Here is a 57,671-nt window from a genome sequence, read left to right on the forward strand (position 1 = left end):
GCACCCCCCGCCGCGTCCCGGCCCGGGGCGTGGCCCTCCGCCGCCGCGCCGGGGTCCCAGGAGGCCGCCGGCCGCCCGGGGGCGTGGCCCTCCGCGTCCGCTCGCCCCGCCGCCCCGGCGCCCCGGCCGGAGCCCACGGCACCGGCACCCGCGCCCGCTCCCGCGCCTGCCGGAGCGCCTGCCGCGGCGGCCGCCCCCGGCATGGCCCAGGGCGCCGCGCAGGTGCGGAACATGTGGCCGGACATCCTGGAGGCCGTCAAGAACCGCCGCCGCTTCACCTGGATCCTCCTGAGCCAGAACGCCCAGGTCGCCGGGTTCGACGGCACCACCCTGCAGCTCGGCTTCCTCAACGCCGGGGCCCGGGACAACTTCGCGGGCAGCGGCAGCGAGGACGTCCTGAAGCAGGCCCTCTCCGAGCAGTTCAACGTCCAGTGGAAGATCGAGGCGATCGTCGACCCGTCGGGCGGCTCCGCACCCCCGCCGCAGCCCGGCACGGGCGGCGGCCTGCCGGGAGGCGGCCCGGGCGGAGGCGGTGGCTTCGGCGGCGGCCGCCCGCCGCAGGCGCCCGCGCCCGCCCCGCAGGCCGCCCCCCGCCCCGTACAGCAGACGCCGCCGGCGTCCGCGTCCCGGCCCGCGCCGGCGCCCGCGCCGGCGTCCGGCCCGTCCGCGCCCGAGCCTCCGCGGCCCCCGGCCGCCCGGCAGCCGGTCCGGCCCGAGGACGACATGCCCGAGGACGACGACCCCGACCTCGTCGACTCGGCCCTCTCCGGCCACGAGCTGATCGTGCGCGAGCTCGGGGCGACCGTGGTGGAGGAATATACGAACGAGTAGCGGGGGCGTCCTCGGTGGCCCGCACAAAGATCGCCCCGCTCAGCGGGCTACCCTGGCTGGCGTGAAGGTCCTCGTCATCGGCGGCGGCGCCCGCGAACACGCCCTGTGCCGCTCTCTCTCCCTCGATCCCGACGTCACCGCTCTGCACTGCGCGCCCGGCAACGCCGGAATCGCGGAGGTCGCCGAGCTCCACCAGGTCGACGCCCTCGACGGCGCGGCCGTGGCCCGCCTGGCCACCGGCCTGGAGGCCGGCCTGGTCGTCGTCGGCCCGGAGGCACCGCTGGTCGCCGGGGTCGCCGACGCCGTACGGGCGGCCGGCATCCCCTGCTTCGGCCCCTCCGCGGAGGCCGCCCGGCTGGAGGGCTCCAAGGCGTTCGCCAAGGACGTGATGGCCGCCGCCGGTGTCCCCACCGCCCGCTCGTACGTCTGCACGACCCATGACGAGATCGACGAGGCGCTCGACGCCTTCGGCGCCCCGTACGTGGTCAAGGACGACGGCCTCGCGGCCGGCAAGGGCGTCGTCGTCACGAGTGACGTCGAGGAGGCCCGCGCCCACGCCCGCTCCTGCGAGCGCGTGGTCATCGAGGAGTACCTGGACGGCCCCGAGGTCTCCCTCTTCGCGATCACCGACGGCACCACCGTGCTGCCGCTCACCCCCGCCCAGGACTTCAAGCGCGCCCTCGACGGCGACGAGGGCCCCAACACCGGCGGCATGGGCGCGTACTCGCCGCTCCCGTGGGCCGACCCCAAGCTGGTCGACGAGGTCATGGCGTCCGTCCTCCAGCCGACCGTGGACGAGCTGCGCCGCCGCGGCACGCCCTTCCAGGGACTGCTGTACGCGGGCCTCGCCATCACCTCGCGGGGTGTGAGGGTCATCGAGTTCAACGCCCGCTTCGGCGACCCGGAGACCCAGGTGGTCCTCGCCCGCCTCCGGACGCCGCTCGCCCGGGTCCTGCTGCACGCCGCGAACGGCACCCTCGACAGCGAGCCGCCGCTGACCTGGCGCGACGACGCCGCCGTCACCGTGGTGGTCGCCTCCCACAACTACCCCGGCACGCCGCGCACCGGTGACCCGATCGAGGGCCTGGACGAGGTCGCGGAGAAGGACGCGCCCCACGCGTACGTCCTGCACGCGGGGACGAGCCGGGAGGGCGGTGCCGTCGTCAGCGCGGGCGGCCGCGTCCTGTCCGTCACCGCGACCGGCAAGGACCTCGCCGAGGCCCGGGAGCGGGCGTACGCGGCGGTCGGACGTATCCGGCTTGACGGCTCGCAGCACCGTACGGACATCGCACGGAAGGCCGCCGGGGCCTGATTTCCGGGCGAGCGCGGGAGTGAACCGCGAGGTTCGCCGAACCGTCTTCACCTTTACCCAAAGCCATTCCATCGAGTGACGGCTGACCCGTACGGATGACGCCTGCCGGTGCCCCAACTAGGGTGCCGCGCAAGCGTTCCGGCACTTGGCCCACCGGCATTGCGATGTCAGTGGCGGGTGCCACAGTGGGGGAGTGACCAACACCGCCGCGAGGCAGTCCGCCGCAGGGCAGAAGGGGGTGAGGTACGGCCGTGTCCGATTCCGGTGCTCGTTCCGAGATGGGTGAGGAGCTGGGCGCGCGGGCCGCGCACGCCCGGGCCCTGGCCGTGCTGCGGGTCCGCGGCAGGGCGCTGGCCGTGGCGCTGCTGCCCGCCGCCCTCGCCGTCGTGCTGCTGACCGGTGGTGCCACGGGGCATCTGACCGGCGCCGGCTGGGACGCCGCGCGCTGGGTGGTGTCGGTGCTCGCGGTGGTCGTGCTGCTGGCGGCGGCCGCGGTGGCCGCCGTGATCGCCCGGGCCCGGCCCGCGCTCACCCCGACGGTGGAGATCCCCCGGGAGTCGGCCCCCGACCTGTACCGGATGGTGCAGGACCTGGCGGGGCGGCTGGACGTGCCGGCGCCTTCCGGGATAGCGCTGACCCCGGACTGCGACAGTTGGCTGGAGGACCGTTCGCACCCGGCGCACGGCATACCGGCCGTGCCGGGCGTGCACCGTTCCGACACCCCGCCCGTGCTGGTCATAGGGTCACCCTTCCTGTGGTGGATGCGGGTCGCCGAGCTGCGCGCGGTGCTGGCGCCGGTCGTCGCCGGTACGGGGCCGTCCGCGCACCCCGACATAGCGGCGGCCCGCCGTTTCGTCCGGGGCCTGGACGCGGCGGTCGCGGCGGCGGACCGGCCGGGCCTCGACCCGGTACGGCGCCTGGGAGCGCGCCTGGTCGGCGCGGTGGTGCGGATGCTGCTGCGCGGCTGCCGGGTGCACGCCGCCGAGATGGAGCGCGGTGTGGCGGCGGCCGCGTCGGAGCGTGCCCAGGCCGTGGACTACGGGCTGCGGATCGTGGCGCAGGAGCAGGTCGGGCTGGCGTACGCGGGCTGGGACCGGCTGCTGACCCGGGTCGCCCTGCCCGCCTGGCGCATGGGCCGCTGGCCGTCCCAACTGGACGCGGGCGTCGTCTCGGCGCTGACCGAGCTGTCGCGGCGCGACCGGCTGGCGGAGGGGTTCACCTCCCGGCTGGGCGAGCGGCCGGCGTGCGACCTGCTGGAGGAGCCGGGGCTGGTCGACGAGGCCACCTCGCTGCTCGCCGCCCGCCTCTTCCACGGCGGACCGGCCGAGGCGGGCCCCGACTGGGCCCCGGTGGACTGGCAGCAGTACCCGGACGAGGTCGTCGACCGCAAGTGGCGTACGGAGGCGGCCCGCCTCCACCGGGTGCTGGACCGCCTCGGGGTCGACCCGGACGCGGAGGCGACGCTGGCGCGCGTGGTGGACCACCTGGCCACCGCCCGGACCGGTGAGACGCTCGCCGCCGCCATCACCGCCGAAGTCTCGCGGGAGGCCACCACCGCCCCGCCGCCGCCCGGCCAGGACACCACCGCTGCCACGGCACCCCCCGACCCCGGCGCGGTCGCCGCCGTCATGCCCGCCGAGCCCGGCCCGCCCGCCGCCACCCACTCCGGCCCGCCCACCACGGCCTCCCCCGCCGACGCAGGCCCGGACACCCCCGCCGGTGGCGACGCGGCTCCCGAACCGCCCACCACCGCCCCCGTGCCCCCCGCGCAGGGCGAGACCCTGGCGCCCCCGCCCGGCCCCGAAGCCCCGGAGCCCCCGGCGGGCGCCCCCGCTCCCGCGCCCCCCGAGGCCCCCGTACCGCCCGCCGCTCCTCTCGTCCCCGACCCGGAGCTCGCCGCCTGGGGCCCCGGGGGCGACGTGCTGCCGCTGTTCCCGTTGCAGCCGCCGCGCAGCGGGCGGGAGCTGCTGGCCGACCACGTGACGGCCATGGTGTGCTGCGCCGCCGTCGACACCGCCGGCGCCGCACCGGGGCTGGACTGGCTCGACGGGCCGACCCTGCTCGTGGGCGGCAAGCGCCACCCGGACCTCGGCGCCCGTGTCCTGAGCCTGATAGAGGACGCCGACCCCGAGCCGCTCCGCTCCTGGCTGGCCACCGTCGGCGTACGTCCCGAGAAGCCCGTCCGGCTCGTCTGACCAGGGCGGGACCCTCGCAAAGGCAGACCCAGGGACCGACACGGGACCGACGGACGACCGGCGCACGGAGAGCGGAATACAGCGTTCCGTTCTCGTCAATTAACGACGAACGGTGACGGACTGGGTGCGTTATGTGATGTGCTGGAGACCGGCACTGACAGTCGCGGGGGAGTCGAGGGAGGGGCGCACCATGGGGGCGGAACAGATCCGGCGGTGGGAATCAGGGGCCCTCGCCCACGCCGTCACGGACCCGTTCGGCCAGGGGCCGCTGCCATGGCTGCGCGGCAGCGAGCAGTACATCGGCGACACCGGTCAGGTCGTCCCCTGGTACGCCGATCCGGCCCTCGCCCGAGGCGGCCACGGCGGGCCGCGCTCCGCCGACGACGTACGCCGCCAGATCAAGGGCTTCGCCTCGGCCGGCGCGGTCGCACCCGGCGAGGCGATCGACTTCCACATCACCGTGGACCCGCCGCAGCAGTTCTCGGTCGACATCTATCGGATCGGGCACTACGCGGGGGACGGCGCCGCCAAGATCACCACCAGCCCCCGGCTCTCCGGCATCGTCCAGCCGCCCCCGCTCACCGCCGACCGCACGGTCTCGTGCCACCACTGGTGGCTGTCCTGGCGGCTCCAGGTGCCGTCCTACTGGACGATCGGCGCGTACGTGGCCGTCCTCACCACCCTCGACGGCCACCGCTCCCACATCCCCTTCACCGTCCGCGACAGCCACCCGGCCGACCTGCTCCTGCTGCTCCCGGACATCACCTGGCAGGCGTACAACCTCTATCCGGAGGACGGCCGCACCGGCGCCAGCCTTTACCACGCGTGGGACGAGGACGGCCGGCTGCTCGGCGAGGAGGACGCCGCCACCACCGTCTCCTTCGACCGCCCCTACGCGGGCGCCGGACTGCCGCTCCACGTCGGCCACGCCTACGACTTCATCCGCTGGGCCGAGCGGTACGGCTACGACCTCGCCTACGCCGACGCCCGGGACCTGCACGCGGGCCGCGTGGACCCGACGCGGTACCGGGGCCTGGTCTTCCCCGGCCACGACGAGTACTGGTCGGTGCCGATGCGCCGCACGGTCGAGCAGGCCCGTGACCAGGGCACCTCACTGGTGTTCCTCTCCGCCAACACCATGTACTGGCAGGTCGAGCTGTCGCCCTCGCCCTCCGGCGTCCCCGACCGGCTCCTCACCTGCCGAAAACGCCGGGGTCCGGGCAAGCCGGCCCTGTGGCGCGAGATCGACCGGCCCGAGCAGCAGCTCCTGGGCATCCAGTACGCGGGCCGGGTCCCGGAGCCGCACCCGATGGTCGTCCGCAACGCCGAGCACTGGCTCTGGGACGCCACCGGTGCCGGTGAGGGCGACGAACTGCCCGGTCTGGTCGCCGGCGAGGCCGACCGGTACTTCCCGCGCACCGCCCTCCCCGAGCACCGGCGCCGCATCCTGCTCGCCCACTCCCCCTACCGGGACGGCGAGAACACCGTGCGCCACCAGGAGACCTCCCTGTACCGCGCTCCCTCCGGGGCCCTGGTGTTCGCGTCCGGCACGTTCGCGTGGTCCCCCGCCCTGGACCGGCCGGGTCATGTCGACCTCCGTATCCAGCGCGCCACGGCCAACCTCCTGGACCGCATCTGCAAACGGGACTAGAACGCCCCTGACGGGCACATCCCGTCCAGAGCCATTCCGAAGATCCTTCCTGAAGACCCCGCACGATCCGCACGATCCGCGAGACCCCTGGCCAAAGCCCGGTTCCCGCATGCGGGAGAATCGAAGCCGATTGGACAGAACCACGGGGAGGAACCGTGTCCGGATTCGTCGAAAAGCCCGAGCCGCTTCAGGTGCCGGGCCTGGTGCATCTGCACACCGGCAAGGTGCGCGACCTGTACCAGAACGAGGCGGGCGACCTCGTCATGGTCGCCAGTGACCGCATCTCCGCCTACGACTGGGTGCTGCCCACCGAGATCCCGGACAAGGGCCGTGTCCTCACACAGCTCTCGCTCTGGTGGTTCGACCGGCTCGCCGACCTCATCCCCAACCACGTCATCTCCACCGAGCTGCCCGCCGGCGCGCCCGCCGACTGGGCGGGCCGCACCCTGATCTGCCGGTCGCTGCGCATGGTCCCGGTCGAGTGCGTCGCGCGCGGCTACCTCACCGGCTCCGGCCTCGCCGAGTACAACGAGTCCCGTACGGTCTGCGGCCTCGCCCTCCCCGAAGGCCTCACCGACGGCTCCGAGCTCCCCGCGCCGATCTTCACCCCGGCCACCAAGGCGGCCGTCGGCGACCACGACGAGAACGTGTCGTACGAGGAGGTCGCCCGCCAGGTCGGCGCGGAGACCGCCGCCCAGCTCCGCCAGTCGACGCTCGCGATCTACTCCCGCGCCCGTGACATCGCGCGGGACCGGGGGATCATCCTCGCGGACACCAAGTTCGAGTTCGGCCACGACGACCAGGGCCTGGTCCTCGCCGACGAGGTGCTGACCCCGGACTCCTCGCGGTTCTGGCCGGCCGCCTCCTGGGAGCCGGGCCGGGCCCAGCCGTCGTACGACAAGCAGTTCGTGCGCGACTGGCTGACCTCGCCGGCCTCGGGCTGGGACCGCAAGAGCGAGCAGCCCCCGCCGCCCCTCCCGCAGCAGGTCGTGGAGGCGACCCGGGGGAAGTACCTGGAGGCGTACGAGCTGCTGACCGGCAAGACCTGGCAGTAGGCGCACGAAGAAGCCCCCCGGCCGACCGGCCGGGGGGCTTCCATTCTGAGCGGACGACGAGGCTCGAACTCGCGACCTCAACCTTGGCAAGGTTGCGCTCTACCAACTGAGCTACGTCCGCATGCGCCGTAGCGCGAGACCACTATACCCAACCTCGCTCCCGCGCGAGACGTGCCGCCGCATGACGGTTCTCGGCACCCAGCTTGGAGGCGGCCGACGACAGGTAGTTGCGCACCGTCCCGGGGGAGAGGGACGCCCGCTCGGCGATCTCCGCGATCGGCGCCCCGTCCATCGCCAGCTCCAGCACCTCCGCCTCCCGGGCGGTCAGCGGGGAGTCCCCCGCGGAGATGGCGTCGGCGGCCAACTCCGGGTCAACGTAACGGTTTCCGGCGTGCACGGCCCGGATGATCTCGGCGAGCCGCTGGGCGCTGACCGTCTTCGGCACGAAGCCCCGCACGCCCGCCGCGAGTGCCCGCTTCAGGTGCCCGGGCCGGCCGTGGCCGGTCACGATCATGGTGCGGCACCCGGGCACCTGGGCGCGCAGTGATGTGGCGACCTTCACACCGTCGGCGCCCGGCATCTGGAGGTCCAGCACCGCGACGTCCGGCCGGTGCGCCAGCGCCATGGCGAGCGCCTCGGGCCCGGACGCGGCCTCGGCGACGACCACGAGGTCGTCCTCCAGACCCAGCAGGGCGGCCAGCGCACCCCGTATCAGGTGCTCGTCGTCGGCCAGCAGGACGCGTACGGGGTCGGTCACCGGGTCTCCTCCGGCACTCGCGCCTCTTCCACCACACCCGCTTCCTCGGGCACCCGTGGCCCGACCGCCGGCCGCGTGCCTCCTGGCGCCCCGACCTCCTCCTGCACCCGCGCCCCGACCGGCACCCGGGCCGTCACCCGGAACCGCCCGCCGCTCACCCGGCCGGCCTCCAGCGTCCCGTCGAGCGCCGCCAGCCGCTCCCGCAGCCCGGCCAGCCCCGAGCCCCCGCCCGGCCCGTCCGCCGACCCGGCCCCGGCTCCCGCGCCCGACCCCGGGCCGCCGTCCACGCCGTCGTTCTCGACCACCAGCACCGCGTACCCCTCCTCCGCACCGGCCGTCACCGTCACCGAGACCGAGCACCGCCGCGCGTCCCCGTGCCGCAGGACGTTCGTCGTCCCCTCCCGCACCACCCAGGCGAGCGCCGACTGGACCCGTGGCGGCAGCGGTACGTCCGCCGACTCCACCGTGCAGGCGATGCCGGCCGCCGCCAGCACGCTCCGCGCGCCCTCCAGCTCGGTGTGCAGGTCGGCCTCCCGGTAACCGCGCACCACCTCCCGCACCTCCCGCTGCGACTCCCGCGCGATCCGCTGCACCTCGGCCATCTGGTCCACCGCCGCCTCCGCCCGGCCGCGCCGGGCGAGCTGCACGGCCAGCTCGCTCTTGAGGGCGATGACGGACAGGTTGCGGCCCATCACGTCGTGCAGGTCCCGCCCGAACCGCAGCCGCTCCTCCGCGACCGCGAGCCGCGCCTGGAGCTCACGCGCCGCGTCCAGCTCCCACACCGCCCGCAGCAGCCACCCCGAGAACCCGCTGGTGAACGCCAGCATGACCCCCATGGTCACCTGTCCGACCGTGAACCCGAGGACCTCCTGCCGGGTCATCCCCAGCGCCAGGCAGAAGAGCGCCACGCCCGCCCCCGTGGCCAGCACCAGGTACAGCATGTGCCGGACCTTCACCATGCACAGCACCACCGAGCAGATGCCGAAGCCGAGCGCCCCGACCACCACGGCCCCCGCCGTCCCCGTGTCCTCCAGCGCACCGAACCGGCGCATCAGCAGCCCCCCGGCCGCCACCCCCACCGACAGCGCGCCGTGCGCCGCGATGAGCCGGTACGGACGCTCCCGCCGGCCCGCGTTCCAGTCCAGTGCCCGGGAGGACACCACCCCGCCCAGCACGGCGTGCGCGCACGACAGCAGCATCAGCCAGCCGCCGAGCGGCTGCGGAGCCCCGGACAGGGCCCGCAGCCCGATGGCGCCGATCTCGATCAGCACGAACGCGTGGAACGACCAGCGGGTGTAGAGCTCGACCTTCTCCGGGTTGCTCCGCCGGCTCCACCACCCGGTCAGCCTCATCCCCGTGCCCCCCGCCCCCGTACGTCAGCGCCGTGGTTCCCAGCGGAACCACCGCTGCACAGCAAACACCGAGATCAGCGTCCAGGCCAGCGCGGTCAGCGCCGCTCCCGCCAGTTCCCCCGCGTCCCCGGCGCCACCCAGCCAGCCGGTCCGTACGAGCGTCATCACGCCCGACAGCGGCAGCAGTTCGCACACCGAGGCGACCTTCTGCGGGAGGACCTCCAGCGGGACGAAGAGCCCGGAGCCCATCGCCGAGACGAGGAACAGCGGCATGGTGGTGATCTGCGCGCTCTCCACGGTACGGGTCACCGCCGCCGTCGCCCCGGCGAGCGCGATCAGCATCACCACGCCCAACACGATGCCCGCGACGAGGAGTTCGGGCCGCTGAGGCGTCCGTACGCCGAGGAACACCACGCCCGCCAGCACGATCAGCGCGCTCTGCGCCACCGCCAGCACCACGGCGGGCAGCGCGGTCCCGGCGAGGATCTCCCGGTCGGAGGCCTCGCCGGTGCGCAGCCGCTTGAGCACCAGCTCCTCGCGCCGCGCCACGTACGCCGAGACGAGGTTGAGGTACACGACGAGGATCAGCATCATCACCACGCCGCCGCTCAGCGCCGCTTCGAGGGCGCTCATCCCGGCCCGGTCGAGGTCGACCCGGTCGAGCGAGGAGCGCAGCACCCCGACCATCAGCACGGGCATCAGCAGCGCGGTGAAGAGCGCGTACCGGTTGCGTACGAGGAGGGTCAGTTCGGCCCGGCCCAGGGCGCCCATCCGCGCCGTCATCGTGGTCGCCACGTCACACTCCCACCGTTTCGTTCCGTACGTCGTCGCGTGCGATGTCGAGGAACGCCTCCTCGAGGGAGGCGGACCGGGCGTCGAGCCCTTCGAGCCGTACGCCGCCCTCCCGGGCCCACAGCAGCAGTTCGCCGAGCGCGTCCTGGAGCGCGTGGGTACGGATCTCGACCGCGCGCCCCGTCGCGGCGGCCCGCAGCGACAGCGGCAGCCGCCCGGCCGGCACGCCGACCGGCAGGACGAAGCGGATGCGGGCGGGGCGCGAGGCCGTCACCTCGGTGGGCGTGCCGGCCGTCACGATCCGCCCCCGGTGCATGATCGCCAGTCGGTCGGCGAGCGCCTCGGCCTCCTCCAGGTAGTGCGTGGTGAGCAGCACGGTCGTACCGCCGTCGCGCAGCTCCCGCACCAACTGCCAGGTGTCGCGGCGCCCTTCGGCATCCAGCCCGGTCGACGGCTCGTCCAGGAAGAGCACCTCGGGGCGGCCGAGCAGGGCCAGCGCCAGGTCGAGCCGCCGTTTCTCGCCGCCGGACAACTGCTTGACGCGGACGCGGGACCGGGCGCTGAGCCCGACCATCTCCAGCGCCTCGCCGGCCGGCCGCGCCCCCGTGGTGCAGCCGGCCCACATCCGTACGGTCTCGGCGACGGTGAGGTCGGAGGGGAAGCCGCCCTCCTGGAGCATCACGCCGATCCGGGGCCGGACGGCGGAGCGTTCGGCGTACGGGTCGTGGCCGAGGACCCGCACGGTTCCGCCGCTGGGGCGGGCGAGGCCCTCCAGCAGTTCCACGGTGGAGGTCTTCCCGGCGCCGTTGGTGCCGAGCAGGGCGAAGATCTCGCCGGGTGCCACGGAGAAGGTGATTCCGGTCACGGCCTCGAACCCTCCGGCGTAGCTGCGCCGGACGTCCTCCGCCTCGATCACGTTGGTCATGCCTTCAGGCTTCCGCCGCCGGCGGCGCGGGGGCAGGCCGCGCTGTCACCGGTTGTCGATGACAAATGTCATCGGGCGGCGGACCCGTGGCGGAACGCCGAAGGCCCCGGTCGTGATGACCGGGGCCTTCGTACTCTGAGCGGACGACGAGATTCGAACTCGCGACCCTCACCTTGGCAAGGTGATGCTCTACCAACTGAGCCACGTCCGCATTGCTCCCGACCGGCTCTCACCGGGCGGTGCGAACACCACTGTACCTGATCCTTCCCCTAGCTCTCGACTCCGTCTCGAGCTGGGGGAGATCCCAAAGCGGTCGGTACGTGATGCAGAGCGGGTGACAGGAATCGCACACTGCGCCTTCCCCCTGGAAGGGGGATGTTCTACTACTGAACTACACCCGCACGCTGCGTGAGGTCCGGGGCCTTTCGGCCTCGCCCCTCGGCGTGATCCAGACTCTAGCGGATCACCAGGGGTGTCGCGCAACTCGGTGCCCGCGGAGGGGGCCGGGGCGGGTGTCAGCTCGCCTCGCGGAACGCCTCGTAGACCCGCTTCGGGATGCGGCCCCGGGCCGGGACGTCCATCTTGTTCGACTGCGCCCAGGCGCGGACCGCCGCCGGGTCGGGCTCGAGCGAGGTGTGCTTGTACGCGGCCCGTGACCTGCTCCCGCCGCCGCCGGTGGCGGCACCCGTCTGCCTGCGGCCGGCGGCCATGTACGGGGCGAGCGCCTTGCGCAGTTTCTTTGCATTGGCAGGATTGAGGTCGATCTCGTACGTCTTACCGTCGAGGCCGAAGGTGACCGTTTCCGCCGCTTCTCCTCCGTCGATGTCGTCGAAGAGCGTGACCACTACGCGCTGCGCCACGGATATCGGTCCTTTCGCGCGGTGTGCCGCCCTGACCTGCTTGACATGCCTGACGTGACATGTCTGACATGCGGCTATACCGGATACGGCTGATGACGGGCAATGCTGCTTTCCGCTGTATTCCTTTGTACAGCGGATCACGTGGCATTGTGAAGCCCAGTCAATTGCATCAGCGTGTCCGGCGGCCATGACCGGGAGCATTCTTTTCCGGGATTTTTGCCGCTGGTTCTCGGCGTGTTCTTGCGTCCTTTTGTAGGGTCCTCCATATGTCTACTCGCGTAGATTTTGGAGACAGGTACGCTGAGGGAACCGCCCACGCAACACACCACCGGGAGTGCCAGTGGCACGCGTCGTAGTCGACGTCATGCTCAAGCCGGAGATCCTCGACCCGCAGGGACAGGCGGTGCAGCGCGCACTGCCCCGCCTCGGTTTCGAGGGGATCGCCGACGTCCGTCAGGGAAAGCGTTTCGAGCTCGATGTGGAGGGGCCGGTCGATGACGCCGCCCTGGCCCGCATCCACGAGATGGCCGAGACGTTCCTCGCCAACACCGTCATCGAGGACTTCGTCGTGAAGGTGGAGTCGTGACCGCTCGGATCGGGGTCGTCACCTTCCCCGGGACGCTCGACGACCGGGACGCGCTGCGCGCGGTCCGGCTCGCGGGCGCGGAGCCGGTCTCGCTCTGGCACCGCGACAAGGACCTCAAGCAGGTCGACGCGGTCGTCCTGCCGGGCGGGTTCTCCTACGGCGACTACCTGCGCGCCGGGGCCATCTCCCGGTTCTCGCCGGTGATGGGCACCATCATCGAGCAGGCCAGGGCGGGCATGCCGGTCCTGGGCATCTGCAACGGCTTCCAGGTGCTGACCGAGTCGCACCTGCTGCCCGGCGCGATGCTCCGCAACAACCACCTGCACTTCATCTGCCGCGACCAGAAGCTGCGGGTGGAGAACGCGGAGACCTCCTGGACGTCCGACTACACGGCGGGCCAGGAGATCCACATCCCGCTCAAGAACATCGACGGCCGGTACGTGGCCGACGAGCGCACGCTCGACGAGCTGGAGGCCGAGGGCCGGGTCGTCTTCCGGTACCGCGACTTCAACCCCAACGGTTCGCTGCGGGACATCGCCGGCATCACCAACGCCGCCGGCAACGTCGTCGGCCTGATGCCGCACCCGGAGCACGCCGTGGAGCCGCTGGTCGGCACGGGCCGGACCGACGGGCTCGGTTTCTTCACCTCGATCCTCAAGAAGCTGGTCAACGTCTGATGAGCCTCGACACCGTCAAGCACGCCACCGAGACCCCCGACGTCGAGCAGCCGTGGGCCGAGCTCGGCCTGAAGAAGGACGAGTACGAGCGCATCCGGGAGATCCTCGGCCGGCGCCCGACCGGTGCCGAGCTGGCCATGTACTCGGTCATGTGGTCGGAGCACTGCTCGTACAAGAGCAGCAAGGTCCACCTGAAGCAGTTCGGTGAGAAGGCCCCCGAGAACGACGCGATGCTGGTCGGCATCGGCGAGAACGCGGGCGTCGTCGACGTCGGCCAGGGGTACGCGGTGACCTTCAAGGTCGAGTCGCACAACCACCCCTCGTACATCGAGCCCTACCAGGGCGCGGCGACCGGTGTGGGCGGCATCGTCCGCGACATCCTGGCCATGGGCGCCCGCCCGGTGGCGGTCGTCGACCCGCTGCGGTTCGGCGCGGCCGACCACCCCGACACCAAGCGCGTCCTGCCGGGCGTGGTCGCGGGCATCGGCGGCTACGGCAACTGCCTGGGCCTGCCGAACATCGGCGGCGAGGTCGTCTTCGACTCCTGCTACCAGGGCAACCCGCTGGTCAACGCCGGCTGCATCGGTGTGATGAAGCACGAGGACATCCACCTCGCCAAGGCGTCGGGCCCCGGCAACAAGGTCATCCTGTACGGCGCCCGCACGGGCGGCGACGGCATCGGCGGCGTCTCGGTCCTCGCGTCCGAGACGTTCGACGACACCAAGCCCACCAAGCGGCCCGCCGTCCAGGTCGGTGACCCGTTCCAGGAGAAGCTCCTGATCGAGTGCACCCTTGAGATCTTCAAGGAGAAGCTCGTCGCGGGCATCCAGGACCTCGGTGGCGCGGGTCTGTCCTGCGCGACCAGCGAGCTCGCCTCCGCCGGTACCGGCGGCATGCGGGTGGAGCTGGACACCGTGCCGCTGCGTGACGCGTCGCTCTCGCCGGAGGAGATCCTCATGAGCGAGTCGCAGGAGCGCATGTGCGCGATCGTCGAGCCCCAGCACGTCGACCGCTTCATGGAGATCTGCGAGAAGTGGGACGTCATCGCCACCGTCATCGGTGAGGTGACCGACGGCGACCGGCTGGAGATCTTCTGGCACGGCGAGCAGATCGTCGACGTGCCGCCGGGCACGGTCGCCCACGAGGGCCCGACCTACCACCGGCCGTACGAGCGCCCCGCGTGGCAGGACGCCCTCCAGGCCGACGACGCGAACAAGCTGCCCCGGCCGCAGGGCTCCGAGGAACTGCGCGAGCAGGTCCTCAAGCTGGTCGCGCACCCGAACCAGGCGTCCAAGGCGTGGATCACGGACCAGTACGACCGGTACGTGCAGGGCAACACCGTCCTGGCCCAGCCCGAGGACTCGGGCATGATCCGGATCGACGAGGAGACCAACCTCGGCGTGGCGATCGCGACGGACGGCAACGGCCGGTACGCGAAGCTCGACCCGTACACGGGCGCGCAGCTCGCGCTGGCGGAGTCGTACCGCAACGTGGCCGCTTCCGGCGCCAAGCCGCTGGCCATCTCCGACTGCCTGAACTTCGGTTCGCCCGAGGACCCGGCGGTGATGTGGCAGTTCGCCGAGGCCACGCGCGGTCTGGCGGACGGCTGCCAGAAGCTGGGGACCCCGGTCACCGGCGGCAACGTCTCGCTGTACAACCAGACGGGCGAGGTGGCGATCCACCCGACGCCGGTGGTGGCCGTGCTGGGCGTGATCGACGACGTGAACCGCCGTACGCCCATCGCCTTCGCGGAGGAGGGCCAGCTCCTGTACCTGCTGGGCGACACGCACGAGGAGTTCGGCGGCTCGGCGTGGTCCGAGGTCGTGCACAACCACCTGGGCGGTCTGCCGCCGCGGGTGGACCTGGACCGGGAGAAGCTGCTCGGCGAGATCCTGATCGCCGCGTCCCGTGACGGGATGATCGACGCGGCCCACGACCTGTCGGACGGCGGCCTCGTCCAGGCGGTCGTCGAGTCCTGCCTGCGCGGCGGGAAGGGTGCGCGCCTGGTCGTCCCGGACGGTCTGGACGCCTTCACGTTCCTGTTCAGCGAGTCGGCCGGCCGTGCGGTCGTGTCCGTCCCGCGCAGCGAGGAGCTCCGCTTCACCGACATGTGCGGCGCGCGGGGCCTGCCCGCGACCCGGATCGGTGTCGTGGACGGCGACGAGATCGACGTACAGGGCGAGTTCAGCATCGCGCTGAGCGAGCTGCGCACCGCGCACGAGGGGACCATCCCGGGTCTGCTCGCCTGACGCATCCAGCATCGGGGAGAGCCCCTGTCCGGACGTCCTGTCCGGACAGGGGCTTTTCCGTGGGCCGGTTGCACGTGATTACGTAATTACGTATTCTCTGGGTCATGGAGCTGGAAGAGCGCGTCGCCGAACTGGAGCGGCGCATGGCGGCGCTGGAGCGCGGTGACGGGGCCGTGCCGCCGCCGGCCGAGGGCGACTTCTGGGCCCTGGAGGGGCTCAAGTCCCGGCTCGCCGGGGCGGGCGCGGCGGACGGCGGTGTGCTGTTCACCGGCGCCGTACGGCTGCCGACGGGGGAGCGGTACGAGTGGCAGTACGGGGTCCTCGCCGACGAGCAGCTCGACGGCGACTGGACCGAGGCGGCCGAGTCGTTCGCGGCGCTCGGCCACCCGGTCCGGCTCCGGCTCCTGCGCGAGATCCTCGGCGGCCGGCGCACGGCCGCCGAGCTGGCCGAGCTGGAGGAGATCGGCACGACCGGCCAGATCTACCACCACGTGCGCCAACTGACCGGCGCCGGCTGGCTCCACACCGCCGGCCGCGGCCGCTACGAGGTGCCACCCGGCCGGGTGGTGCCGCTGCTCGTGGCCCTGGCCACGGCCCGACCATGACCACCTCACGGGGGAAACACCATGTCCGTACGCACCATCGCGGGGCTGCTCGTCCGCGTCCTGTGGGCGCTCTTCATCGCCCAGGTCCTCGCCTCGTTCCTCGTCGACCTGCCCTACGACTACTGGGTGGGCTGGCTGCCGCTGGTGGCCGCCGTCGCCCTCCGGATCGTGCTGAACCGCACCGAGCAGCGCCCCGCCGCCCCCGCCGCACGGGATGCGGTCGAGGTCGAGCCGCCGGTCGTGGGCGCCTGGTCGGCCCTGAACAGCCCGGCGGACAAGGTGCCGAGCCACGGCACGCACGCCCTGGGCCAGACGTACGCCATCGACATCGTGGCCGAGTCGGAGACCCGCCCCCGGCCGGCCTTCGCCGCGCTGTGGCCGGTCGCCCGGCGCAACAGGGCCTTCCCCGCCTTCGGCGCCCCGCTCCTCGCGGCCGGTGACGCCACGGTGGTGCACGCGGACGACCGGCTGCGCGACCACCTCAGCCGCAACTCACTGCCCGCGCTCCCGTACTTCCTGCTCGTGGAGGGCGTCTTCCGGTCGCTGGGCGGACCGCGCCACATCATCGGCAACCACGTCGTGCTCGACCTCGGCGACGGTGTGTACGCGATGTACGCCCACCTCCAGCGGGGTTCGCTGCGGGTGCGCGCCGGTGACCGGGTCACCGCCGGGCAGCCGATCGCCCGGTGCGGCAACTCGGGCAACTCCACCGAGCCGCACCTGCACTTCCAGCTCATGGACGGCCCCGACCCGCGTACCGCCCGTGGCATCCCGTTCACCTGGCGTGGCGTGGGCGTACCGGCGGGCGGCGAGACGTTCACGGTGGGGGCCGGCGCCTACTCGGCCTGATCCCAGAAGGCGTCCGCCTCGTCGATGTCCTCGACGCACTCGTCGATGTCGGTGGCCTTGTCCCCGACGATCGTGAAGAAGAGACCGCCCTTCATCTCGATGCCCCGGTCACCACGGTCGGCGTGCCACGTGTGCACGGCCATGACGTGGCCCCGGCCGTCCGGGTAGACGCCCTGCAGCTCCACGCGGAAGGTGCCGTGGGTCAGTTCCATGAGCCGGCCGTAGTGGGCCAGGACGTTGTCGCGGCCCTTGAAGTGCCCGGACATCTGGCTCTCGCCGGGCGAGTGGTGCGTGCAGTCGCCCGTCAGCAGGCCGGCCAGCGTGTCCATGTCCCCAGCGACGAAGGCCTCGTAGCCTCGGCGTGCCAGCGCGGCGTGAGGGTGTTCAGCCATGATCCTTCCACCCCTCTCGTAGCCCCTTTCCAGTCTCTTCCGTGCCCCTTCCGCCCGCCACACGGGATGCGGCTAGCCTCGGGCCCATGCCTCCCGCCAAGAAGCGTCCGCGCGCCTACGACTCCGCCAGGACACGGGCCGCCGTGCTGGCCCAGTTCGACCACGTGCACCGGGCGGTCCTCACCCTCACGCCCGAGCAACTCGCCCTGCCGACGCGCCTGGGCGCGTGGACGGTCCGCGAACTGACCGCGCACATCACCATGGCGGTGCGCTCCGTGATCCGGGGCGTGGCCGCGCCCGAGCCGGCCACCCGCGACCTGACCCTGCTCGAATGGCCGCTCGCCACCCGGAAGTACGCCGGTGACGTCGACCACGACACCCGGGAGATCGCCGAGGCGGCGGTCACCGGCCCGGCCTCGCTGGCCGCGCTGTACGAGGAGACCGGGCGGGGGTTCGCGAAGGCGCTCGCGGGGGCCTCGGACGAGCGGCTGATCGCCACCCGCTTCGGGGGCGTCCGCCTCGGCGACTTCCTGGTGACCCGTACCGTCGAACTGATCGTCCACACCGACGACCTGAACGCCGCGACCGGGCTCGCCGTGCCGTACGAGCGCGGGGCGCTGGCCGCCTGCACCCGGCTGCTCGCCGACGCGCTCGCGGTGAAGGCGCCGGGCGGGTCGGTGGAGGTGCGGGTGCCGCCGCACGCGGTGGTGCAGTGCGTCGAGGGGCCCCGGCACACCCGGGGCACGCCGCCGAACGTGGTGGAGACCGACCCGCTGACGTGGATCAGGCTCGCCACCGGGCGCACCGCGTGGGCCGAGGCCCTGTCCGCGGCGCACGTCCACGCGAGCGGCGAGCGGGCGGACCTCTCGCCCCACCTCCCGGTCCTCGGCTGACCGCTCGATGCCCCGGACGGCCCGGCGGCGGAACCGGGCTCCCGTCCCGTCCGTCCCATCACCATGCCGACCATGCTGAAGAAACCGCCGTACCTCCCCGGGGCCGCCGCCGCGCTCGTCCCGCTCCTCGCCCTGGGCCTCACCGCCTGCGGCACCCAGTCCGGCGACGGATCGGGCCCGGGCGACGGCAGCGGCTCCGTACGCCCCGACGTGCCGGTCACCGGGGTGCACTGGACCGTCGAGAGCGTCACCGTCGACGGCAGGAAGACCGCCGCCCCCGCGGGCGCCCACGTCCGGATCGACCCCAAGGGCCGGGCCATGGGCAACTTCGGCTGCAACCACTTCAACGCCCGGGCGACCGTCGACGGCGACACGGTCACCCTCAGCGACGCGGCCATGACCGAGATGGGCTGCCCCGAGCCCCTGCAGGGCTTCGAGGACGCGCTGAAGTCCACCCTGACGGGCAAGCTCAAGGCCGAACTGACCGACGGGAAGCTGACCCTGACCACTCCGGACGGTGACGCGATCCGGCTCGGCGAGCAGCCCCCGGCGCCGCTCGTCGGCACCACGTGGACGGTCGACTCCCTGGTCTCGGGCCGGGCCGCCACCTCCCTGCCGGCCGGCACGGAGGGCAAGGCGTCGTTCGTGTTCGGCAAGGACGGCTCCGTACGCGGCAACCTGGGCTGCAACCAGTTCAGCGCCCCCGTCACCACCGACGGCTCGACGCTCACCTTCGGCCGGGTCACCAGCACCCGCAAGCTGTGCCCGGGTCCCGCGATGGAGCTGGAGCGCGCCCTGCTGAACACCATGAAGGGCAAGGTCACGTACGCGATCGACCACCGCAGCCTGACGGTCACCGCCCCCGGCGGCACCGGCTTCGCGGCCGGTGCGGAAAGCGGCGGGAAGGGCGCCCGGTAGGGTCCGGCCCGGCTGCGAGGTCCGTCACACCGGGCGTGACCCGCGGCGGGCCGGGCGCCTCCGGCCGGGCACCGCCGGGGCGCCGTCCGGCCCGCTCAGCGCCTGCTCAGCCGCTGGTCAGGCGCCCCTCGGCCGGGCACATCCGGAACCGGCCGGTCCGGCACCCGTCCGCGCGGGCCCCCGATCCGCCCCGTCCCCAATTCGGACCAGTGGTCGACCTCGCCTACACTCGGTGGCGTGCCACGTGGTGACGGTCGACTCAATCACGATCTGCTTCCCGGCGAGAAGGGCCCCCAGGACGCTTGCGGCGTCTTCGGTGTCTGGGCTCCGGGTGAAGAGGTCGCAAAGCTCACGTACTTCGGGCTCTACGCCCTCCAGCATCGGGGTCAGGAATCCGCGGGAATCGCGGTCAGCAACGGCTCCCAGATCCTCGTCTTCAAGGACATGGGCCTCGTTTCCCAGGTCTTCGACGAGACCTCTCTCGGTTCCCTCCAGGGTCACATCGCGGTCGGTCACGCCCGCTACTCGACCACCGGCGCCTCCGTGTGGGAGAACGCGCAGCCGACCTTCCGGGCCACCGCCCACGGCTCCATCGCGCTCGGCCACAACGGCAACCTGGTCAACACGGCCCAGCTCGCCGAGATGGTCGCCGACCTGCCCAAGAAGGACGGCCGCGCCACGCAGGTGGCGGCCACCAACGACACCGACCTCGTCACCGCGCTGCTCGCGGGCCAGGTCGACGACGACGGCAAGCCGCTGACCATCGAGGAGGCGGCCGCCAAGGTCCTCCCCGAGGTCCGGGGCGCCTTCTCCCTCGTCTTCATGGACGAGCACACCCTCTACGCCGCCCGCGACCCGCAGGGCATCCGCCCGCTGGTCCTCGGCCGCCTGGAGCGCGGCTGGGTCGTCGCCTCCGAGTCCGCCGCCCTCGACATCTGCGGTGCCGCCTACGTCCGTGAGGTCGAGCCGGGCGAGATGATCGCGATCGACGAGAACGGCATCCGCACCTCGCGATTCGCGGAAGCGAAGCCCAAGGGCTGTGTCTTCGAGTACGTCTACCTGGCGCGCCCCGACACCGACATCGCCGGCCGGAACGTGTACCTCTCCCGGGTGGAGATGGGCCGGAAACTGGCCAAGGAAGCCCCCGTCGAGGCCGACCTCGTCATAGCGACGCCCGAGTCCGGCACCCCCGCCGCGATCGGCTACGCCGAGGCCAGCGGCATCCCGTTCGGCGCGGGCCTGGTGAAGAACGCGTACGTCGGCCGGACCTTCATCCAGCCGTCCCAGACCATCCGCCAGCTCGGCATCCGGCTGAAGCTGAACCCGCTGAAGGAAGTCATCAAGGGCAAGCGCCTGGTGGTCGTGGACGACTCGATCGTCCGCGGCAACACCCAGCGCGCGCTGGTCCGGATGCTCCGCGAGGCCGGGGCCGCCGAGGTCCACATCCGGATCTCCTCCCCGCCCGTGAAGTGGCCGTGCTTCTTCGGCATCGACTTCGCCACCCGCGCGGAGCTGATCGCCAACGGCATGACGGTCGAGGAGATCGGCAAGTCCCTCGGCGCCGACTCCCTCTCGTACATCTCCATCGACGGCATGATCGAGGCCACCACCATCGACAAGCAGAAGCTCTGCCGCGCCTGCTTCGACGGTGAGTACCCGATGGAACTGCCGGACCCCGAGCTGCTCGGCAAGCAGCTCCTGGAGACCGAGCTGGCCGCCGGACCGGCCGCCACGGCCGCGGCCGACGCCCTCCGTCGCCCGTAGGACCACCCGCAATCCCTGCAGTACGACACGAAAGTTCTCACAGTCATGTCTGAGACTGAGACCACCGGTGCCAGCTACGCAGCCGCGGGCGTCGACATCGAGGCGGGCGACCGCGCCGTCGAGCTGATGAAGGAGTGGGTGAAGAAGACCCAGCGTCCCGAGGTCCTCGGCGGCCTCGGCGGCTTCGCCGGCCTCTTCGACGCCTCCGCCCTCAAGCGCTACGAGCGCCCGCTGCTGGCCTCCGCCACCGACGGTGTCGGCACGAAGGTCGACATCGCCCGCCAGATGGGCGTCTACGACACCATCGGCCACGACCTGGTCGCCATGGTCATGGACGACATCGTCGTCTGCGGCGCCGAGCCGCTGTTCATGACCGACTACATCTGCGTCGGCAAGGTCCACCCCGAGCGGGTGGCCGCCATCGTCAAGGGCATCGCCGAGGGCTGCGTCCTGGCCGGCTGCGCCCTGGTCGGCGGCGAGACGGCCGAGCACCCCGGTCTGCTGGGCCCGGACGACTTCGACGTCGCCGGCGCCGGTACGGGCGTGGTCGAGGCCGACCGGCTGCTGGGCGCCGATCGCATCCGTACGGGTGACGCGGTCATCGCCATGGCCTCCTCGGGCCTTCACTCCAACGGGTACTCGCTCGTGCGCCATGTGCTGTTCGACCGGGCCGGCATGCGCCTGGACCAGCAGGTGGAGGAGTTCGGCCGCACCCTCGGCGAGGAGCTGCTGGAGCCCACCAAGATCTACTCGCTGGACTGCCTGGCGCTCACCCGCACCACCGATGTGCACGCCTTCAGCCACATCACCGGCGGCGGCCTCGCCGCGAACCTCGCCCGGGTGATCCCGGACGGGCTGCACGCCACGGTCGACCGGTCGACCTGGGTGCCCGGTGCGGTGTTCGACCTGGTCGGCACGGCCGGCCGGGTGGAGCGCCTGGAGCTGGAGAAGACGCTGAACATGGGCGTCGGCATGATGGCCGTCGTCCCCGCCGAGTCGGTCGAGGTGGCGCTGGCCACGCTGGCGGACCGGGGCGTCGACGCCTGGGTCGCCGGTGAGATCACCGAGCGCGGCGAGCACACCACGGGCGCGACCCTGACCGGGGACTACGCGAGCTGAGCAGCACAGAACCCGGTCCGGGGCGGGGCCCCGGACCGGGCTCGAGTGAATTCAGGCGTCAAGCACCACGGCGCTGTGACGACGGACCGGACTCCTCGTCCTCGTCATCATCGTCGTTGTACAGCTCCGCGTAGCGGGCGTACGGGTCGTCTTCCTCGTCGTCGTCCTCGAACGGCTCGCCATTCGGCGGCTGCGAGAGCGGTTGCGGAGTAGAAGCGCCCAGCTCGCTGGCCAGACGCGACAGGTCAGTCCCGCCGCTGTTGTACTTCAGCTGGCGGGCGACCTTCGTCTGCTTGGCCTTGGCCCGGCCGCGCCCCATGGCTCGACCCCCTCGGTGACGGGGCTCGACGGCCCCAGAGTCTTGACACGCGTTCATGATTCGGAACGGACTCTCCGTGGAGAGACCGGCCCGTAGGGCTTCAACGGTACCTGCTTCCGCGGCCATACGGTACGCCGCCCGCATGACGCGCCTCGGAGCAAGACCGACGAGGAGCCCTGTCCTCGCTGGTCAGCGCTGATTTTAACCTCTTCTTGGCAGTCGACCCGCCGACCGGCGTGAGCCATGTCTCCCTCCGGGGGAAACGGGCTCACGGCGGCCGGCGGGTCGACCTGTCAACCTCGGCTCACCACGGCACTACCCGCGGCGCGCCTCCGCCATGCGCTGCTCGGCGATCCGGTCGGCCGCGGCGGCCGGCGGAATCCCGTCTTCCTTCGCACGTGCGAATATCGCCAGCGTGGTGTCGAAGATCTTCGCGGCCTTGGCCTTGCACCGGTCGAAGTCGAACCCGTGCAGCTCGTCGGCCACCTGGATCACACCGCCGGCGTTGACGACGTAGTCGGGCGCGTAGAGGATGCCGCGGTCCGCGATGTCCTTCTCGACGCCCGGGTGCGCGAGCTGGTTGTTGGCCGCGCCGCACACCACCTTCGCCGTCAGCACGGGCACGGTGTCGTCGTTCAGCGCCCCGCCGAGGGCACAGGGGGCGTAGACGTCCAGGCCCTCGGTGCGGATCAGCGCGTCGGTGTCCGCCACCACCGTGACCTGCGGGAACTTGTCGGTGATCCGGCGCACCGACTCCTCGCGCACATCCGTGATGACGACCTCGGCGCCGTCCTCGAGCAGGTGCTCCACCAGGTAGTGGCCGACCTTGCCCACGCCCGCGACGCCGACCTTGCGGCCGCGCAGCGTCGGATCGCCCCAGGCGTGCTGGGCGGAGGCCCGCATGCCCTGGAAGACGCCGTAGGCGGTGAGGACGGAGGAGTCGCCGGCGCCGCCGTTCTCGGGGGAGCGGCCGGTGGTCCAGCGGTTCTCCCGGGCGACGACGTCCATGTCGGCGACATAGGTGCCGACGTCGCAGGCCGTCACGTACCGGCCGCCGAGGGAGGCCACGAAGCGGCCGTAGGCCAGCAGCAGTTCCTCGGTCTTGATCAGCTCCGGGTCACCGATGATCACGGCCTTGCCGCCACCGTGCTCCAGACCGGCCATGGCGTTCTTGTACGACATGCCCCGGGACAGGTTCAGCGCGTCGGCGACGGCGTCTTCCTCGGAGGCGTACGGGTAGAAGCGGGTACCTCCGAGGGCGGGGCCCAGGGCGGTCGAGTGGATGGCGATGACGGCCTTGAGGCCGGAGGCGCGGTCCTGGCACAGCACCACTTGTTCGTGGCCCCCCTGCTCCGATCGGAACAGGGTGTGCAGGACGCCGTCGGTCACATCGGTCACGGTGGTGACTCCCAAGTACGAAGCGGCGGATGAGGCCCTCCTGCGGGTGGGGGAGGACCTTGACGGCAAGAGGGTAAGTCCTACCTGCGCGTAGATGAGAGCCAGTGCCGCGGATCACCCCCTCGCGGAGTACGGGCGTGGAAGGATTCGTGACATGTCAGCCGTCCCCCCGGTCCTCGTCCCCTACGCCTCGTACCTGCGCGTGTACGAGCCGCTGGCGGCGTTCCCCGAGCCGGAGCGCGGCCACTGGGCCCGGTACGCGCGCCGGGGCACCGCTCCGGGCGCCCAGGAGGAGCTGCGCCGCTCGCTCGTGGGGCTGCTGGCCACGCCGCCGGTCGCGGTGCCCGCGCAGGAGAGCGCGGACGCCTTCGTGGCGGAGGTGGACGGGGTGGTGTGCGTGTGCCCCTGGCGGACGCGGCTGCGCGGCTGGCTGGCGCTGGAGGAGCTGGCGGGCACGCTGCCGCCGGCGGTCCTGGACGCCGCGCTGCCGCCGCTGGTGCGGGAGCAGGCGCAGGCGGACTACGAGCGGTGGCGGGAGCGGAACCCGGACGCGCGGCCGTGGATCCGCTCGGCGGTGTGGCAGGTGCCTGTGCGGTGGTTCGCGCTGTTCTCCGACGACGAGCGGGAGTTCGTCGCGGGCGGCGGCCCGGGCAAGGCGCCGGTGCTGCGGTACCGGACGCCCATGGTGCAGGCCCGGCGGCGGGTGGCGCGGGCGCTGAAGACGCTGCGCGAGTCGATCGACGAGGGGCCGCTGACCGAGGGCCTGGTGGACGTGGGGCGCTGGCTGGAGGAGTTCCACCCGCGCTCGCTGGTCGAGCTGGACTACGGGGGGCTGGTGCACGCCCTGCCGGAGGAGTCGCTCGCCGAGGACCGGTCGGCGGCGGACGTGGCGGCCGGGATGGCGGCGCTGCGGGCGGGTGACGGCGAGGCGGCGGGTGCGGCGTACGAGCGGCTGACCGAGCGGTGGCGCGCGGTGCGCGACCGGCAGCACGCCAACTGACATGATGATCTTGGTCTGAGCGGGCCCGCCGAACTCGACGGATTCCGCCATGGACCTGGCGGCCGTTCTCCCGGATGATCTCGCTCCGGGGACCTTCGGGTGCAGCCGGTGGGGCCCTTGGTCCCGATCCGGGCCTTTGTGTCAAGCGTGACGGATAGCACTAACAGGGCTCTTGCGCCCATCGCCCGACCTCATGCCAAAATAGGACAAGGAGTCCGGGGAGGGCTCCTTCCGTCCAAGTATGGGCGGAAGGCTCAGCATTGCACGCTATGGGGGGTCCTGTTGACTCCTGATCGCTCTGTGACTGATCGTCACTGTGACGTGACTGTCCGTTATGGCATGAACCATCGGCTTCCGCCGCTGATGAACACCTGAGAGGGCAATTCCATCGGTTTGGCCGAACGTGGCTGGACAGATGGTGTAGTTGTAGTGCCGAGGACAAGCCGTTCGTCCTATAACCGACTCGGCTCGCGTCCGCCATTTCGGGCAACGCGGGTCAAGGTGCAGAATTTAGAGGAAAGAACCGAGAAGGTTCGGTTCTCCCGAGGAGGCCGCTCATGACCGCTCGCACCCCTGATGCCGAGCCGCTGCTGACCCCCGCTGAGGTTGCCACGATGTTCCGCGTGGACCCGAAGACGGTGACCCGCTGGGCAAAGGCGGGCAAGCTCACGTCCATCCGCACCCTTGGTGGACACCGCCGGTACCGCGAGGCAGAGGTCCGCGCCCTGCTCGCGGGTATCCCGCAGCAGCGCAGCGAGGCCTGAACACCCCGCTGAACAGGGCATTTCCGGGTCCCCCAACCCGGTTCGCCCACCCATAGCTCCACCGACGCGAGCCCGCCCCAACGGGCCTTCGTCATCGATCGCGCTGGACTCCGCCGGGTCCAGCGCGATCTTTTTGTGCCCCGGGGGCCGGCCGGTGCCCGGCCTCCGCACGCCCCGCGCCCCGCTTCGGGGGAGCGCACGGCGGAGCCTCCGGGGAGGTGCAATTGCACATATTAAATCGGCCCGTTGTAGGGAGGGGGTAAGTTGAGCGGTTTTCAAAAGAGGTTTCGTGACTCGCGTCACACTGTTCCCGTGTCGTCCTCCGGGTCCGGCGGGCGCTCCTCGGCCCCGTTCCCGTCGCTCTCCGGCTCCTCCTGGACCGGGTCGGGGTACTCCATGGCCAGCCTCAGCAGGCGGTGGCAGATGGGGCAGTGGCGCGTGACGTGGCGGTAGCCGGAGGCGGCCGCCAGGTGGGCGCGGAGCAGTGCGCGAGTCTCGTGCCTGGCTGTGGATGCCGCCGCCATGCGCGTCACCTCCCGTGAAGGGCCCCCGATCCCCTGTTGCTTGGGTACCGGTGGCAGATGACGGCGTCAAGACGCAGCGCAGAAGGGCCCGCATCCTGGGGGATGCGGGCCCTTCTGTACCTCTTGCTGCGATCCTGACGGGACTTGAACCCGCGACCTCCACCTTGACAGGGTGGCGAGCTAACCAACTGCTCCACAGGACCTGGTTTTCGCGGCCGACTGCGCGGCTGCGAATCACACTGTACAGCAGGTCAGAGGGTCCGGTCGACCTCACTCATGGCGACGGTCCCGACACGGCCCTCAGGGCGCCGCCGCGTCGATGGCCTTGATGATGCGCTTGTCGGAGACGGGGTGGGCCGTGCCCAGGGCGTGGGCGAAGTAGCTGACCCGCAGCTCCTCGATCATCCAGCGGATGTCCAGGACCTCCTGCGGCACCGGGCGGCCCTTGGGGAGCTGCTCCAGCAGCCAGGCGTACTCGTCCCGCATCTCGTGGACCTTCTCCATGCGCGTGGTGTCGCGCTGGACGGACGTCGGCATCTGCTGGAGCCGCCGGTCCACCGCCACCAGGTAGCGCATCAGGTCCGGCAGCCGCCGCAGGCCGGTCGCCGTCACGAAGCCGGGCGGCACGAGGGCCGCGAGCTGCTCGCGGACGTCCTGGACGTTGCGGACCAGGGCCAGGCTGTTCGTCGCCTTCAGTCGGCGCTCACAGGCCTGCCAGGCGGCCAGGATCTGCTGCACCTGGTCCACCGTACGGATCGTCAGCTCCACGAGGTCGGCGCGGACCTTGTCGTACAGCTTCCTGAACGACTCCTCGTCCCACGCCGGGCCGCCGTGGTCGGCGATCAGCCGGTCGGCCGCGGCGGTCGCGCAGTCCTCGAACAGCGCCTGGACCGAGCCGTGCGGATTGTGGGAGAGGGCCAGCTTCTGCTGGTTCGTCAGCCTGTCGGAGGCGAACTTCGCCGGGCTCACCGGGATGTTCAGCATGATCAGCCTGCGGGTGCCGCGCCACATCGCCTGCGCCTGCTCGGCCTCCGTGTCGAAGAGCCGTACGGAGACCGTCCCGCCGGCGTCGACGAGGGCCGGGTACGCCTTGACGGGCTGGCCGGCCCGCCGGGTCTCGAAGACCTTCGTCAGGGTGCCGATCGTCCAGTCGGTCAGCCCCGTGCGCTCCAGGGACTGCCCGGTGCCCGAGGGGCCCTCCGTGGCGGCCCTGGCGGCCTGGGAGAGCGCCTGGCGGGCCTTGGGGCGCAGGCTGAGCTTCAGCGCCTCCAGGTCCTTGTCCTCGGCCAGCTTGCGGCGCCGCTCGTCGACGATCCGGAAGGTGATCTTCAGGTGGTCGGGGACCCTGGTCAGGTCGAAGTCACCGGCGTCGACCGGGACGCCGACCATCCGCTGGAGTTCCCGGGCGAGCGTGACCGGCAGCGGCTCCTGGAGGGGGACGGCCCCTTCCAGGAACTTCCTCGCGAAGTTCGGCGCCGGGACGTAGTGGCGGCGGACCGGCTTGGGCAGGGAGCGGATCAGCTCGGTGACGACCTCCTCGCGCAGGCCCGGGATCTGCCAGTCGAAGCCCTCGTCCGTCACCTGGTTGAGCACCTGGAGCGGGATGTGGACGGTGACGCCGTCCGCGTCCGCGCCCGGCTCGAACTGGTAGGTCACCCGGAACTTCAGCGCGCCCTGCCGCCACGAGTCCGGGTAGTCGGCCTTGGTGACCGCGCCCGCCTTCTCGTTGATGAGCATCTCGCGCTCGAAGTCGAGCAGCTCGGGCGCCTCGCGCCGCTTGTGCTTCCACCACGAGTCGAAGTGCGCGCCCGACACCACGTGTTCGGGCACCCGCTGGTCGTAGAAGTCGAACAGGGTCTCGTCGTCCACGAGGATGTCGCGGCGGCGGGCCCGGTGCTCCAGCTCCTCGACCTCGGTCAGCAGCTTGCGGTTGTCCGCGAAGAACTTGTGGTGCGTGCGCCAGTCGCCCTCCACCAGCGCGTTGCGGATGAACAGCTCGCGCGACACCTCCGGGTCGATGCGCCCGTAGTTCACCTTGCGCTGGGCGACGATCGGCACGCCGTACAGCGTCACCTTCTCGTACGCCATGACCGCCGCCTGGTCCTTCTCCCAGTGCGGCTCGGAGTACGTGCGCTTCAGCAGGTGCCCGGCCAACGGCTCGATCCACTCGGGCTCGATCTTCGCGTTGACCCGCGCCCACAGGCGGGAGGTCTCCACCAGCTCGGCCGACATGATGAACCGCGGCGGCTTCTTGAACAGCGCCGAGCCGGGGAAGACGGCGAACTTGGCGCTGCGGGCGCCCAGGTACTCGTTCTTCGCGCCGTCCTTGACGTCCTTCATCCCGATGTGGGAGAGCAGGCCCGCCAGCAGCGAGACGTGCACGCGGTCCTCGGGCGCGTCCTCGTCGTTGAGGTGAATGCCCATCTGCTTGGCGACCGTGCGCAACTGCATATAGATGTCCTGCCACTCACGGATGCGCAGGTAGTTCAGGTACTCCGCCTTGCACATCCGGCGGAACGCGGACGACGACAGCGCCTTCTGCTGCTCGCGGATGTACCGCCACAGGTTCAGGAACGCCAGGAAGTCGGACGTCTCGTCCTTGAACCGGGCGTGCTGCTGGTCGGCCTGCGCCTGCTTCTCGGCCGGCCGCTCGCGCGGGTCCTGGATCGACAGCGCGGCCGCGATCACCATGACCTCGCGCACGCAGCCGTTCTTGTCGGCCTCCAGGACCATCCGGGCCAGCCGCGGGTCCACCGGGAGCTGGGCCAGCTTGCGGCCCGCCTGCGTGAGGCGCTTCTTCGGGTCCTTCTGCGCCGGGTCGATCGCGCCCAGCTCCTGGAGGAGCTGCACGCCGTCGCGGATGTTGCGGTGGTCCGGCGGGTCGATGAACGGGAACTTCTCGATGTCGCCCAGCCCGGCCGCCGTCATCTGGAGGATGACGGACGCCAGGTTCGTCCGCAGGATCTCGGCGTCCGTGAACTCCGGACGGGCGAGGAAGTCGTCCTCGTCGTACAGCCGGACGCAGATGCCGTCCGACGTACGGCCGCAGCGGCCCTTGCGCTGGTTGGCGCTGGCCTGGCTGATCCGCTCGATCGGCAGCCGCTGCACCTTGGTGCGGTGGCTGTAGCGGGAGATACGGGCGGTGCCGGGATCGATGACGTACTTGATGCCGGGGACCGTCAGGGAGGTCTCGGCGACGTTCGTCGCGAGGACGATCCGGCGGCCGGAGTGGGCCTGGAAGACCCGGTGCTGCTCGGCGTGCGAGAGGCGGGCGTAGAGGGGGAGGACCTCGGTGTTGCGCAGCTTCTTCTTGAGCAGCGCGTCCGCCGTGTCGCGGATCTCGCGCTCACCGGAGAGGAAGACCAGGATGTCGCCCGGCCCCTCGGCCTGGAGCTCGTCGACCGCGTCGCAGATGGCGGTGATCTGGTCGCGGTCGGACTCCTCGGAGTCCTCCTCCAGGAGCGGGCGGTAGCGGACCTCGACCGGGTACGTACGGCCGGACACCTCGACGATCGGGGCGTCGCCGAAGTGGCGGGAGAAGCGCTCCGGGTCGATGGTCGCGGAGGTGATCACGACCTTGAGGTCGGGGCGCCGGGGGAGGAGCTGGGCGAGGTAGCCGAGCAGGAAGTCGATGTTGAGGCTGCGCTCGTGGGCCTCGTCGATGATGATCGTGTCGTAGGCGCGCAGCTCGCGGTCCGTCTGGATCTCGGCGAGCAGGATGCCGTCGGTCATCAGCTTGATGAAGGTCGCGTCCTGGTTCACCTGGTCGGTGAAGCGGACCTTCCAGCCGACCGCCTCCCCGAGGGGCGTCCCCAGCTCGTCCGCCACGCGCTCGGCGACCGTGCGGGCGGCGATGCGGCGGGGCTGCGTGTGGCCGATCATGCCCCGTACGCCGCGCCCCAGCTCCAGGCAGATCTTGGGGATCTGGGTCGTCTTGCCGGAGCCCGTCTCACCGGCGACGATCACGACCTGGTGGTCGCGTATCGCCTCCAGGATGTCGGTCTTCTTCTGGCTGACCGGAAGCTGCTCGGGGTACGTGATCTCCGGCACCCGCGCCGCGCGCTCGGCGGTGCGGGCAGCGGCCTTCCCGGCCTCGGCGGCGATCTCGTCCAGCACGGCCTGCCGGGCTTCGGGCTTGCGGATGCGGCGGGCGCCTTCGAGACGGCGGCCGAGCCGGTGCGCGTCGCGCAGCGAGACCTCGGCCAGCAGGGTCTGGAGGTCGGCGAAGGAAGTAGACATACCTGACCCAGGATCTCACTCGCGGCGACGGAGTGGCGAACCGATTTCCCCGTACCATTTCCGGCGAGTCGACGAGCCCCGGATGACCTTGGAAGGCGGTGCCCATGCCCCGTGCCGGCAGCCCGTGGTGCCGCTTCGCGGCCGCCGCGCTCGTGCTGCTCGGCGCGCTGCTGGTGTGCGGCCCGGGCGCTGCGGGTGTGGGCGCGGGTGTGGGCCGGAGCGCCGGTCAGTCCGTCGGCGAGGCCCCCGGCCAGGCCGCCGCGCACGACGTGGTGACCGCCGCCGGTGTCCCCGAGCGTTCGCCCGGGTGCGGGCCGGCCGACGACGAGGGCGGCCTGGCGCCGGCCGTGCCGCCCCGCCCGGGCGCCGCCTGCGAGCTGCTGCCCGCCCTGTACGCCGCCCGAGCGGCGGCCGGCGCGTGGGGCGTGGACGAGCCGGCCCCGGACGTCCGCCCGGAGCGCGGGCCGCCGCCGCTCGCACCGCCCTCCCCGCTGGACCTGTCGATCCTGCGCGTATAGCCGGCGCCGTCACCCCGCCGGCCCCGGCCCCTTCCCACGCGTACAGGAGTTTCCCCATGCCCACGTCCAAGCCGTACCTCATCGGCGCCGGTGTCGTCGCCGCGGCCGCGCTGCTCGGCGTCGTCTCGTACACCGCCACCAAGCCGGCCCCGCCCGCCGCCGCGCCCTCCACCGTCGCCGAGGCACCCGCCGAGGCATCCGCCGGGCCGCAGGCCGGGGTCTACCCGGAGCTGGAGAAGTACGCCCGGCGCGACGCCAAGGACCCGCTCGCCGTCGGGCGCGCCGACGCGCCGGTCGTCCTGATCGAGTACGCCGACTTCAAGTGCGGCTACTGCGGGAAGTTCGCCCGGGAGACCGAGCCGGAACTGATCGAGAAATACGTCCGTGAGGGCACCCTGCGCATCGAGTGGCGCAACTTCCCGATCTTCGGCGAGGAGTCCGAGCGGGTGGCACGCGCCGCGTGGGCGGCGGGGCAGCAGGGCCGGTTCTGGCAGTTCCACCGGGCGGCCTACGCCGAGGGCGCCAAGGAGAAGGGCTTCGGCGAGGAGCGGGTGACCGCCCTCGCGAGCGAGGCCGGCGTCGGCGACCTCGCCCGCTTCGGCCGCGACCTCGACAGCGAGGCGGCGCGGCGGGCCGTCGCCAAGGACCAGGAGCAGGCGTACGCGCTCGGCGCCACGTCCACCCCGTCGTTCCTGGTGAACGGCCGTCCCATCGCGGGCGCCCAGCCCATGGAGACGTTCACGTCCGCAATCGAGGCCGCCCGGCGCGAGGCGGAGAAGTGACGGACATCGGTTACCTGGCGGCCTTCCTGGGCGGCCTGCTCGCCCTGCTGAGCCCGTGCAGCGCCCTGCTCCTGCCCGCGTTCTTCGCGTACTCGATCGACACCCGGGCCCGGCTGCTCGCCCGTACCGGGATCTTCTACGCCGGTCTCGCCACCACGCTGGTCCCGCTGGGCGCGGCCGGGTCGTTCGCGGGGCGGCTCTTCTACGGCCACCGCGACCTGCTGGTCGCCGTCGGCGGGTGGACGATCGTCGTGCTGGGCGTGGCACAGATCCTGGGCCTGGGCTTCGCCTCGCGGCGGATCGCCGAGGTGAGCGGCCGCATCCGCCCGGTGTCGGCGCTCTCGGTGTACGCGCTGGGCCTGGTGTACGGCCTGGCCGGCTTCTGCGCGGGCCCGATCCTGGGCAGCGTCCTGACCGTGGCGGCGCTCAGCGGCAGCCCGGCGTACGGGGGCCTGCTGCTGGCCGTGTACGCCCTCGGCATGGCGGTGCCGCTGTTCCTGCTGGCGCTGCTCTGGGAGCGCTACGACCTGGGCCGGCGCGGCTGGCTGCGGGGCCGCGCGCTGCGGCTGGGGCGGTTCGGGCTGCACAGCACGTCGCTGCTGTCGGGCCTGTTCTTCATCGTCCTGGGCGCGCTGTTCCTCGCCTTCGACGGCACGACCGCCCTTCCGGGCCTGCTGTCGGTCGACGACTCCTACGCGGTGGAGGAGTGGGCCTCCGGGCTCGGCCGGGCGGTCCCGGACTGGGCGCTGCTGGTGGCGGTGGTCGCCGTCGTCGCGATCACCCTGGGCGTACGCGGCTGGCGCGGCCGCGAGCGCACCTGACGCCCCGCGGCTTTCCTCCGCCGTCCCCGCGGGCGGCGGAGGGTCCTGCCCGGGAGTCCCACGGCGCGTGGGGGTACGACGAAGGCCCCGTCCGGGGGACGGGGCCTTCGTGGCGGTGGCTGGGGCCGGGGTCGAACCGGCGACCTTCCGCTTTTCAGGCGGACGCTCGTACCAACTGAGCTACCCAGCCACGCGACTCTTGCGAGTCGCAGCGGTCCTGACGGGATTTGAACCCGCGGCCTCCACCTTGACAGGGTGGCGAGCACTCCAAACTGCTCCACAGGACCAAGCAATGCGCGAGAACAAGTCTCGCACACGGTGATGCGTGCCCCCAACGGGATTCGAACCCGTGCTACCGCCTTGAAAGGGCGGCGTCCTGGGCCACTAGACGATGAGGGCTGATGGCCCGCCTGGGCGCTTCGTCAGCGCGTCGGGGACGTGAGAAGCATATGGGATGCGAGGACGGTTCGCCAAAACGGTTAAGGGGACCGGGGCGCGGAGGGGCTCGCGGAGCGGGGCGCGGCGGGCGCGCCGGAGGGGGCGGGCGGGGTGTTCTGCTCCGGGACGTGGCGGCTGACCTCGGCGGTCGTCAGCCCCAGGCCGCCCAGGGTGATCTCGTCCCAGGCCTGGAGGCGGCGGGTGTCCCGGTCCAGGTAGAGGACCGAGGCGTGCACCTTCTCGGGCTCCTCCCGCTCCAGGGCGCGCAGGCCGCCGCCGCCCGTGGAGCCCTCGATCTTGAGGCGGGTGCCGTTCGGCAGGAGCTTGTTCACCCGGCGGTGGACGTGGCCCGCCAGGACCAGTGGGACCCGCCCGTCGGTCTCCTGGGCGGCCACCGGGTTGTGGGCCACCGCGATGTCCACCGGCCGGCCCGCCCGCGCCTCGGCGCCCAGCGCCGCCGCCAGCCGGGCACCGGCGGCGCGCTCGGCGTCGTCGCCGGCCGGCGCCACCGAGCGGTCCGGTGTGAACTGCGGGTCCCCGGTGCCGGCCACCCGCAGGCCGGCGACGGTGACGGCGCGGCCCCCGTCGAGCACGTGGACGTTCCTGAGGCGCTCCAGGTAGCGCTGGGTGACCCGCGAGTCGTGGTTGCCGCGCACCCAGACGTACGGGGCACCCAGGTCGCTGATCGGGTCGAGGAAGCCGTTCTCGGCGGCGGTGCCGTGGTCCATGGTGTCGCCCGAGTCGATGATCACGTCGATCCGGTACTGCTCGACGAGCGAGCGGATGATCTCCCACGCGGCGGGGTTCAGGTGGATGTCGGAGACGTGCAGCACGCGCATGGTGCCCGGGTCGGGCTGGTAGGTCGGGAGCGTGGAGGCGGCGTCGTACAGCTTCGTCACATTGGTGACCAGCCGGGCCAGTTCCTTCTGGTAGACGTCGAACTCGGTGACGATCGAGCGGGCGTTGCCCACCACGGAGGGCGCCGACGACAGGAGCCCGGAGAACCTGGGCTCCAGGACGGACTTGGGGTTCCAGGTGGCGTACGCGGACGCGCCCGAGGCGGCCAGCAGCGCGAGCGCCAGGCCGCCGGCCGCGAGGGCGCGGCGCGGGCGGCGGTAGACGGCGAGGCCGAGGGCGGTGGCGCCGGACACGACCGCGACGCAGGAGCGCAGCGCCAGCTCGCGGGTGCCGTCGGCGACGTCCTGGGTGATCTCGTCCTGGAGGCCGGTGATCCGCTCGGGGTGCTGCACCAGTGCCTGGGAGCGCACCGGGTCGAGCTGGTCGACGTCCACGTCGAGGCGGATGGGGGCGGTGTGGGAGTCGAGCTCCAGCGCGCCCAGCGGCGAGACGTTGATCTTCGTCCCGCCGCTCAGGGAGGGGCGCAGGGTCATGCTCGTGTCCATGGGCCCCACGGGGGTGCGGACGCTGCCGACCGCCAGCAGGCCGAGCCAGGCGCCCAGGAGGACGACGGCGACCAGCCCGAAGGCTCGGGCATACGGGTGAGGCGTGTGGACCAGGGCGGGCGTGGGGGCGGAGTGGTGGGAGCGGTAGTGGCGCAGAAGGCGGGCGTACGTGGTGCGGAGGGCAGCTCGGGCGGCCATGGGCGCCGTATGCCCTTGCGGACCGGTCACTATGCCCGGCCATCCCTGACAATGGCCGGGTGCTGGAGATGACACGCGAGGAGTTCGAGGAACTGGTCGCCGAGGCGCTGGACCGCATCCCGCCCGAGCTGACGCGGCTGATGGACAACGTCGCGGTGTTCGTGGAGGACGAGCCGTCGGCGGACGATCCGGATCTGCTGGGTCTGTACGAGGGAACTCCGCTGACCGACCGGGGCGAGTGGTACGCCGGTGTGCTGCCGGACCGGATCACCATCTACCGGGGGCCGACGCTGCGGATGTGCGACTCGCGGGAGGACGTGGTGGCCGAGACGGAGGTGACGGTCGTCCACGAGATCGCCCACCACTTCGGGATCGACGACGAGCGGCTGCACGAGCTCGGCTACGGCTGACCGGGGGACGGGCGCGGGGCGTGTCCTTGTGGGGCCTGGGGAGTTGGGCAGGGAAACCCCGTCCCGCACCCCTGGAGGTGCCCTCGTGCGCCATCTGTCCGCCCCCGTCCGATGGGCCGTCACCGCGCTGGCGGTAGCGGCCTCCGCAGGCTCCGTCAGCGGTTGCATGAGTGTCTCCGACGCGGGCGCGAAGCCGGGTCCCGCCCGGACCGCCGGCCCGTCGGGGGCCGCGGCGGCCGAGCCGGACGGCGGTGCCCACGTGCCGGGCGGCCGGCACGACGTACGCACCGGGCACGGCGTGGAGGGCGAGGCGGGCGCGCCGGGCGAGGAGGACGGGGCGTCGCCGGAGCCGGGTGACGCGAGTGGTCCGGCGACGCCGTCGGCCGCGCCGTCCGGGAAGCCGTCGGCGGGCGGCACGCCCGGTGCGCGGCCCGCCCGGCCGCCGGCCCCCTCGCCGACCGGTGGCGGTGGCGGCGCGGACGGCGGGGGCGGGGCCTCGCCGAGCCAGCAGCCGACGCCGCCGGAGCCCACGCCGCCGCCGGAGCCGACGCCCCCCTCGACGCCGCCCGCCGAGCCGAGCCCGGACCCGTCGGACCCGCCGTCCGCCTCGCCGGCCGCCGACACCCGTACGCAGGCGATGGGCGCGCCGGAGGACCGGTGGGACGGGCCGGGGGCGGAACCGGAGGCGTCGCCGCAGGTCGCGCCCGCGTGACGGGGCGCGGCGCGGGCGGCGGTGAGGGCGCGCGGTGAGGGACGTCACAGGCGGGGTGACGTGGACCGGTTTGCGCTGAGTGGGGGAGAGTGCGTATGGTGGTAGATCGTTTGATCCCATGTTCCCCTTTGCCCGGCGCCACTACCGAGAGCGCCGCGTGTGGCGCGTACTCTCCCTTGCCGTGGCTGACCGCATAGAGGCGGTCGAATTGCGAAACACGGAGTTGACGGGCGCGTGCCGAGACTCCGGAAGGTTTCGCATTTCGCATGTCCATTTTCAGTCCTGACCACGCCGTCATGCCCGAGAACGACGAGATCGTCGAGGTTCTCGCCGAAGACGCCCCCGAGGCTCCCGAGCAGGAGGCGGCGGACGAGGCGCAGGTCACCTTCGGCGATCTGGGTCTGCCCGAGGGCATCGTCCGCAAGCTCGCCCAGAACGGCGTGACCACCCCCTTCCCGATCCAGGCCGCGACCATCCCGGACGCCCTGGCCGGCAAGGACATCCTCGGCCGCGGCCGCACCGGCTCCGGCAAGACCCTCTCCTTCGGTCTGCCGCTGCTCGCCACCCTGGCCGGCGGCCACACCGACAAGAAGAAGCCCCGCGGCGTCATCCTCACCCCGACCCGTGAGCTCGCCATGCAGGTCGCCGACGCCCTCCAGCCGTACGGTGACGTCCTCGGCCTCAAGATGAAGGTCGTCTGCGGCGGCACGTCCATGGGCAACCAGATCTACGCCCTGGAGCGCGGCGTCGACATCCTCGTCGCCACCCCGGGCCGGCTGCGCGACATCATCAACCGCGGCGCCTGCTCGCTGGAGGCCGTGCAGATCGCGGTCCTCGACGAGGCCGACCAGATGGCCGACCTGGGCTTCATGCCCGAGGTCACCGAGCTGCTCGACCAGGTCCCCGAGGGCGGCCAGCGTCTTCTCTTCTCCGCCACCCTGGAGAACGAGATCGACAGCCTGGTCAAGCGCTACCTCGTCGACCCGGTCACCCACGAGGTCGACCCGTCCGCCGGTGCCGTCACCACGATGACCCACCACGTCCTGGTCGTGAAGCCCAAGGACAAGGCGCCCGTCACCGCCGCGATCGCCGCCCGCAAGGGCCGCACCATCATCTTCGTCCGCACCCAGCTCGGCGCCGACCGCATCGCCGAGCAGCTCCGCGAGGCGGGCGTGAAGGCCGACGCGCTGCACGGCGGCATGACGCAGGGCGCCCGTACGCGCACCCTGGCCGACTTCAAGGACGGGTACGTCAACGCGCTCGTCGCCACCGACGTCGCCGCGCGCGGCATCCACGTCGACGGCATCGACCTGGTCCTGAACGTGGACCCGGCCGGCGACCACAAGGACTACCTGCACCGCTCGGGCCGTACGGCCCGCGCCGGCAAGTCCGGTGTGGTCGTGTCGCTGGCGCTGCCGCACCAGCGCCGCCAGATCTTCCGCCTGATGGAGGACGCGGGCGTCGACGCCACGCGCCACATCGTGGGCGGTGCCGGGGCGTTCGACCCGGAGGTCGCCGAGATCACCGGCGCCCGGTCGCTGACCGAGGTGCAGGCCGACTCCGCGAACAACGCCGCCAAGCAGGCCGAGCGCGAGGTCGCCGACCTCACCAAGCAGCTCGAGCGGCTCCAGCGCCGTGCCGTGGAGCTGCGGGAGGAGGCCGACCGCCTGGTCGCCCGTGCCGCCCGTGAGCGCGGCGACGACCCGGAGACGGCCGTCGCCGAGGTGACGGAGGCCGCCGAGGCCGAGGTGCAGGCCGCGATCGCGTCCGTACCGGCGCAGCCGGCCCGTGACTCCCGCGACGAGCGTCCGTCCTCCTACGAGCGCCGTGACCGCCGCGACGAGCGGGGCAACTACGAGCGCCGCGACCGCGACGACCGTGGTGGCCGTTCCTTCGAGCGCCGTGACGACCGCCGGGACAACGACCGTGGCGGCTTCCGCCGTGACGACCGTCCCTCGGGCGGCTTCCGCCGCGACGACCGCCGGGACAACGACCGTCCGTCCGGTGGCTTCCGCCGCGACGACCGTCGTGACGACCGCCGGGACAACGACCGTGGCGGCTTCCGTCGCGACGACCGTCCCTCGGGCGGCTTCCGCCGGGACAACGACCGTCCGTCCGGTGGCTTCCGCCGCGACGACCGTCCCTCCGGTGGCTTCCGTCGTGACGACCGCCGGGACAACGACCGTGGCGGCTTCCGTCGCGACGACCGCCCCACCGGCGGCCACCGTGGCAGCGACCGTCCGTTCAACCGCGACCGTCGTGACGACCGCCCCTCGGGCGGCGGCTTCCGCACCGGCGGCCACGAGCGCCCCTACGGCCGCCGTGACGACCACCGCGGTGGCTCCAACTCCGGCTCCTCCTTCGGGCGCCGCGACGACAAGCCGCGCTGGAAGCGCAACGGCTGAGGCCGCGACGGCCGACGCGTAACGCACTGACCAGGGCCCGTATCCCGCACAGGGATACGGGCCCTGGCCTGTTACGATCCGGCTCACTCGCAGCGGGGGGCGCGGCCGGGGGGATCTTCGGGCCGGCGCACGGTGCCTTTGCACGACTCCCCGCGCACTCTGCACTTTTCCTGGGGAGGACCTGAGTGCCCCGACGCGCTCTCATACGCCATTCCATCGCCGCCGTCGCGGCGGTGACGCTTGTTTCCGGGGTGGGGCCGCTCGCCTCGCCGGCGGTCGCCGACGACGCGCCGGGCGTCGTCTTCGAGGCCACCCCGGCCGCCCACCCGAGGAGCGTGATCCCGCTCTCCGCCGGCCCGACCGGCTACCTGCGGTACGAAGAGGGCCGCGGCCACTTCTGGTCCACGTACTCCGGGACGACGCATCCCGTGTACAACACGGCCGAGGGCCCGGAGGAGGGCGCCACCTACGGCGCCGGCTCCGATGTCATCGCCGCGCTCGGGACCGGCCCCACCAGCGCGGGGCGCGTCCGGCTGTTCGACCCCGTCGCCGGGACCAACCAGTACGTCGACGTGCCCTCCGGCCACCGGTACGTCGGTGCGTACGGCTCCACGGTCGTGACGTACAGCCAGGCGAGCAGCACCGCCGAGCCCGAGTGGCACACGCACCAGTTGTCCGGCGGCACGGTCGCGAGCACGCAGGTGACCGGCTGGCCGGCCGGGGCCGAACGGCCGTACAAAATCCAGTCGGCCGGTGCCGACGGGATGGTGACGTCCTCGAGGAAGGACGGTGTGACCCGTCCGGTGTGGATCGGCGGCGGACAGGTGCGGGAGCTCGCCCGCACCACGACCGCCGGGACGGCTTCGACCGTGCTCACCCCCGGCCACGTCGTGGAGTGGACCGTGGACGGCAAGGTCGCCTTCTACGCCAAGGACGGCGTGACGCCCGGGGGCGCGCTGGCCCAGGCCCGGACCGCGGACCTGCCGTACCAGCAGGGCGACAGGCTCCTCGGGATCATCGGCGAGCAGGCGTTCGTTGCCCGCCAGTCGGGGCTGGGCGGGACCGCCCCGTACCGCGTCGTGACCGTGCCGCTCACCGGAGGGGCCGAGACCACCGTCCTCGCGTACGCACGCGCCCACGCGCAGCCCACGCCCGACGGCACCAAGCTGCTGCTGGTCGGCGGGGACAGCGCCGACGCGCTGGGCGTCCAGCTCGTCGGCCTCACGGACTCGGCGCCCACGGTCACCCGACTGACCGGCATCAGGCCCATGACGTCCATGCCGCGCTCCTTCGGCTTCGCCAACGGCACGCTGTACTCGCTGGAGCGGATGACGGACCTGAGCAACGCGTTCCGCACCCGGACCATGTCGGTCGCCGGCGCGCTGGCGGCCGGTGCCACGCAGGACCTCGGCACGCTCGGCATGGACCTCACCGGCTGCACCGACAGCGAGGGGTGCCCGGAGATCACGGCCACGGGCGACGGCCGCCTGCTGCTCCGGCCGGACTCCAACCAGGGCCGGTTCCCGCTGCTGTGGCGGCCCGGTGCCACCCAGGGCACCCCGGTGACCGCCGGCCTCGCCCGGCTGGAGGCGGTGCACGCGTCCGGGCGCTACCTGACCGCGCACGGCGACCGCCCCGACGGCTCGTACACGGGCCTGATCACGGTCGACCTCGACACCGGCAAGCAGCTCGCCTCCTTCCCCGCCGTCAGGGCGCTGGACTCCGACCTGTACGGGGACACCGTCTGGGCCGCCGGTGAGGTGGCCGGCACGGTGAAGGGCTACGACGCCAGGACCGGCGCGGTGAAGCGGACCGTGAACCTGGGCAGCGGCTGCAAGGCCGAGTCCATCAAGGTGACCGCGCAGTGGCTGAGCTGGGACTGCGCGGGATGGCCCGCCAAGAGCGGCGTCTTCGACCTCGACAAGAACGTCAACCACGCGACCTCCGAGCCGGTCTCCGAGCTCGGTGACGGCTATGTGGTGTGGGGCAGCGGCTTCGACGTCAAGGTGACCGACATCCGCGGCGCCCAGCCCGTGCACGTCGCCACCCACCGCGTCGCCGAGGACAACGAGCGGGAGTACAAGTACGCCGTCGACGCCGCGGCCGGGCGGATCGCCCTCACCGCCACCACCGACGGCGACATCCGCGTCGTGGACGCGGGCGTGCCCGCCTCCCCGATCGCCCGCATCGACGCCGACGTCCCGGCCGCCCAGGACGTCAAGGGCGGTGCCACGCCCTTCAAGCCCCGCTGGTGGCTGTCCAAGCCCGCCGCCTCCTGGCAGCTCACCCTGAAGGACGCCGCCGGTACCGTGCGGCGCACCCTGACGGGCGGCGAGGCCCGGGGCGTCCTGGGCGCCGCCTGGGACGGCAAGGACGCGAACGGCGCGGCGGTCGCCGACGGCGCGTACACCTGGACGCTGACGGCGGTCCCGGCGGACGGGCAGGGCGCCGCCCTCACCCAGACCGGCACGGTCACGCTGTCCGGCGCCACCGTCGCCCCGGTCACCCCGCCGGCGCGGCGCGACCACAACGGCGACCGTGTCGGTGACCTCGTGTCGCTGAGCTCGGCCGGCACCCTCGCGGTCCGGTACGGGACGGGCACGGGGACGCTGTCCGGCGCGGTGAGCGGCAGCGGCTGGTCCACCTCCGCGGTCGTGGTGCCCTTCGGGGACCTGAACGGCGACCGGTGCAACGACGTGCTGGTGCGGATGCCGAACGGTGAGCTGCGGGCCTACCGGCCCGGGTGCGGCAAGCCGCTGGTGCCGACGGCCCCGTACACCTCGCTCGGCACGGTGTGGGCGCAGTTCAACGTCCTGACCTCGCCCGGCGACCTGACCGGTGACGGCCGGATGGACCTGGTGGCGCGTCAGACGACCACGGGCGACCTCTACCTGTACGCGGACGACGGCGCCGGCAAGCTCAAGGCGCGCGGCCGGATCGCCACCAACTGGAAGGCGTACCGCGCCGTCGTCGGTGCCGGGGACCTCAACGGCGACGGCGCCGGCGACCTGCTCGCCGTGGACGGCGCGAACTCGCTGTGGCGGATGAACGGCACGGCGACGGGCACGCTCAAGGCGCGCGCCCTGGTGTTCGGCAACAACTGGGCGACCGGCCGCAACGCCTTCGTCGGCGTCGGCGACCTGAACAAGGACGGCAAGGCGGACCTGATCTCCCGCAACGCCGCCGGTGACCTGCTGCGCAACAGCGGCCACGGCACCGGGTCGTTCGGCTCGACGGCCAGGATCGGGACCGGCTGGCAGGGGTACAAGGGCCTTTTCTGAGCCCGGGTACAACCGTCGTGCCGTGCGGGTGGTCCTCACCTCCACGAGGTTCAGGCGGCCACCAGGGGGCTGATCATGATCACCCGCACGGCACGGCGTACCGCACTCCCCATCGCGACGGCGCTCGCGGCCACGGTCGCCGCCCTGGGCGCGCCCCCGGCCTCCGCCGCTCCGGCGGGGGACGACGAGGCCGTCATCACGCTCGGCACCTGGCAGGGCGGCCCGGCCCGGGCCGAGCGGATCGCCCTCGGCGGCTGCAGGCTCACCGTGACCGGCTGGGCCGACCCGGAGGAATGGCGGGGGCTGTACGAGTACGACCTGCCGGCCACCGGCTCCGTCGAGCCCGGCCCCCGCCGGACCGCCGACTCCGGCTTCTGGGTGCGGTGGCCGTGCGGGCCGCAGGCCGGGGAGCAGCGCGACGGCTTCGAGTCCCGGCTGTGGGCGCTCGGTGACGGCCGCGTCGGCTACAGCACCCCGCTCGGCGACCAGGAGGCCTCGGGCGGGCAGGTGCCCAAGAGCCATGCCGCGCTCGGCCGGTGGGAGGCGCCCGACCTGGTGGTGGGGGCGGCGGGGCCGTACATCGTCGTCAACGACACCCGGCGGGGCGAACAGCTCGTCGGGTCCTTCGACGCCTCCGACCGCGACCCGCTGGGCGAGGCCCAGGGCCTGGGCGTACCGCACTCCCCATCGCGACGGCGCTCTTCTGACGCTCCCGCCCCGCCCGGCGGCACGACGGCGCCCGTTGACCCGATACCCGATCGGATGCCGGGCGCCGTGGGGCTATGCTCAGGGGTGTCCTGCCGAGGGCCGTTAGCTCAATTGGCAGAGCAGCGGACTTTTAATCCGTTGGTTGTGGGTTCGAGTCCCACACGGCCTACCGATCGGGGCGGCTTTCGTCCCGCCCCGACCCGCGTGTCCCGCGGCCCGACCGGATGTTCCGGCCGGGCCGCAGCCCGTAGGAGCGCCCACCGGACGGCGCGCGGCCCGCCGGGACTTGGGTGTCGACGACTGCGGCAGCGCCGTGCGGACGCTCACCGACGGGCTGGGCGGAGTGGGGTCGTGAAAGAACGGCAGTGGCCCACCGGAACCATTCGTTGGCGCCGGCATGAAAGTCGACCCGCCGGCCCCCCCTCGCCCCGAGCGCCTGGCGTCCTTTCACGCCGGTGTTCATGGCCCGCCCGGGGAGGAAATCGGCGGGGACGTGAGCGTGCTGGGACCGTCACCAGTGGGTTCGCCGGGATATTGGTTAGGAACCGTGCGCCGGATGGCGTAAGGTGGTGTTCACCGACGCGGGGTGGAGCAGCTCGGTAGCTCGCTGGGCTCATAACCCAGAGGTCGCAGGTTCAAATCCTGTCCCCGCTACTGATGACAAAGGCCCGGTGCATTGCGCACCGGGCCTTTGTCGTGTCCGGGGCCGGGGTGTCGTCGCTCGGTCGGCGGACGGTGGGTCGCCGCGCGGCGCGGCTCCGGGGAGCCTGGGTGGGGCGCGGTACGGTCCGCAGCCGTGGGCGGAGCGGGCAGGAGACCAGTGCTGGGGCAGCGAGGCCGGGACGACGGCGGCGGGCGCGAGGGGGCCCGGCGGTTCGTTCGCGCGCTGCCCGCCCTGCTGATCGCGGGAGGTGTGGCGTACGACCTGTCGACCCCGCCGCGCTTCACCGCCGCACCGCTGTTCGCCGCCGCCCCGCTCGTCGCGGCGCCGCTGTTCGCCGTGTGGGCCACGCTGCTGTCGGGTTCGTTCGCGGTGCTGGCCGTGCTGTTCCTGCACCTCGGCAACGGCACCCTGGGCGAGGTGCAGGCGCTGACCGAGATCCTCACCGTGGTGGTGGTCGCGGCGCTGGCGCTGCTGATCAACCGGGTGGTGCGGCGCAGTGGTGAGCGGCTCGCCTCGGCGCGGGTGATCGCCGAGACCGCGCAGCGGGCCGTGCTGCCGACGCCGGCCGAGCGGATCGGCGGGCTCCAGGTGGCGGCGCGGTACGAGGCGGCGCAGGAGGACGCGTTCATCGGTGGTGACCTCTTCGCCGTGCAGGACACGCCGTACGGGGTGCGGCTGGTGGTGGGGGACGTACGGGGCAAGGGCCTGGGCGCGGTCGAGGCGGTGGCGGTGGTCATCGGGGCGTTCCGGGAGGCGGCCGAGCAGGAGAGCTCGCTGGAGGGTGTGGCGCAGCGGCTGGAGCGGGCGCTGGCCCGGGAGGGCACGCGGCGGGACGGGCTGGACGCCTTCGAGGGGTTCACCACGGCGGTGCTGGCGGAGGTGGTGCGCGGGGAGGCCGTGGTGCGGGTGGTGGACCGGGGGCACCCGGAGCCGCTGATGCTGTACGCGGACGGGAGCGTGGCGCTGCTGGAGCAGGTGGAGCCCGCGCTTCCGCTGGGGATGGCCGAGCTGGGGGCGTGGCCGGACCGGGCGTTCGAGGTGCCCTTCCCGGCGGGGGCGACGCTGCTGCTCTACACGGACGGGCTCTCCGAGGCCCGGGACGCGGCGGGGGTCTTCTACGATCCGGTCGCGCGGCTGTCGGGACGGCTCTTCCCGGGGCCCGACGCGGTGCTGGACGCGCTCGTGAGCGACGTACGGCGGTATACGGGTGGCGGGGCGACGGACGACCTGGCGCTGCTGGCGGTCAGCCGGCCGGCGGAGGGGCAGCCGGAGCGGCGCCGGACGATGCCGGTGGTGCCGTAGGGGTCGCGGGGGCGGGCGTGATGGCGGGCGGTGCGGGGCGGGCGGAGGACGCCGTCGGTACGGTGCGTGATCGGTGGGTGTCACTCCGCTTAGCACTTGACGCAGCGTCAGAACTTATGTGGTCGGTGAATCTTCCTGATGCGCGATCAACTCGCCCGGTTGTGCCCGATTGTGGGCCAGTACATCCCGGCCGCATCCAGTTAATGATCAGTAGGAACAGCTTGGAATCTCGAGCCCGCGTCTATTAACGTTCGATAACGCAGCGCGGTCGTCCCAGCCGTCGCAAGAGACGGCACCGTGCGCGTGCGCCGAATTCCGTGAGGGAACCGGGGAACCACCTTTTGGGGTGAATCGGGCCGAACCTGGCCCGTAGGAGACCTTCCTGCTCCGAACCCGTCAGCTAACCCGGTAGGCGAGAAGGAAGGAAAGGAGTGCGCCTCCGTGGCGTCCAACAGGCCTGCCCCCGAAGCCCCGTACGGCTCGACCGTCTCGTTCCACACTTCGGGTGTCCCGGATGCCGCGCCCGTAAACGCGCAGTGGGAGGAATGGAACCCCACCGAGGAGACCGTCCGCCCCGTCCGTGGCCGGCACCGCATCGCCAAGCAGCGCGGCGGCCTGGCCCGTAGCTCCACCGTCCTCGGCGTCGGCGTGATCGCGGCGGTCGGCGCGGGTGGCATGGCCACCGCGCAGGACAAGCCCGCGGTCTCCATATCCCTGCCCGACGTCGTCACCGACAACCTCCCGGACGCCGACTCCCTGCCCGGACTCGGCTCCCTGATGTCCGACGACGCGGGTGACTCCGGCGCCGACGAAGGCGCGACGGAGGCCGGGCCGCTCACCGCCGCCTCCGCCGACGCCACCGGGCAGCAGGGCGCGGACGCGGGCGAGGCCCTGCGCGCCCGCATCCTCCAGCAGGCCGAGCACCAGCAGGCGACCGCCGACGCGGAGGCGAAGGCCGCGGCCGAGGCGGCCGCCGCCGAACAGGCCGCCGCGCAGGCGAAGGCCCAGCAGACCGCCGCCGAGGAACTGGCCGCCAAGCAGGCCGCCGAGGAGAAGGCGAAGGCCGAGGCCGAGGCCGCCGCGGCGGCGAAGGCGGCCGAGGCGGCCGAGGCGGAGCGGCTGGCCAAGCTCGCCGGGAGCTGGTCCCTGCCGACCTCCTCGTACACGATCACCTCCACCTACGGCCAGGCCGGCAACATGTGGTCCTCCGGCTACCACACCGGCCTCGACCTGGCCGCGCCCACGGGCACGCCGGCCAAGGCGGTCCACGGCGGCACCATCAAGTCGGCCGGCTGGTCGGGCTCGTACGGCTACCGCATCGTCCTGGAGCTGGAGGACGGCACCGAGGTCTGGTACTGCCACCTGTCGTCCATGACGGTCGGCGCCGGGCAGACGGTCGCCACCGGCGAGACCATCGGCCGGGTCGGCGCCACCGGCAACGTCACCGGTCCGCACCTGCACCTGGAGGTGCACACCCCGGGCGGCGACGGGATCGACCCGCTGGCGTGGCTGCGCGGCAAGGGCCTCACCGTCTGAGCCCTGCCGCCTCGGAACCGAGGACCCCGGCAGCTCCGGCGGCACACCCCCCGACGCCGGAGCTGCCGGTCGTTCCTAGTACCGGTACGGGTTGTAGCCGCCGCCGTAGTTGAGGTACGGAGGCGGCGTCCACACCTTGCCGGTGGCCTGCGCCGCGTACGTCAGGGCGGGGCCCGCCACCTCCTTGCGCTGCCACAGGTGGTGCAGCAGCTCCTGCTCGCGCGCCATGAAGTCCGCGCCCACCACGCCCCGGCGGGCCCGGTGGCGCAGGAACGCCAGCGACGTCGCGAACGCCTCGTACTCCCCGACCGCGCGGGCGGCCGCCGGACCGAAGCAGCGCGCCGCGTACCCGCGTGCCAGCCCGCGTGCCCGCATCGAGGCGAGCGCCAGCGGCTCCGCCGGGGTGAGCCAGCCCGCCGCGGCGTACGCCGGGAGCTCGCCCGATATCGTGCGCAGCTCCCGCTGCCGCGACCAGATCGCCAGCCACGTCAGCAGCCCGAACGCGGGCACCATGAACGCCCCGTACACGGCGTAGAACCCCCACGGCCCCAGCGCCGCCGAGCCGTTCCACAGCGCGTGCATGCCCATCGCCAGGGCGAGCCCCAGCAGCGGCAGCGCGACCCGGCGCACCCGCTTGCGGCGCGCGGTGATCGCGGCGATCCCGAAGCCGATGCCGGTCAGCACCGTGAACAGCGGGTGCGCGAACGGGGACATCACGATCCGTACGAAGAAGGTCGCGGCCGTGACGGACGCGAGCCCCGAGGCCCCGATCTGCTGGTCCTCCCCGAAGGCGTTGCCGAGGTAGAGGATGTTCTCGGTGAAGGCGAAGCCCGTGGCGGTGAACCCGGCGATGACGACACCGTCGACGATCCCGGTGAAGTCCCGTCTGCGGAAGACGAAGATGAGCAGCACGGCGGCCGCCTTGGCGCTCTCCTCCACGATCGGCGCTATGACGGTCGCGCCGAGCGTGTCCGCGGACGACGGGTCGGCCGTGGCGGTGGCTATCCAGCGGGTCGCGAAGGTGTTGGCCACGATCGCGACGAGCGCGGCGGCGCACGCCCCCCACGCGAAGGCGAACAGCAGGTTCTTCCACGGGCCGGGCTCGACCCGGTCCAGCCAGCGGAACGCGGCCATCAGCAGCGGAACCGGCAGCAGGGCCAGGCCCAGGCCCACGAGGAAGCCCTCCGTGCCGGTCTGCTCCCGCACCAGGGCGAGGATCACCAGCCCGCACAGGGCGAGCACGATGACGACCGCGGAGGCCCGCACCACCTTGCTGCGCCACAGGGCGCGGCGGGGCTTGTAGCGCCAGCGGGCGCGCTCCGGCACGGCGTCGAACGACGGCTGTGGTTCATACGCCGGGACGGCCGGATACGGCGACTGGGCTTGCGCAGACGAGTGGGACACGCGATCGACCCTAACGACCGCCACTGACACTCCGCGACGGCATTGCTACCGGTGCGGGGGTCGTCACACGAGCCGGTCGTCACACCCGCCGGAACAGCAGGTCGTGCACCACGTGCCCCTTGTCGAGGCCCTGGCCCTCGAACCGGGTGAGCGGCCGGAAGGCGGGGCGGGGCGCGTAGCCGCCGCCGGGCTCGGTGTTGGCGAAGCCGGGGTGCGCGGTGAGCACCTCCAGCATCTGCTCGGCGTACGGCTCCCAGTCCGTGGCGCAGTGCAGCACGGCGCCGGGCTTCATCCGGGTGGCCACCAGGTCCAGGAACTCCGGCTGGATCAGCCGGCGCTTGTGGTGCCGCTTCTTGGGCCAGGGGTCGGGGAAGTACACGCGGACGCCGTCGAGGGCGTCGGGCGTGAGCATCTCGCGCAGCAGGATGATCGCGTCGCCGTTGGCCACGCGTACGTTGGTCAGGCCGGCCTTCTCGGCGAGGGCCAGGAGGTTGCCCTGGCCGGGCGTGTGCACGTCCACGGCGAGGATGCCGGTCGAGGGGTCGTCGGCGGCCATCTGCGCGGTCGCCTCGCCCATGCCGAACCCGATCTCCAGCACGACCGGCAGCCCGCCGAACATCTCGGCCGGGTCGAGCGTGCGCCGGCCGTCGATGTCCAGCCCCCACACGCCCCACAGCCGCCGCAGCGCGTCGCCCTGCCCGGGCGTGACACGGCTGCGCCGGGGCTGGAAGCTGCGGATGCGCCGCTCGAAGTGCGACCCGGCGGGATCGGGCGCGGGTCCTTCGGGGAAGCGGGGCTCACCCTTGGGCCGGCGGGGCGAGGCGGTTTCACGGGATTCAGACACAATGACCGAAGTCTACGGCGCCCCCGGGACGGCGGGCATCGCCCGGGCGCGCTCCCGGCCTCTCCCGTGCTCCCGGCCTCCCTCCGCGCGGCCGGCATCCCCCCGTGCTCCCGGCACCCCCGGCCCGCGCCCCGCCGGCGGCGTCAGTCCAGGTGCGCCAGCGCCCGCCGGGCGACCTCGCGGCCGATGGGGAGGGAGGCGGTCGCCGCGGGGGACGGGGCGTTCAGCACGTGGACCGTCCGGCGGGCCTCGCGGATCAGGAAGTCGTCGACCAGGGTGCCGTCCCGCAGGACGGCCTGCGCCCGGACGCCCGCCGGGGCGCGGTGCAGGTCCTCGGGGACCACCTCCGGGAGCAGGCGCCGCACCGCCTCGGTGAACGCCCGCTTCGAGGCCGACCGGTGCAGCTCACCGGCGCCGTACCGCCAGTGGCGGCGGGCGATGTGCCAGGAACCGGGCCACGCCAGGGTCCCGGCCAGCTCGCCGGGCCGGACGACCGTCCAGTCGTACCCCTCGCGGCTCAGCGCGGGCACCGCGTTCGGCCCGAGGTGGACGCCTCCGTCGATGCCGCGCGTCAGGTGCACGCCCAGGAACGGGAACGCCGGATCGGGCACCGGATACACCAGGCCCCGCACCAGCTCCGGCCGGCCCAGCTCGTAGTACTCGCCCCGGAACGGCACGATCCGCATCTCCGGGTCGTCGCCCGCCAGCCGCGCCACCCGGTCGCAGTGCAGCCCCGCGCAGTTCACCAGCACCCGGCCCCGCACGACCGCCCTGGACGCCGTCCGCACGGCGACGCCCCAGGGGCGGCGGTCCACGGCGGTGACCTCCGCCCCGTACCGGATCTCGGCGCCGGACGCCTCCGCGAGCTGCGCGGCCACCGCGCCGTAGTCGCACACGCCGGTGGTGCCGACGTGGATCGCGGCCAGGCCGCGCACGTGCGGTTCGTACGCGGTGATCTGCGCCGGGCCCAGCTCGCGGACCGGAATGCCGTTCTCCCGGCCGCGCTGGACCAGCGCGTGCAGCCGGGGCAGCTCGGCCCGCTCGGTGGCGACGATCAGCTTGCCCGTGACCTCGTGCGGCAGCCCGTACTCGGCGCAGAACTTCACCATCTCGGCCGCGCCCCGCACCGCGTACCGCGCCTTGAGCGAGCCCGGCCGGTAGTAGATCCCGCTGTGGATCACGCCGCTGTTGCGCCCGGTCTGGTGCCGCGCCGGGCCGTGCTCCTTCTCCAGCACCACCACCCGTGTGCCCGGGGCGGCGCGCGTGATCGCGTACGCCGTCGACAGCCCGACGATCCCGCCGCCGATCACGAGCACGTCGCAGTCGAACCGGCCGAAGCCCATACCGCCGTACGCGGACACCTGTGCCACCTCCCACCCCAGATAGTGCACTGGCCCACTGACAACGGCGATAAACCAGGTGGGACGTGGCTCACGCCGGAGCCATCAGCAGCGGGCGCGCCCGCTCCCGCAGCTCCGCCACCCTCGGCTCGTCCCCGTACGGCTCCAGCCGGTGCAGCAGGTCCCGTACGTACTCGGTGGTACGCGCCGAGGAGATCCGCCCGGCCACCTCCACCGCGCGCGTGCCGGCGGCGCAGGCCGCGTCCAGGTTGCCCGACTCCAGCTCGGCGACGGCGCTGACGACCAGCCGTAAACCGTGCGAGCGGACGTACTCCTCCGTCGGCCGCGACAGGGCCTGCTCCGTGAAGCGGCGCACCTGGCGCGGGGCCTTGAGGTCCCGATAGCACTCCGCCGCGTCCGCGCAGAACCGGTCGTAGGAGTAGAAACCCAGCCAGGACGGGTCCGCGTCGCCCTCCCGCGACCGCTCCAGCCAGCCCTCGGCGGCCCGCAGCGCCGCCCCGGCGGAGGCGCCGTCACCGGCCTTGGCGTGCGCCCGGGCCTCCACCAGCCGGAAGAAGGACATGGTCCGCGCGGTGGCCAGGCCCCGGTTGCGCTCCAGGGCCGCCTGCGCCAGGTCCACGCCCTCGTCGGCGAAGCCCCGGTAGGTGGCCTGGAGCGACATCGACGCCAGCACGTACCCGCCCAGCGGCACGTCGGCGGCCGCCCGCGCGAGCCGCAGCGCCTGGATGTAGTACCGCTGGGCGGCCTCCTGCTGGCCCGTGTCGAAGGCCATCCAGCCCGCCAGTCTGGTCAGCTCGGAGGTCGCCCCGAACAGCGCACGGCCCACCTCGTCCGAGTACGACCCGAGCAGCAGCGGTGCCGCGTCCACCCGCAGGCACTCGGGCACCATCGACGAACGCCAGTCCCCGCCGCCGTACTTGGAGTCCCAGCGGCGCGCGTCCTCCGCCGCCTCCCGCAGCTTCGCCACGTCGCTGTGGCCCACCCGGACCGCGCCCGCCTCGTCGGCGGCGCCGTCCGGCGCGGCCGCCACCGACCGCTCCACGGAGGAGTCCGCCGGGGTTATCAGCCACCGGGAGGCGGGCGTCGCATAGGCGCTGACCGCGAAGGAACCGGCCAGCGACTGCCAGATCCCGCCACCGCCGGCCCGCCGCCCGGCCAGGTCCAGCCGGTACAGGTCGGTCGCCGACTTCACCGCCTCGCCCACGTCGCGCGGGAAGGCCAGCCCCACCTCGGGCGCCGGGTCGGCGTCGGCGAGGCCGATCTCGTGCAGCGGGACCGGACGGCCCAGCTTCTGCCCGATCGCGGCCGCGATCAGGTGCGGTGCGGCGCCCTGCGGCACCATGCCCTTCGACACCCACCTGGCCACCGACGTCTTGTCGTACCGAAGGGTCAGACCGCGCTGCGCCCCGAGGTCGTTGACCCGCCGGGCCAGGCCGGCGTTGCTGATTCCCGCGAGGGCGAGAACGGTGCCGAGCTTCTCGTTCGGCCCGCGTTGCTCCCTGGACATGCGCCACCCCTCGACCCACAGAACGGCCGCCGCGACGCCAGGCATAGGCGCGCGGCATTCGTAAACCCAGCGTAGTTCGCCGCATCCCCACCGTTAAGGGGCGGTGTTCCGTATGGCGAGATGTTGTGCGTTCGTCCGGCCGCGCGGGCGGCTCGTGCCGGGACGCGCCCGGCCGTCGTGCTCTCACCGTGCCCTCGCCGTGCTCCGGGCGTGTGGCCGTGCGCCCGCCCGTGCGCTCTGCCCGGTGCGGCGGGGGAGCGCTTCCATGGGTGCTGCGTGGGTCGGCCCGCCGTACTGGAAGCGGTGGGCTGGGGGACACCGCCGCCTCAATCCCCGCGGGTGGCGGACCGGTCCGGGAGGCGGACAGCGCCTCCCGGACTGAGCTTGTGAGTAGGTGTGTGGACAAATGTACGGTTAGGGCGGGCGCGGAGATTGGCTGAATGATGCCCATCGGCCGGTCGGCCGAACCTTCCCTCCTACCGTGACCAACTGGCCAATGCCAGGGGCGCGTTCCCATTTCACGGGGCGCGGCCCGTAGCCCCTCCTGTGCGCCGTTGTCGTGGCAGCATGTCTCCGTCGGGAGTGCTGAGTTGTCCACAGGCTGTGGAGGCGGCGATGCGGTGGCTGGTGGGGTGGAGCAGTATCGCCGCGAGCTTCGGTACGGCGGGGGCCGTCGGGACCGATGACGAGAACGGCACGGTGCACCCCGTCGGCGCCCAGCTCCTGTGGGGCGACCCCGATCCGCTGTGGGCGGTCGGCGACTGGCGCCCCGACGAGGTGCGCGTCGTCACCGTCGACCCCATCACCCGGCTCGCCGTCCTCGGCTGCTGCGCGGCGAGCGACGACCAGCTCAGGGTCGGGCTGTTCGCCGCACGCGGCGGCGCCATGCGCCACCTCACCGCCTGGCCCGGCAGCTACACCGCCGTCGCGCAGGTCGGCCGCCGCATCATCGTCACCGGCGACCTGGCGGGCGCACGGCCCGTCTTCCACACCCCCTGGGCCAACGGCACGGCGTACGCCACCGCCGCCCTCCCCCTCGCCGACCTCATCGAGGCCCAGCTCGACATCGGCCACCTCGCCGCCCTCCTCGCCTGCCCCGAGACCCCCGAGGCGCTGCGCGACTCCACCCCGTACGCGGGCGTCAAACGCGTCCCGCCCGGCCACGCCCTGGTGCTGCGGGAGGGCTCGCGGGAGATCACCGGGTACGAGCCGGTCGCCTCGCTCGCCGTCGCGGCCCCCCAGATCGACCCCGACCGGGCCGTCGACGGGGTGCGCGACGCCCTCGTGGAAGCCGTACGGGCCCGCCTCACCGCCCCCCGGCACGCCCCCGAGACCCTGCCGCCCGACCCCGGGCCCGTCCCCGGCATGGGCCCCGCCGAGCGGCGCGCCGCCCGGGGCGCGCCCGCCCCCGGCATCGGCGCCGACCTCTCCGGCGGCAGCGCCTCCGGCACGCTCGCCCTGCTCGCGGCGGGCCTGCCGGGCGTGCCGGGCACGATCCTGGGGCACGGCACGGGCGCGGGCGAGCGGCTGCTCGCCGTCACCTTCAACGACCTGGCCACGGGCGGGCGGGACGCGGAGGCGGAACGGGCACGGGCCCGTGCCATCGCCGAGAACCCGCGGCTGCACCACGTCGTCGTCGCCGCCTCCGAGGAGGCCCTGCCGTACGCGGAACTGGAAGGCCCCCTCACCGACGAGCCGGGCCCCTCCCTGGTGATGGCCGAGCGGCACCGGCGGCGCCTCGCGGCGGGCAGCGCCGACCATTTCACCGGGCAGGGCGCACGGCAGGTGCTCGACGCCCACCCCGCGCGCCTGGCCGACCTCCTGATGGACCGCAGACGGCGCCATCTGCTGCGGCCCGTCACCGCTCTCGCCAAGGCGACCGGGCCGTCCGCAGGTTCGCTGCTCGTCCCGCTCACCGTCTACCGGGCGGCCCGCAGGCTGGCCCGGACGCCCTACCGGGCGGGCCTGGAGTCGGCCGCCGACCGGCTGCTGGAGGCCAATCGCAGCCCGGGTGCCCCCGGCGGCCCGCTGGGCGCCTCCCTCGCCGCCCTCGCCTGGGCCCGGCCCGGGCCCGCGGCACGCTGGCTGACGGGCGAGGCCCTCGCTGAAGTATCGGTTCGCCTCAACCAGGCGGCCACCAGGCCCACCTCGGTCCAGCGCCCGGGCGAGGCACGCGCGCGTGCCGCCCTCGCCCGGTACGCCGCCGACCACCGCATCCTGGAGCAGGCCGCCGAGATCCGCAGCCAGCGGCTCCACTCGCCCTTTCTCGACAACCAGGTCGTCCGCGCCTGCCGCGACCTGCCCGAATCGCTGCGCGTCCAGCCCGGCGCCCGCGCCGCGATCCTGCGCACCGTCCTCGCGGGCGCGGGCATCCACGACCTGCCGCCCACCTGGGGCGCCACCTCCCACGCCCCGGCGGCGGCCGCCCACCGTGCCGGGCTGCGCGCCGCGCTGCCGCAGCTCATGGCCCTCTTCGACGCGCCGCTGCTCGCCGACGCGGGCCTGATCGAGGCCCGGGTCGTCCGCAAGGCGCTGCGGGCCGCCACCGAGGGCGAGCCGGTCCCGCTGGACGGGCTGGCCGACCTGGTCTCCACCGAGCTGTGGCTGCGCCGCCTCCTGGCCCGCCGGGGCACCTGCTGGACGGGCACGGCGGCACCGCGCCGGCGCGCCGTGGCGGCCGGCGTGCCGCCGCGCCCCACCCTCCGGTCGTGACCGCCCGGGGCGTCAGCCGCAACTGATCCGGGACTCCGCCCAGTCGGCGGGCGCCACGGCGCTCAGCGGGGCGGCCGGGTCCGGTTCCACGACCAGCCGGATGGTCCTGTGCCCGGCGATGCCCACGCGCAGCGGTACGGCCCGGTCGCCGCCGCGCAGCACCGGCGACCGCCACAGCCGGGTGCCGTCCCCGTACACGGAGAACCGCACCGCGCCCAGGCCCAGGGCCATGTCGTCCACGCCGGCGAACGCCTCGTAGGCCGAGCAGCGGCGGTTGAGATCGATCGTCAGCGACGACCGGGCGTGCACGGTCACGCCGTGCCCGTACCGCTCGCCGCCGACGGACATGCCCCAGCGCTGCCACATCCAGCTCGACGCGCCGAGCCGGACCTCGGGCCCGGTGTGGTCGCCGTGGAGCCCGTAGTCGAGCTGGTTCACCTGGTAGACGGCCGGCGGTGGCGGCGGTGGCGGCGGTGGCGGCGGGGGAGGCGTCGGCTTCGGGGCCGGTGGTGCCGGGGCCGGTGGCGCGGGGCTGGGCGGCGGGGCGGGCGGGGGCGCGGCCTTCGGCGGTGGCGTCGGGGACGGGGAGGGCCGCCGTGCGGCGGGGGCGGGCGCGGTGGACGCGGGGGCGGCGGACGGCGCGGGTCCGCCCGGAACGGGGCCGGGCGCGGGCGGCTTCGGCGCGGGGGTGGGCGGCGGCGGAGCCGGCTCGGCGGGGGCGGGTACGACGGGCTCGGCGGCGGGCGGGCGGGCCTCGGGCGCGGACACGGGCGCGGGGCTTCCGGACAGGGCCCACACCACACCCGCGACGGCGGTGACGGCCACCGTGACGGCGAGGCCCGCCTTCGCCGGGGCGCCGAGCCCTTCGGCGGCGGCCCCACCGGCGGCCCCGGACGCCCCGCCCGACGCCCCGGCCCCGGAACCGCTCGCCGCGGCCGCCGCGCCCGCGCCGGCACCCGCCGCACCCGCGGCGCCACCGGCCACCAGCCCGGCCGCCTTGAGCGAGTACCCGGCCGCGAACCAGCCGATGACGGCGACCGGAAGCAGCGCGGGAATCCCGGAGTTGACCTGCTGGAGCTCGCCCACCGCCAGCCGGCAGCGGGCGCACTCCTCCAGGTGCTTGCGCAGGCCCCGCTCCGCCCGCGTCCGCAGCCCGCCCCGGGCGTACGCGCCCAGCCGGTCCGCGTGGAGCGCGCAGTCGCCGCCGGCGGTGAGCGACCGGCTCACATGCGCCTGCAAGTACGCCTGCCTCAGCCCCTCACGGGCCCGGCTGGCCAGCACCGCCGTGGCGTTGGCCGTCAGCCCGAACAGCGGCGCCACCTCGCTCGGCGACTCCTCCTCGACCGCGGTGTGCCACAGCACCGCCTGCCACCGCTCCGGCAGCGAGCGGAAGGCCCGCACCGCGAGCGACTGCTCGGCCTCGTGCATCGCCCGGACGTCGGCGCCCACCTCCAGCGTGTCGCCGTCCGACAGCTCCGAGGCGCGCACCGCCTGCGCGGCGAACACCGCGAAGTCCTCGACGAGCTGCTCACGCCTGGACGTCCTCGCCCACGCGGCGGCCACGCGCCGCACCGTCGTCAACAGGTAGGCGCGCACGGCGTGCTCGGGCCCCGCGCCTCCCCGCACCGCCTGGAGCGTCCGCGCGAACACCTCCGCCGTCAGGTCCTCCGCGGTGTGCGCGTCCCGGCAGCACGTACGGGCGTAGCGCCGCACCGCCCCGGAGTGCCGCAGGAACAGCTCCTCGTACGCGGTGTCGTCACCCTCGCGCATCCGCTGGACCAGCTCGGCGTCCGACGGCGGAAGCTCGACGGGCGGCGGCAGTACGGAGTCGTCGCCGGCCTCGCGCGCCTCACGCCGCCCGCCCTGGCTCGGCACCTTCGGCGTGGCCGCACCGCCGGCCGCTGCTCCGCTCCCGAGCGGCTCTCCGCGACCCTCACCGCTCATCGCGGAAGCCCCCGTACCCCTGCTCAGACCCGGACACCGGGCAAGAGTGCCACAGAGCACGGCGCACGACCGGGGCGAGAGCCCGTCAACCACTCATCCGGGGAAACCACCCGAACGCGGGCCCGAACCGTCCCCCGCCCCGCCCCTCACACCGGGCGCGACCGGAGCCCCTCCAGCAGGATGTCCAGCAGCCGTGCCGACGCCGCGCTCTGCTGCGCCGCGTCCGGCAGGGAGGGTGCCGCCGTGGCGATGACCAGCAGCACGTCCGCCACCGTCACGTCGCCGCGCAGCTCACCCGCCTCGCGGGCCCGGTCGACGAGCTGCCCCACGACCTCCAGCAGCTCCGACGCGCCCGCGTCGTCCGGCTCGGCCGCCGGCACGGCCCGCGAGGGGACCACCCGCAGCTCGGGCTGGCCCGCGACCGCGGACACGGCCTGGACGGCCGGCACCGGGACGCCCCGCTGCTGCGGCACCCGCGCCTCGTCCACACCGGCGGCCACCGCTCCGGCCGGAACCGCGCCCGGCTCGTCCACGCCCACCCGCAGCACGTGCGGCGGCAGCAGACGGCCCGCGCCCGAGGCCACGGACGTCCGCAGGAACCGGGAGAGCGCCGACCACGGCTCGTCCTCCTGGCCCAGCGCCGCACGCGCCTGCTCGGTGAGCCGGGAGGTCTCCTCCTCGGCTATCCGGCGCACCAGCACGTCCTTGCTGGGGAACCGCCGGTAGACCGTGCCGACCCCGACGCGCGCCCGGCGCGCCACGTCCTCCATCGGCGCCCCGTAACCGAGCTCGCCGAACACCTCCCGAGCGGCCCGCAGCACGTGCTCGAGGTTCCGCTGGGCGTCCACCCGCAGCGGCGCCGTACGGCTCGACGGCCCGCCGGCCCCGACCCTGCCGTTCAGCCCGCCGCCGAGCCCCTCCACGGACGAGGACGACGAAGCGGACGACGACGCGACAGCGGTCGACCAACGGGAATCCTGAATATGCATGATTGTTCCCCCGGTAATGATGTGTCTCCCCCCGGAGACTCCCCCACCCTGACAACCGGGGCCCGGACCGCGCGCTCAGGTCATGCGCAGCGTCCCGACTCCCCGACGACATACGAACATAGTTGAGTCGAGGTCAATTCAGAAGGGGCAGTTCCGACCGGTGCGCCCCCCGATCGGAGCAAGGACCGGAACGGTCCCGATTCTGCCCCCTCCCGCCACCCCCCTCCCACCCCCTGACCTGGGCACCTTCCCCCACACGCACCTCCCGCGCCACCCCAGGCCCCACCCGGCCTCCGGTCACACAATTTGCCGGGCCTGTGGACAAACCCCGAAGCCCGTTGCGTCATGGGAAGGTGACCGAACCTGTGCGCATTCTCGTTGTCGGCGGTGGCTACGTCGGGATGTACACCGCCCTGCACCTCCAGCGGCACCTCAAGGACCGGCTCAGAAGCGGCTCGGCCGAGATCACCGTGGTCACACCCGACCCGTACATGACGTACCAGCCCTTCCTCCCCGAGGCCGCGGCGGGCAACATCTCGCCCCGGCACGTGGTGGTGCCGCTGCGCCGGGTCCTCGACAAGTGCCGCATCGTCATCGGCGAGGCCACGTCCGTCGACCACGCCAAGCGCACGGCGACCATCACCACCCTCGCCACCGAGGAGGAGGGCACCGGACCGGTCCGGCTCACCTACGACGAACTGGTCATCGCGCCCGGCTCCATCTCCCGCACCCTCCCGGTCCCCGGCCTGGCCGACTACGCCATCGGGTTCAAGACCGTCGAGGAGGCCATCGGCCTGCGCAACCACGTCATCGAGCAGATGGACATCGCCTCCTCCACCCGCGACCCCGCCATCCGCGACGCCGCCCTCACCTTCGTCTTCGTCGGCGGCGGCTACGCCGGCGTCGAGGCGCTCGGCGAGCTGGAGGACATGGCCCGCTACACGGCGCGGTACTACCACAACATCAAGCCGCAGGACCTGAAATGGGTCCTCGTCGAGGCGACCGGCCGCATCCTCCCCGAGGTCGGCGAGGACATGGGCAAGTACACCGTGCGCGAGCTGCGGGCCAGGAACATCGACGTACGCCTCGAAACGCGCCTGGAGTCGTGCGAGGACCGGGTCGCCGTCCTCAGCGACGGCACCCGCCTGCCGACCCGTACCGTCGTGTGGACCGCCGGGGTGAAACCCGCCCCCGTCCTCGCGAACACCGACCTCCCGCTCGACGAGCGCGGCCGCATCAAATGCACCGCCCGCCTCAGCGTCGAGGGCGTCGACCACGCCTGGGCCGCCGGGGACGCCGCCGCCGTGCCGGACGTCACCGCGGGCACACCGGGCCGGGAGTGCGCGCCCAACGCCCAGCACGCCGTGCGCCAGACCAAGGTCCTCGCCGAGAACCTCGTCGCCTCCCTCCAGGGCCGGCCGCAGAAGGACTACGCCCACAAGTACGCGGGCTCCGTCGCCTCGCTCGGCCTGCACAAGGGCGTCGCCCACATCTACGGCCGCAAACTCAAGGGCTACCCCGCCTGGTTCATGCACCGCGCGTACCACCTCAGCCGCGTCCCCACCTTCAACCGCAAGGCGCGCGTGCTGGCCGAGTGGACCCTCGCCGGCCTGTTCAAACGGGAGATCGTCTCCCTCGGCTCCCTGGAGCACCCGCGCGCCCAGTTCGAACTCGCCGCCGGACCCCCGCCGCCCGAACCCGACGAC

43 protein-coding genes, 9 tRNA genes, 2 pseudogenes and 1 riboswitch (1 of these 55 running past the window's edge) are annotated in these 57,671 nt (G+C 73.2%); of the genes and pseudogenes, 29 read left to right on the forward strand and 25 right to left on the reverse strand.

Features of this window, described 5'->3' with window-relative positions:
• From E2B92_RS31285 to E2B92_RS31305, 5 genes and pseudogenes are all read left to right on the forward strand, one after another.
• Positions 1-831 (forward strand): annotated as a pseudogene (locus E2B92_RS31285) (DNA polymerase III subunit gamma and tau); the annotation flags it as partial.
• A gap of 61 nt (positions 832-892) precedes the next feature.
• Positions 893-2,143, forward strand: coding sequence for a phosphoribosylamine--glycine ligase (gene purD, locus E2B92_RS31290; protein WP_126889514.1), 1,251 nt, complete (start codon positions 893-895; stop codon positions 2,141-2,143).
• A gap of 278 nt (positions 2,144-2,421) precedes the next feature.
• Positions 2,422-4,338, forward strand: a complete 1,917-nt coding sequence (locus tag E2B92_RS31295) for a hypothetical protein (RefSeq protein ID WP_133087781.1) — start codon at positions 2,422-2,424, stop codon at positions 4,336-4,338.
• A gap of 190 nt (positions 4,339-4,528) precedes the next feature.
• Positions 4,529-5,989 carry a N,N-dimethylformamidase beta subunit family domain-containing protein gene (locus E2B92_RS31300; RefSeq protein ID WP_126889447.1) on the forward strand — a complete coding sequence of 487 codons (1,461 nt, stop codon included), beginning with the start codon at positions 4,529-4,531 and terminating at the stop codon, positions 5,987-5,989.
• A 155-nt stretch (positions 5,990-6,144) separates the two neighbouring features.
• A complete protein-coding gene (locus E2B92_RS31305) occupies positions 6,145-7,044 on the forward strand; it encodes a phosphoribosylaminoimidazolesuccinocarboxamide synthase (RefSeq protein WP_126889448.1) in 900 nt (299 codons plus the stop codon).
• A gap of 48 nt (positions 7,045-7,092) precedes the next feature.
• On the opposite strand, the gene E2B92_RS31310 is transcribed toward E2B92_RS31305, so the two are convergent.
• The 8 genes from E2B92_RS31310 to E2B92_RS31345 all read right to left on the reverse strand — a co-directional run bounded on the left by E2B92_RS31310 (position 7,093) and on the right by E2B92_RS31345 (position 11,730).
• Positions 7,093-7,165, reverse strand: a tRNA-Gly gene (locus tag E2B92_RS31310).
• A 21-nt stretch (positions 7,166-7,186) separates the two neighbouring features.
• Entirely contained in the window at positions 7,187-7,801 is a 615-nt protein-coding gene (locus tag E2B92_RS31315) for a response regulator transcription factor (protein ID WP_126889449.1), read from the reverse strand.
• Positions 7,798-9,153 carry a sensor histidine kinase gene (locus E2B92_RS31320; protein ID WP_133087777.1) on the reverse strand — a complete coding sequence of 452 codons (1,356 nt, stop codon included), beginning with the start codon at positions 9,151-9,153 and terminating at the stop codon, positions 7,798-7,800. The genes E2B92_RS31315 and E2B92_RS31320 overlap by 4 nt, the downstream gene beginning before the upstream one ends.
• A gap of 24 nt (positions 9,154-9,177) precedes the next feature.
• Positions 9,178-9,936: an ABC transporter permease gene (locus E2B92_RS31325; RefSeq protein ID WP_126886824.1), complete on the reverse strand. Its 759-nt coding sequence runs from the start codon at positions 9,934-9,936 to the stop codon at positions 9,178-9,180.
• Positions 9,937-9,949: 13 nt separating this feature from the next.
• A complete protein-coding gene (locus E2B92_RS31330) occupies positions 9,950-10,870 on the reverse strand; it encodes an ABC transporter ATP-binding protein (protein ID WP_126886821.1) in 921 nt (306 codons plus the stop codon).
• A 138-nt stretch (positions 10,871-11,008) separates the two neighbouring features.
• Positions 11,009-11,081, reverse strand: a tRNA-Gly gene (locus E2B92_RS31335).
• 118 nt (positions 11,082-11,199) lie between these two features.
• Positions 11,200-11,271: transfer RNA gene (locus tag E2B92_RS31340), tRNA-Gly, on the reverse strand.
• A gap of 114 nt (positions 11,272-11,385) precedes the next feature.
• Positions 11,386-11,730: a histone-like nucleoid-structuring protein Lsr2 gene (locus E2B92_RS31345; RefSeq protein ID WP_185923638.1), complete on the reverse strand. Its 345-nt coding sequence runs from the start codon at positions 11,728-11,730 to the stop codon at positions 11,386-11,388.
• A 340-nt stretch (positions 11,731-12,070) separates the two neighbouring features.
• Here E2B92_RS31345 and purS point away from each other — a divergent pair, with 340 nt between their 5' ends.
• The 5 genes from purS to E2B92_RS31370 all read left to right on the forward strand — a co-directional run bounded on the left by purS (position 12,071) and on the right by E2B92_RS31370 (position 16,696).
• Positions 12,071-12,316, forward strand: coding sequence for a phosphoribosylformylglycinamidine synthase subunit PurS (gene purS, locus E2B92_RS31350; RefSeq protein WP_073756364.1), 246 nt, complete (start codon positions 12,071-12,073; stop codon positions 12,314-12,316).
• Entirely contained in the window at positions 12,313-12,993 is a 681-nt protein-coding gene (purQ, locus tag E2B92_RS31355) for a phosphoribosylformylglycinamidine synthase subunit PurQ (protein WP_126886820.1), read from the forward strand. Before purS ends, purQ begins: the two co-directional genes overlap by 4 nt.
• Entirely contained in the window at positions 12,993-15,242 is a 2,250-nt protein-coding gene (gene purL, locus E2B92_RS31360; RefSeq protein WP_126886819.1) for a phosphoribosylformylglycinamidine synthase subunit PurL, read from the forward strand. The genes purQ and purL overlap by 1 nt, the downstream gene beginning before the upstream one ends.
• 104 nt (positions 15,243-15,346) lie before the next feature.
• Positions 15,347-15,847, forward strand: a complete 501-nt coding sequence (locus tag E2B92_RS31365) for an ArsR/SmtB family transcription factor (protein WP_126886818.1) — start codon at positions 15,347-15,349, stop codon at positions 15,845-15,847.
• Between the two features lie 21 nt (positions 15,848-15,868).
• Positions 15,869-16,696 (forward strand): M23 family metallopeptidase, encoded by an 828-nt coding sequence (locus tag E2B92_RS31370; RefSeq protein ID WP_126886817.1) that lies wholly within the window; start codon positions 15,869-15,871, stop codon positions 16,694-16,696.
• On the opposite strand, the gene E2B92_RS31375 is transcribed toward E2B92_RS31370, so the two are convergent.
• Entirely contained in the window at positions 16,684-17,088 is a 405-nt protein-coding gene (locus E2B92_RS31375; RefSeq protein ID WP_126886816.1) for a nuclear transport factor 2 family protein, read from the reverse strand. The genes E2B92_RS31370 and E2B92_RS31375 overlap by 13 nt on opposite strands.
• Before the next feature lie 86 nt (positions 17,089-17,174).
• Between E2B92_RS31375 and E2B92_RS31380 the strand changes: the two genes are divergently transcribed.
• The 4 genes from E2B92_RS31380 (at position 17,175) to purM (ending at position 21,782) form a co-directional block, all read left to right on the forward strand.
• Positions 17,175-17,981 (forward strand): maleylpyruvate isomerase family mycothiol-dependent enzyme, encoded by an 807-nt coding sequence (locus E2B92_RS31380; protein WP_126886815.1) that lies wholly within the window; start codon positions 17,175-17,177, stop codon positions 17,979-17,981.
• A 72-nt stretch (positions 17,982-18,053) separates the two neighbouring features.
• The gene (locus tag E2B92_RS31385; RefSeq protein WP_126886814.1) at positions 18,054-18,899 is read left to right on the forward strand and encodes an META domain-containing protein; all 846 of its coding nucleotides are present in this window, start codon (positions 18,054-18,056) and stop codon (positions 18,897-18,899) included.
• Positions 18,900-19,136: 237 nt separating this feature from the next.
• Positions 19,137-20,663, forward strand: coding sequence for an amidophosphoribosyltransferase (gene purF / locus E2B92_RS31390; RefSeq protein WP_126886813.1), 1,527 nt, complete (start codon positions 19,137-19,139; stop codon positions 20,661-20,663).
• Between the two features lie 45 nt (positions 20,664-20,708).
• Positions 20,709-21,782, forward strand: coding sequence for a phosphoribosylformylglycinamidine cyclo-ligase (gene purM / locus E2B92_RS31395; protein ID WP_126886812.1), 1,074 nt, complete (start codon positions 20,709-20,711; stop codon positions 21,780-21,782).
• 58 nt (positions 21,783-21,840) lie between these two features.
• Here purM and E2B92_RS31400 read toward each other — a convergent pair whose 3' ends face one another.
• Both E2B92_RS31400 and E2B92_RS31405 read right to left on the reverse strand, forming a co-directional pair.
• Positions 21,841-22,101, reverse strand: a complete 261-nt coding sequence (locus E2B92_RS31400) for a DUF3073 domain-containing protein (protein ID WP_126886811.1) — start codon at positions 22,099-22,101, stop codon at positions 21,841-21,843.
• 315 nt (positions 22,102-22,416) lie between these two features.
• Positions 22,417-23,499 carry a Leu/Phe/Val dehydrogenase gene (locus E2B92_RS31405; RefSeq protein WP_126886810.1) on the reverse strand — a complete coding sequence of 361 codons (1,083 nt, stop codon included), beginning with the start codon at positions 23,497-23,499 and terminating at the stop codon, positions 22,417-22,419.
• A gap of 154 nt (positions 23,500-23,653) precedes the next feature.
• On the opposite strand from E2B92_RS31405, the gene E2B92_RS31410 reads away from it, so the two are divergent.
• Complete coding sequence (locus tag E2B92_RS31410) at positions 23,654-24,499, forward strand: hypothetical protein (protein WP_126886809.1); 846 nt, start codon at positions 23,654-23,656, stop codon at positions 24,497-24,499.
• Between the two features lie 557 nt (positions 24,500-25,056).
• Positions 25,057-25,263 (forward strand): developmental transcriptional regulator BldC, encoded by a 207-nt coding sequence (gene bldC, locus E2B92_RS31415; RefSeq protein ID WP_003949541.1) that lies wholly within the window; start codon positions 25,057-25,059, stop codon positions 25,261-25,263.
• A gap of 308 nt (positions 25,264-25,571) precedes the next feature.
• Here bldC and E2B92_RS31420 read toward each other — a convergent pair.
• The 3 genes and pseudogenes from E2B92_RS31420 to hrpA form a co-directional block, all read right to left on the reverse strand.
• Positions 25,572-25,787, reverse strand: a pseudogene (locus E2B92_RS31420) (DUF6274 family protein); the annotation flags it as partial.
• 129 nt (positions 25,788-25,916) lie between these two features.
• Positions 25,917-25,990 (reverse strand) — tRNA-Asp (locus tag E2B92_RS31425).
• Between the two features lie 97 nt (positions 25,991-26,087).
• Positions 26,088-30,026: an ATP-dependent RNA helicase HrpA gene (hrpA, locus tag E2B92_RS31430; protein ID WP_126886807.1), complete on the reverse strand. Its 3,939-nt coding sequence runs from the start codon at positions 30,024-30,026 to the stop codon at positions 26,088-26,090.
• A 104-nt stretch (positions 30,027-30,130) separates the two neighbouring features.
• On the opposite strand from hrpA, the gene E2B92_RS31435 reads away from it, so the two are divergent.
• The 3 genes from E2B92_RS31435 to E2B92_RS31445 are packed head-to-tail and all read left to right on the forward strand — an operon-like array spanning position 30,131 to position 32,147.
• Complete coding sequence (locus E2B92_RS31435) at positions 30,131-30,544, forward strand: hypothetical protein (RefSeq protein ID WP_126886806.1); 414 nt, start codon at positions 30,131-30,133, stop codon at positions 30,542-30,544.
• 56 nt (positions 30,545-30,600) lie between these two features.
• A complete protein-coding gene (locus E2B92_RS31440) occupies positions 30,601-31,326 on the forward strand; it encodes a DsbA family protein (RefSeq protein WP_126886805.1) in 726 nt (241 codons plus the stop codon).
• Entirely contained in the window at positions 31,323-32,147 is an 825-nt protein-coding gene (locus E2B92_RS31445; RefSeq protein WP_126886804.1) for a cytochrome c biogenesis CcdA family protein, read from the forward strand. The genes E2B92_RS31440 and E2B92_RS31445 overlap by 4 nt, the downstream gene beginning before the upstream one ends.
• Before the next feature lie 116 nt (positions 32,148-32,263).
• Here E2B92_RS31445 and E2B92_RS31450 read toward each other — a convergent pair.
• The 4 genes from E2B92_RS31450 to E2B92_RS31465 all read right to left on the reverse strand — a co-directional run bounded on the left by E2B92_RS31450 (position 32,264) and on the right by E2B92_RS31465 (position 34,186).
• Positions 32,264-32,337: transfer RNA gene (locus E2B92_RS31450), tRNA-Phe, on the reverse strand.
• A 22-nt stretch (positions 32,338-32,359) separates the two neighbouring features.
• Positions 32,360-32,434: transfer RNA gene (locus E2B92_RS31455), tRNA-Asp, on the reverse strand.
• A gap of 39 nt (positions 32,435-32,473) precedes the next feature.
• Positions 32,474-32,546: transfer RNA gene (locus E2B92_RS31460), tRNA-Glu, on the reverse strand.
• Between the two features lie 80 nt (positions 32,547-32,626).
• A complete protein-coding gene (locus E2B92_RS31465; RefSeq protein WP_133087778.1) occupies positions 32,627-34,186 on the reverse strand; it encodes a metallophosphoesterase family protein in 1,560 nt (519 codons plus the stop codon).
• Between the two features lie 59 nt (positions 34,187-34,245).
• Here E2B92_RS31465 and E2B92_RS31470 point away from each other — a divergent pair, with 59 nt between their 5' ends.
• From E2B92_RS31470 to E2B92_RS31485, 4 genes are all read left to right on the forward strand, one after another.
• Positions 34,246-34,596 (forward strand): metallopeptidase family protein, encoded by a 351-nt coding sequence (locus E2B92_RS31470; protein WP_185923670.1) that lies wholly within the window; start codon positions 34,246-34,248, stop codon positions 34,594-34,596.
• A 166-nt stretch (positions 34,597-34,762) separates the two neighbouring features.
• Entirely contained in the window at positions 34,763-35,308 is a 546-nt protein-coding gene (locus E2B92_RS31475) for a hypothetical protein (protein WP_126887479.1), read from the forward strand.
• Positions 35,309-35,574: 266 nt separating this feature from the next.
• A complete protein-coding gene (locus tag E2B92_RS31480; protein ID WP_126887480.1) occupies positions 35,575-37,713 on the forward strand; it encodes a DEAD/DEAH box helicase in 2,139 nt (712 codons plus the stop codon).
• Positions 37,714-37,946: 233 nt separating this feature from the next.
• Positions 37,947-40,994: an FG-GAP-like repeat-containing protein gene (locus tag E2B92_RS31485; protein ID WP_126887481.1), complete on the forward strand. Its 3,048-nt coding sequence runs from the start codon at positions 37,947-37,949 to the stop codon at positions 40,992-40,994.
• 50 nt (positions 40,995-41,044) lie between these two features.
• Here E2B92_RS31485 and E2B92_RS32790 read toward each other — a convergent pair whose 3' ends face one another.
• Positions 41,045-41,191, reverse strand: coding sequence for a hypothetical protein (locus tag E2B92_RS32790; RefSeq protein ID WP_160159811.1), 147 nt, complete (start codon positions 41,189-41,191; stop codon positions 41,045-41,047).
• 607 nt (positions 41,192-41,798) lie between these two features.
• Here E2B92_RS32790 and E2B92_RS31490 point away from each other — a divergent pair.
• The 4 genes from E2B92_RS31490 to E2B92_RS31505 all read left to right on the forward strand — a co-directional run bounded on the left by E2B92_RS31490 (position 41,799) and on the right by E2B92_RS31505 (position 45,204).
• Positions 41,799-41,871, forward strand: a tRNA-Lys gene (locus E2B92_RS31490).
• A gap of 411 nt (positions 41,872-42,282) precedes the next feature.
• Positions 42,283-42,356: transfer RNA gene (locus E2B92_RS31495), tRNA-Met, on the forward strand.
• Between the two features lie 169 nt (positions 42,357-42,525).
• A complete protein-coding gene (locus E2B92_RS31500) occupies positions 42,526-43,668 on the forward strand; it encodes a PP2C family protein-serine/threonine phosphatase (RefSeq protein ID WP_126887486.1) in 1,143 nt (380 codons plus the stop codon).
• 296 nt (positions 43,669-43,964) lie between these two features.
• Positions 43,965-44,098, forward strand: a riboswitch (cyclic di-AMP (ydaO/yuaA leader).
• Positions 44,099-44,109: 11 nt separating this feature from the next.
• Positions 44,110-45,204, forward strand: coding sequence for a M23 family metallopeptidase (locus E2B92_RS31505; protein WP_126887482.1), 1,095 nt, complete (start codon positions 44,110-44,112; stop codon positions 45,202-45,204).
• Between the two features lie 75 nt (positions 45,205-45,279).
• Here E2B92_RS31505 and E2B92_RS31510 read toward each other — a convergent pair whose 3' ends face one another.
• From E2B92_RS31510 to E2B92_RS31525, 4 genes are all read right to left on the reverse strand, one after another.
• Positions 45,280-46,608: a PrsW family intramembrane metalloprotease gene (locus E2B92_RS31510; RefSeq protein WP_126887483.1), complete on the reverse strand. Its 1,329-nt coding sequence runs from the start codon at positions 46,606-46,608 to the stop codon at positions 45,280-45,282.
• 79 nt (positions 46,609-46,687) lie between these two features.
• Positions 46,688-47,452, reverse strand: a complete 765-nt coding sequence (gene trmB / locus E2B92_RS31515) for a tRNA (guanosine(46)-N7)-methyltransferase TrmB (RefSeq protein WP_126887484.1) — start codon at positions 47,450-47,452, stop codon at positions 46,688-46,690.
• Between the two features lie 143 nt (positions 47,453-47,595).
• Positions 47,596-48,795 carry an L-2-hydroxyglutarate oxidase gene (gene lhgO / locus E2B92_RS31520; protein ID WP_133087782.1) on the reverse strand — a complete coding sequence of 400 codons (1,200 nt, stop codon included), beginning with the start codon at positions 48,793-48,795 and terminating at the stop codon, positions 47,596-47,598.
• Between the two features lie 88 nt (positions 48,796-48,883).
• Positions 48,884-50,320, reverse strand: a complete 1,437-nt coding sequence (locus E2B92_RS31525; protein ID WP_126887485.1) for an MFS transporter — start codon at positions 50,318-50,320, stop codon at positions 48,884-48,886.
• A 615-nt stretch (positions 50,321-50,935) separates the two neighbouring features.
• Here E2B92_RS31525 and E2B92_RS31530 point away from each other — a divergent pair.
• Positions 50,936-53,032 (forward strand): asparagine synthase-related protein, encoded by a 2,097-nt coding sequence (locus tag E2B92_RS31530; RefSeq protein WP_133087779.1) that lies wholly within the window; start codon positions 50,936-50,938, stop codon positions 53,030-53,032.
• Between the two features lie 12 nt (positions 53,033-53,044).
• Here the strand turns inward: E2B92_RS31530 and E2B92_RS31535 are convergent, their stop codons facing one another.
• Together E2B92_RS31535 and E2B92_RS31540 are read right to left on the reverse strand one after the other, a co-directional pair.
• Positions 53,045-54,976 (reverse strand): sigma-70 family RNA polymerase sigma factor, encoded by a 1,932-nt coding sequence (locus E2B92_RS31535; protein ID WP_133087780.1) that lies wholly within the window; start codon positions 54,974-54,976, stop codon positions 53,045-53,047.
• A 146-nt stretch (positions 54,977-55,122) separates the two neighbouring features.
• Complete coding sequence (locus E2B92_RS31540) at positions 55,123-55,965, reverse strand: TetR/AcrR family transcriptional regulator (RefSeq protein ID WP_126889561.1); 843 nt, start codon at positions 55,963-55,965, stop codon at positions 55,123-55,125.
• A 353-nt stretch (positions 55,966-56,318) separates the two neighbouring features.
• Between E2B92_RS31540 and E2B92_RS31545 the strand changes: the two genes are divergently transcribed.
• Positions 56,319-57,671, forward strand: the 5' portion of a protein-coding gene (locus tag E2B92_RS31545) for an NAD(P)/FAD-dependent oxidoreductase (RefSeq protein WP_126889276.1). 48 nt of this gene lie beyond the right edge of the window; only the first 1,353 of its 1,401 coding nucleotides appear in the window; it begins with the start codon at positions 56,319-56,321; the stop codon falls past the right edge of the window.

This window comes from Streptomyces sp. WAC05374, from assembly GCF_004353505.1.
Classification (GTDB): Bacteria; Actinomycetota; Actinomycetes; order Streptomycetales; family Streptomycetaceae; genus Streptomyces.

Excerpts from the sequence above, each read along its gene's own strand:
- E2B92_RS31295 (WP_133087781.1), top strand. The coding sequence starts at position 2,422 with ATGGGTGAGGAGCTGGGCGCGCGGGCCGCGCACGCCCGGGCCCTGGCC.
- E2B92_RS31300 (WP_126889447.1), top strand. The coding sequence starts at position 4,529 with ATGGGGGCGGAACAGATCCGGCGGTGGGAATCAGGGGCCCTCGCCCAC.
- E2B92_RS31320 (WP_133087777.1), bottom strand. The coding sequence starts at position 9,153 with ATGAGGCTGACCGGGTGGTGGAGCCGGCGGAGCAACCCGGAGAAGGTC.
- E2B92_RS31325 (WP_126886824.1), bottom strand. The coding sequence starts at position 9,936 with ATGACGGCGCGGATGGGCGCCCTGGGCCGGGCCGAACTGACCCTCCTC.
- E2B92_RS31330 (WP_126886821.1), bottom strand. The coding sequence starts at position 10,870 with ATGACCAACGTGATCGAGGCGGAGGACGTCCGGCGCAGCTACGCCGGA.
- purL (WP_126886819.1), top strand. The coding sequence starts at position 12,993 with ATGAGCCTCGACACCGTCAAGCACGCCACCGAGACCCCCGACGTCGAG.
- E2B92_RS31365 (WP_126886818.1), top strand. The coding sequence starts at position 15,347 with ATGGAGCTGGAAGAGCGCGTCGCCGAACTGGAGCGGCGCATGGCGGCG.
- E2B92_RS31370 (WP_126886817.1), top strand. The coding sequence starts at position 15,869 with ATGTCCGTACGCACCATCGCGGGGCTGCTCGTCCGCGTCCTGTGGGCG.
- E2B92_RS31375 (WP_126886816.1), bottom strand. The coding sequence starts at position 17,088 with ATGGCTGAACACCCTCACGCCGCGCTGGCACGCCGAGGCTACGAGGCC.
- E2B92_RS31380 (WP_126886815.1), top strand. The coding sequence starts at position 17,175 with ATGCCTCCCGCCAAGAAGCGTCCGCGCGCCTACGACTCCGCCAGGACA.
- E2B92_RS31385 (WP_126886814.1), top strand. The coding sequence starts at position 18,054 with ATGCTGAAGAAACCGCCGTACCTCCCCGGGGCCGCCGCCGCGCTCGTC.
- purM (WP_126886812.1), top strand. The coding sequence starts at position 20,709 with ATGTCTGAGACTGAGACCACCGGTGCCAGCTACGCAGCCGCGGGCGTC.
- E2B92_RS31400 (WP_126886811.1), bottom strand. The coding sequence starts at position 22,101 with ATGGGGCGCGGCCGGGCCAAGGCCAAGCAGACGAAGGTCGCCCGCCAG.
- E2B92_RS31410 (WP_126886809.1), top strand. The coding sequence starts at position 23,654 with ATGTCAGCCGTCCCCCCGGTCCTCGTCCCCTACGCCTCGTACCTGCGC.
- bldC (WP_003949541.1), top strand. The coding sequence starts at position 25,057 with ATGACCGCTCGCACCCCTGATGCCGAGCCGCTGCTGACCCCCGCTGAG.
- hrpA (WP_126886807.1), bottom strand. The coding sequence starts at position 30,026 with ATGTCTACTTCCTTCGCCGACCTCCAGACCCTGCTGGCCGAGGTCTCG.
- E2B92_RS31435 (WP_126886806.1), top strand. The coding sequence starts at position 30,131 with ATGCCCCGTGCCGGCAGCCCGTGGTGCCGCTTCGCGGCCGCCGCGCTC.
- E2B92_RS31440 (WP_126886805.1), top strand. The coding sequence starts at position 30,601 with ATGCCCACGTCCAAGCCGTACCTCATCGGCGCCGGTGTCGTCGCCGCG.
- E2B92_RS31465 (WP_133087778.1), bottom strand. The coding sequence starts at position 34,186 with ATGGCCGCCCGAGCTGCCCTCCGCACCACGTACGCCCGCCTTCTGCGC.
- E2B92_RS31475 (WP_126887479.1), top strand. The coding sequence starts at position 34,763 with ATGAGTGTCTCCGACGCGGGCGCGAAGCCGGGTCCCGCCCGGACCGCC.
- E2B92_RS31480 (WP_126887480.1), top strand. The coding sequence starts at position 35,575 with ATGTCCATTTTCAGTCCTGACCACGCCGTCATGCCCGAGAACGACGAG.
- E2B92_RS32790 (WP_160159811.1), bottom strand. The coding sequence starts at position 41,191 with ATGACGGCCTCGTCGTCCCCCGCCGGAGCGGCGGAGGCCGGGGGCGCG.
- lhgO (WP_133087782.1), bottom strand. The coding sequence starts at position 48,795 with ATGGGCTTCGGCCGGTTCGACTGCGACGTGCTCGTGATCGGCGGCGGG.
- E2B92_RS31525 (WP_126887485.1), bottom strand. The coding sequence starts at position 50,320 with ATGTCCAGGGAGCAACGCGGGCCGAACGAGAAGCTCGGCACCGTTCTC.
- E2B92_RS31530 (WP_133087779.1), top strand. The coding sequence starts at position 50,936 with ATGCGGTGGCTGGTGGGGTGGAGCAGTATCGCCGCGAGCTTCGGTACG.
- E2B92_RS31535 (WP_133087780.1), bottom strand. The coding sequence starts at position 54,976 with ATGAGCGGTGAGGGTCGCGGAGAGCCGCTCGGGAGCGGAGCAGCGGCC.
- E2B92_RS31540 (WP_126889561.1), bottom strand. The coding sequence starts at position 55,965 with ATGCATATTCAGGATTCCCGTTGGTCGACCGCTGTCGCGTCGTCGTCC.